The 51,849-nt window shown below is 52.9% G+C and carries 55 protein-coding genes and 2 pseudogenes; 45 read left to right on the top strand and 12 right to left on the bottom strand.

From position 1 onward, the window contains the following. Together H627_RS20910 and H627_RS20905 are read left to right on the top strand one after the other, a co-directional pair. A pseudogene (locus tag H627_RS20910) lies at nucleotides 1–122 on the top strand (IS3 family transposase); the annotation flags it as partial. Then, nucleotides 98–265, top strand: a pseudogene (locus tag H627_RS20905) (IS3 family transposase); the annotation flags it as partial. The pseudogenes H627_RS20910 and H627_RS20905, both read left to right, overlap by 25 nt. Before the next feature lie 222 nt (nucleotides 266–487). Here H627_RS20905 and H627_RS0107755 read toward each other — a convergent pair. Next, complete coding sequence (locus tag H627_RS0107755) at nucleotides 488–709, bottom strand: hypothetical protein (RefSeq protein ID WP_027828497.1); 222 nt, start codon at nucleotides 707–709, stop codon at nucleotides 488–490. A 284-nt stretch (nucleotides 710–993) separates the two neighbouring features. Here H627_RS0107755 and tgt point away from each other — a divergent pair, with 284 nt between their 5' ends. From tgt to adhE, 4 genes are all read left to right on the top strand, one after another. Beyond that, nucleotides 994–2,136, top strand: a complete 1,143-nt coding sequence (tgt, locus tag H627_RS0107750) for a tRNA guanosine(34) transglycosylase Tgt (protein ID WP_027828496.1) — start codon at nucleotides 994–996, stop codon at nucleotides 2,134–2,136. A gap of 131 nt (nucleotides 2,137–2,267) precedes the next feature. Then, complete coding sequence (yajC, locus tag H627_RS0107745; RefSeq protein ID WP_035440312.1) at nucleotides 2,268–2,645, top strand: preprotein translocase subunit YajC; 378 nt, start codon at nucleotides 2,268–2,270, stop codon at nucleotides 2,643–2,645. A gap of 117 nt (nucleotides 2,646–2,762) precedes the next feature. Next, nucleotides 2,763–2,987 (top strand): hypothetical protein, encoded by a 225-nt coding sequence (locus H627_RS0107740; protein WP_027828494.1) that lies wholly within the window; start codon nucleotides 2,763–2,765, stop codon nucleotides 2,985–2,987. Between the two features lie 530 nt (nucleotides 2,988–3,517). Further along, a complete protein-coding gene (adhE, locus tag H627_RS0107735) occupies nucleotides 3,518–6,136 on the top strand; it encodes a bifunctional acetaldehyde-CoA/alcohol dehydrogenase (RefSeq protein WP_027828493.1) in 2,619 nt (872 codons plus the stop codon). 462 nt (nucleotides 6,137–6,598) lie between these two features. On the opposite strand, the gene H627_RS19230 is transcribed toward adhE, so the two are convergent. Next, complete coding sequence (locus H627_RS19230; protein ID WP_051225280.1) at nucleotides 6,599–7,561, bottom strand: HD domain-containing protein; 963 nt, start codon at nucleotides 7,559–7,561, stop codon at nucleotides 6,599–6,601. Nucleotides 7,562–7,852: 291 nt separating this feature from the next. Here H627_RS19230 and H627_RS0107720 point away from each other — a divergent pair, with 291 nt between their 5' ends. Genes H627_RS0107720 through H627_RS0107705 form a run of 4 tightly spaced genes read left to right on the top strand, consistent with a single transcriptional unit; the run spans nucleotide 7,853 to nucleotide 9,437 of the window. Then, on the top strand, nucleotides 7,853–8,380 hold the full coding sequence (locus H627_RS0107720; protein ID WP_027828491.1) for an RNA polymerase sigma factor: 528 nt from the start codon (nucleotides 7,853–7,855) through the stop codon (nucleotides 8,378–8,380). After that, on the top strand, nucleotides 8,367–8,702 hold the full coding sequence (locus tag H627_RS0107715) for a hypothetical protein (protein WP_027828490.1): 336 nt from the start codon (nucleotides 8,367–8,369) through the stop codon (nucleotides 8,700–8,702). Before H627_RS0107720 ends, H627_RS0107715 begins: the two co-directional genes overlap by 14 nt. Then, nucleotides 8,699–9,193: a zinc ribbon domain-containing protein gene (locus H627_RS0107710; RefSeq protein ID WP_027828489.1), complete on the top strand. Its 495-nt coding sequence runs from the start codon at nucleotides 8,699–8,701 to the stop codon at nucleotides 9,191–9,193. The genes H627_RS0107715 and H627_RS0107710 overlap by 4 nt, the downstream gene beginning before the upstream one ends. Next, nucleotides 9,171–9,437: a hypothetical protein gene (locus tag H627_RS0107705; protein WP_027828488.1), complete on the top strand. Its 267-nt coding sequence runs from the start codon at nucleotides 9,171–9,173 to the stop codon at nucleotides 9,435–9,437. Before H627_RS0107710 ends, H627_RS0107705 begins: the two co-directional genes overlap by 23 nt. A 16-nt stretch (nucleotides 9,438–9,453) precedes the next feature. Here H627_RS0107705 and H627_RS0107700 read toward each other — a convergent pair whose 3' ends face one another. Further along, nucleotides 9,454–9,801, bottom strand: coding sequence for a hypothetical protein (locus H627_RS0107700; protein WP_027828487.1), 348 nt, complete (start codon nucleotides 9,799–9,801; stop codon nucleotides 9,454–9,456). Between the two features lie 421 nt (nucleotides 9,802–10,222). Between H627_RS0107700 and H627_RS20050 the strand changes: the two genes are divergently transcribed. Then, nucleotides 10,223–10,387 (top strand): hypothetical protein, encoded by a 165-nt coding sequence (locus H627_RS20050; protein ID WP_155827902.1) that lies wholly within the window; start codon nucleotides 10,223–10,225, stop codon nucleotides 10,385–10,387. 94 nt (nucleotides 10,388–10,481) lie between these two features. Here H627_RS20050 and H627_RS0107685 read toward each other — a convergent pair whose 3' ends face one another. From H627_RS0107685 to H627_RS0107665, 5 genes are all read right to left on the bottom strand, one after another. Then, nucleotides 10,482–11,459 carry a GMP reductase gene (locus tag H627_RS0107685; RefSeq protein WP_027828486.1) on the bottom strand — a complete coding sequence of 326 codons (978 nt, stop codon included), beginning with the start codon at nucleotides 11,457–11,459 and terminating at the stop codon, nucleotides 10,482–10,484. A gap of 186 nt (nucleotides 11,460–11,645) precedes the next feature. Then, nucleotides 11,646–12,290 carry a Crp/Fnr family transcriptional regulator gene (locus H627_RS0107680; RefSeq protein WP_027828485.1) on the bottom strand — a complete coding sequence of 215 codons (645 nt, stop codon included), beginning with the start codon at nucleotides 12,288–12,290 and terminating at the stop codon, nucleotides 11,646–11,648. Between the two features lie 21 nt (nucleotides 12,291–12,311). Beyond that, on the bottom strand, nucleotides 12,312–12,869 hold the full coding sequence (locus tag H627_RS0107675; RefSeq protein WP_027828484.1) for a ferritin-like domain-containing protein: 558 nt from the start codon (nucleotides 12,867–12,869) through the stop codon (nucleotides 12,312–12,314). Nucleotides 12,870–12,872: 3 nt separating this feature from the next. After that, complete coding sequence (locus tag H627_RS0107670) at nucleotides 12,873–13,100, bottom strand: heavy-metal-associated domain-containing protein (protein ID WP_027828483.1); 228 nt, start codon at nucleotides 13,098–13,100, stop codon at nucleotides 12,873–12,875. A 17-nt stretch (nucleotides 13,101–13,117) separates the two neighbouring features. After that, on the bottom strand, nucleotides 13,118–15,007 hold the full coding sequence (locus H627_RS0107665; protein ID WP_035440283.1) for a heavy metal translocating P-type ATPase: 1,890 nt from the start codon (nucleotides 15,005–15,007) through the stop codon (nucleotides 13,118–13,120). Nucleotides 15,008–15,246: 239 nt separating this feature from the next. Between H627_RS0107665 and H627_RS0107660 the strand changes: the two genes are divergently transcribed. From H627_RS0107660 to H627_RS17470, 12 genes are all read left to right on the top strand, one after another. Next, on the top strand, nucleotides 15,247–15,780 hold the full coding sequence (locus tag H627_RS0107660) for a YqeG family HAD IIIA-type phosphatase (RefSeq protein WP_027828481.1): 534 nt from the start codon (nucleotides 15,247–15,249) through the stop codon (nucleotides 15,778–15,780). An 8-nt stretch (nucleotides 15,781–15,788) separates the two neighbouring features. Next, nucleotides 15,789–16,931: a ribosome biogenesis GTPase YqeH gene (gene yqeH, locus H627_RS0107655; protein WP_027828480.1), complete on the top strand. Its 1,143-nt coding sequence runs from the start codon at nucleotides 15,789–15,791 to the stop codon at nucleotides 16,929–16,931. A 16-nt stretch (nucleotides 16,932–16,947) separates the two neighbouring features. Continuing rightward, nucleotides 16,948–17,271 carry a YhbY family RNA-binding protein gene (locus H627_RS0107650; protein WP_035440280.1) on the top strand — a complete coding sequence of 108 codons (324 nt, stop codon included), beginning with the start codon at nucleotides 16,948–16,950 and terminating at the stop codon, nucleotides 17,269–17,271. Continuing rightward, entirely contained in the window at nucleotides 17,271–17,966 is a 696-nt protein-coding gene (locus tag H627_RS0107645; RefSeq protein WP_051225279.1) for a nicotinate-nucleotide adenylyltransferase, read from the top strand. Before H627_RS0107650 ends, H627_RS0107645 begins: the two co-directional genes overlap by 1 nt. Further along, a complete protein-coding gene (gene yqeK, locus H627_RS0107640) occupies nucleotides 17,947–18,558 on the top strand; it encodes a bis(5'-nucleosyl)-tetraphosphatase (symmetrical) YqeK (protein ID WP_035440278.1) in 612 nt (203 codons plus the stop codon). Before H627_RS0107645 ends, yqeK begins: the two co-directional genes overlap by 20 nt. Before the next feature lie 19 nt (nucleotides 18,559–18,577). Beyond that, on the top strand, nucleotides 18,578–18,934 hold the full coding sequence (rsfS, locus tag H627_RS0107635) for a ribosome silencing factor (RefSeq protein WP_027828476.1): 357 nt from the start codon (nucleotides 18,578–18,580) through the stop codon (nucleotides 18,932–18,934). Beyond that, nucleotides 18,919–19,677 carry a class I SAM-dependent DNA methyltransferase gene (locus tag H627_RS0107630; RefSeq protein ID WP_027828475.1) on the top strand — a complete coding sequence of 253 codons (759 nt, stop codon included), beginning with the start codon at nucleotides 18,919–18,921 and terminating at the stop codon, nucleotides 19,675–19,677. The genes rsfS and H627_RS0107630 overlap by 16 nt, the downstream gene beginning before the upstream one ends. Beyond that, a complete protein-coding gene (locus tag H627_RS0107625) occupies nucleotides 19,670–20,806 on the top strand; it encodes a nucleotidyltransferase (RefSeq protein ID WP_027828474.1) in 1,137 nt (378 codons plus the stop codon). Before H627_RS0107630 ends, H627_RS0107625 begins: the two co-directional genes overlap by 8 nt. A gap of 12 nt (nucleotides 20,807–20,818) precedes the next feature. Beyond that, entirely contained in the window at nucleotides 20,819–21,415 is a 597-nt protein-coding gene (locus H627_RS0107620) for a DUF177 domain-containing protein (RefSeq protein WP_027828473.1), read from the top strand. A 56-nt stretch (nucleotides 21,416–21,471) separates the two neighbouring features. Beyond that, nucleotides 21,472–22,893, top strand: coding sequence for an NADP-dependent phosphogluconate dehydrogenase (gene gnd / locus H627_RS0107615; protein WP_027828472.1), 1,422 nt, complete (start codon nucleotides 21,472–21,474; stop codon nucleotides 22,891–22,893). A 161-nt stretch (nucleotides 22,894–23,054) separates the two neighbouring features. Further along, complete coding sequence (locus H627_RS0107610; protein WP_027828471.1) at nucleotides 23,055–23,741, top strand: response regulator transcription factor; 687 nt, start codon at nucleotides 23,055–23,057, stop codon at nucleotides 23,739–23,741. 9 nt (nucleotides 23,742–23,750) lie between these two features. Further along, on the top strand, nucleotides 23,751–25,340 hold the full coding sequence (locus tag H627_RS17470; protein ID WP_081674772.1) for a HAMP domain-containing sensor histidine kinase: 1,590 nt from the start codon (nucleotides 23,751–23,753) through the stop codon (nucleotides 25,338–25,340). Between the two features lie 333 nt (nucleotides 25,341–25,673). On the opposite strand, the gene yidC is transcribed toward H627_RS17470, so the two are convergent. Both yidC and H627_RS17465 read right to left on the bottom strand, forming a co-directional pair. After that, the gene (gene yidC, locus H627_RS0107600; protein ID WP_146995459.1) at nucleotides 25,674–26,654 is read right to left on the bottom strand and encodes a membrane protein insertase YidC; all 981 of its coding nucleotides are present in this window, start codon (nucleotides 26,652–26,654) and stop codon (nucleotides 25,674–25,676) included. Between the two features lie 88 nt (nucleotides 26,655–26,742). Further along, on the bottom strand, nucleotides 26,743–27,018 hold the full coding sequence (locus H627_RS17465) for an acylphosphatase (protein ID WP_035440274.1): 276 nt from the start codon (nucleotides 27,016–27,018) through the stop codon (nucleotides 26,743–26,745). A gap of 101 nt (nucleotides 27,019–27,119) precedes the next feature. Here H627_RS17465 and H627_RS0107590 point away from each other — a divergent pair, with 101 nt between their 5' ends. The 12 genes from H627_RS0107590 to H627_RS0107535 all read left to right on the top strand — a co-directional run bounded on the left by H627_RS0107590 (nucleotide 27,120) and on the right by H627_RS0107535 (nucleotide 39,674). Next, complete coding sequence (locus H627_RS0107590; protein WP_027828469.1) at nucleotides 27,120–27,878, top strand: TrmH family RNA methyltransferase; 759 nt, start codon at nucleotides 27,120–27,122, stop codon at nucleotides 27,876–27,878. A 116-nt stretch (nucleotides 27,879–27,994) separates the two neighbouring features. After that, nucleotides 27,995–28,498 (top strand): HD domain-containing protein, encoded by a 504-nt coding sequence (locus tag H627_RS0107585; RefSeq protein WP_027828468.1) that lies wholly within the window; start codon nucleotides 27,995–27,997, stop codon nucleotides 28,496–28,498. Between the two features lie 91 nt (nucleotides 28,499–28,589). Next, nucleotides 28,590–28,952, top strand: a complete 363-nt coding sequence (locus H627_RS0107580) for a winged helix-turn-helix transcriptional regulator (RefSeq protein ID WP_051225277.1) — start codon at nucleotides 28,590–28,592, stop codon at nucleotides 28,950–28,952. A 319-nt stretch (nucleotides 28,953–29,271) separates the two neighbouring features. Beyond that, nucleotides 29,272–30,318, top strand: a complete 1,047-nt coding sequence (gene pheS, locus H627_RS0107575) for a phenylalanine--tRNA ligase subunit alpha (RefSeq protein WP_027828466.1) — start codon at nucleotides 29,272–29,274, stop codon at nucleotides 30,316–30,318. A gap of 3 nt (nucleotides 30,319–30,321) precedes the next feature. Then, a complete protein-coding gene (gene pheT / locus H627_RS0107570; RefSeq protein WP_027828465.1) occupies nucleotides 30,322–32,736 on the top strand; it encodes a phenylalanine--tRNA ligase subunit beta in 2,415 nt (804 codons plus the stop codon). A 186-nt stretch (nucleotides 32,737–32,922) separates the two neighbouring features. Then, nucleotides 32,923–34,002 (top strand): endolytic transglycosylase MltG, encoded by a 1,080-nt coding sequence (gene mltG / locus H627_RS0107565; RefSeq protein WP_027828464.1) that lies wholly within the window; start codon nucleotides 32,923–32,925, stop codon nucleotides 34,000–34,002. A 2-nt stretch (nucleotides 34,003–34,004) separates the two neighbouring features. Next, entirely contained in the window at nucleotides 34,005–34,667 is a 663-nt protein-coding gene (udk, locus tag H627_RS0107560) for a uridine kinase (protein WP_051225283.1), read from the top strand. A gap of 81 nt (nucleotides 34,668–34,748) precedes the next feature. Beyond that, the gene (greA, locus tag H627_RS0107555; protein ID WP_027828462.1) at nucleotides 34,749–35,222 is read left to right on the top strand and encodes a transcription elongation factor GreA; all 474 of its coding nucleotides are present in this window, start codon (nucleotides 34,749–34,751) and stop codon (nucleotides 35,220–35,222) included. A 442-nt stretch (nucleotides 35,223–35,664) separates the two neighbouring features. Next, nucleotides 35,665–36,387 (top strand): cell wall-active antibiotics response protein LiaF, encoded by a 723-nt coding sequence (liaF, locus tag H627_RS0107550; protein ID WP_051225276.1) that lies wholly within the window; start codon nucleotides 35,665–35,667, stop codon nucleotides 36,385–36,387. Continuing rightward, nucleotides 36,384–37,457, top strand: a complete 1,074-nt coding sequence (locus tag H627_RS0107545; protein WP_027828460.1) for a sensor histidine kinase — start codon at nucleotides 36,384–36,386, stop codon at nucleotides 37,455–37,457. Before liaF ends, H627_RS0107545 begins: the two co-directional genes overlap by 4 nt. A 170-nt stretch (nucleotides 37,458–37,627) precedes the next feature. Beyond that, nucleotides 37,628–38,833 carry an RNA-guided endonuclease InsQ/TnpB family protein gene (locus H627_RS17460; RefSeq protein WP_051225275.1) on the top strand — a complete coding sequence of 402 codons (1,206 nt, stop codon included), beginning with the start codon at nucleotides 37,628–37,630 and terminating at the stop codon, nucleotides 38,831–38,833. A 172-nt stretch (nucleotides 38,834–39,005) separates the two neighbouring features. Then, on the top strand, nucleotides 39,006–39,674 hold the full coding sequence (locus H627_RS0107535; RefSeq protein WP_027828459.1) for a response regulator: 669 nt from the start codon (nucleotides 39,006–39,008) through the stop codon (nucleotides 39,672–39,674). Here the strand turns inward: H627_RS0107535 and H627_RS17455 are convergent. Next, nucleotides 39,608–42,325 carry a YfhO family protein gene (locus H627_RS17455; protein WP_051225274.1) on the bottom strand — a complete coding sequence of 906 codons (2,718 nt, stop codon included), beginning with the start codon at nucleotides 42,323–42,325 and terminating at the stop codon, nucleotides 39,608–39,610. The genes H627_RS0107535 and H627_RS17455 overlap by 67 nt on opposite strands. A 135-nt stretch (nucleotides 42,326–42,460) precedes the next feature. Here H627_RS17455 and H627_RS0107525 point away from each other — a divergent pair, with 135 nt between their 5' ends. The 6 genes from H627_RS0107525 to H627_RS0107500 are packed head-to-tail and all read left to right on the top strand — an operon-like array spanning nucleotide 42,461 to nucleotide 47,497. Further along, nucleotides 42,461–44,569, top strand: coding sequence for a peptidoglycan D,D-transpeptidase FtsI family protein (locus H627_RS0107525; RefSeq protein WP_027828458.1), 2,109 nt, complete (start codon nucleotides 42,461–42,463; stop codon nucleotides 44,567–44,569). 8 nt (nucleotides 44,570–44,577) lie between these two features. Next, nucleotides 44,578–45,150 carry a 5-formyltetrahydrofolate cyclo-ligase gene (locus H627_RS0107520; protein WP_035440270.1) on the top strand — a complete coding sequence of 191 codons (573 nt, stop codon included), beginning with the start codon at nucleotides 44,578–44,580 and terminating at the stop codon, nucleotides 45,148–45,150. Next, entirely contained in the window at nucleotides 45,140–45,844 is a 705-nt protein-coding gene (locus tag H627_RS0107515; RefSeq protein WP_027828456.1) for a rhomboid family intramembrane serine protease, read from the top strand. Before H627_RS0107520 ends, H627_RS0107515 begins: the two co-directional genes overlap by 11 nt. Further along, nucleotides 45,834–46,091 (top strand): YqgQ family protein, encoded by a 258-nt coding sequence (locus H627_RS0107510; protein WP_223850006.1) that lies wholly within the window; start codon nucleotides 45,834–45,836, stop codon nucleotides 46,089–46,091. The genes H627_RS0107515 and H627_RS0107510 overlap by 11 nt, the downstream gene beginning before the upstream one ends. Further along, complete coding sequence (locus H627_RS0107505) at nucleotides 46,081–47,061, top strand: ROK family glucokinase (RefSeq protein ID WP_027828454.1); 981 nt, start codon at nucleotides 46,081–46,083, stop codon at nucleotides 47,059–47,061. Before H627_RS0107510 ends, H627_RS0107505 begins: the two co-directional genes overlap by 11 nt. 13 nt (nucleotides 47,062–47,074) lie before the next feature. Beyond that, the gene (locus tag H627_RS0107500; RefSeq protein ID WP_035440291.1) at nucleotides 47,075–47,497 is read left to right on the top strand and encodes a rhodanese-like domain-containing protein; all 423 of its coding nucleotides are present in this window, start codon (nucleotides 47,075–47,077) and stop codon (nucleotides 47,495–47,497) included. 121 nt (nucleotides 47,498–47,618) lie between these two features. Here H627_RS0107500 and H627_RS0107495 read toward each other — a convergent pair whose 3' ends face one another. After that, nucleotides 47,619–47,801 (bottom strand): DUF3042 family protein, encoded by a 183-nt coding sequence (locus tag H627_RS0107495; protein ID WP_027828452.1) that lies wholly within the window; start codon nucleotides 47,799–47,801, stop codon nucleotides 47,619–47,621. Nucleotides 47,802–47,949: 148 nt separating this feature from the next. Here H627_RS0107495 and H627_RS0107490 point away from each other — a divergent pair, with 148 nt between their 5' ends. The 4 genes from H627_RS0107490 to glnA all read left to right on the top strand — a co-directional run bounded on the left by H627_RS0107490 (nucleotide 47,950) and on the right by glnA (nucleotide 51,345). Further along, entirely contained in the window at nucleotides 47,950–48,621 is a 672-nt protein-coding gene (locus H627_RS0107490; protein WP_051225273.1) for a GNAT family N-acetyltransferase, read from the top strand. Beyond that, on the top strand, nucleotides 48,614–49,510 hold the full coding sequence (gene miaA / locus H627_RS0107485) for a tRNA (adenosine(37)-N6)-dimethylallyltransferase MiaA (RefSeq protein WP_027828450.1): 897 nt from the start codon (nucleotides 48,614–48,616) through the stop codon (nucleotides 49,508–49,510). The genes H627_RS0107490 and miaA overlap by 8 nt, the downstream gene beginning before the upstream one ends. Nucleotides 49,511–49,636: 126 nt before the next feature. Continuing rightward, nucleotides 49,637–49,981, top strand: a complete 345-nt coding sequence (locus tag H627_RS0107480) for a MerR family transcriptional regulator (RefSeq protein WP_027828449.1) — start codon at nucleotides 49,637–49,639, stop codon at nucleotides 49,979–49,981. 23 nt (nucleotides 49,982–50,004) lie between these two features. Then, nucleotides 50,005–51,345, top strand: a complete 1,341-nt coding sequence (glnA, locus tag H627_RS0107475; protein ID WP_027828448.1) for a type I glutamate--ammonia ligase — start codon at nucleotides 50,005–50,007, stop codon at nucleotides 51,343–51,345. The last annotated feature ends 504 nt before the right edge of the window (nucleotides 51,346–51,849 follow it).

The following is a 51,849-nucleotide window of genomic DNA, read 5'->3' as shown; positions in this document are numbered from 1 at the left end:
CCAGACCCGTGAATATCAGTCTCGGGTGCACGCTATGGGGATCGTTCCCAGCATGTCTCGTAAGGGTAACTGTCACGATAATGCGCCAATGGAAAGTTTCTTCAATCTGCTCAAGCGTGAACGGATCAATCGGCAACCCATCAAAGATCTTTCAGAGCTGAAACAAGTCGTGACTCACTACGTCACGTGGTTTAATCATGATCGCATCTCACTCAACAAAAACGGCCTGACTCCGATCGAATACCGGACTCAGGCCGCAGCGTAATTATTTTTCAAACTGTCTAACTTTTTTGTTGCACTTCAGATTCTTTCAATCTTGTCTCAGCTCTTTTCATTTGGGTGCTATTCAGGAAGATGGGACTTTTGGCACAGTCCCTTTCAATATGGGACAGTTTTTAAAAAATAGAATTCGGAATAAATGCAGCGAAACCCCGAAGGATTGGCTTCAGGGTCTCACACGTGTGACGGAGTCCACTCAGGGGCACCTCTAGCTGGCGGTGCACTGCTCATCGCTATCGGCGGCCGAGAGTTTCTTCTTAGAGACGCAAATCCGGCCATTGGCATTGTTGACCAGCCATTGGTCTGCCACCGACATGATGACAGATTGCTCTAAGACGACCTCAACCTTCCCAGGCAGCTTGGAAAAACGGTGGTCCTCCATGGTATAACTCGAGGCAATCACGGATTGCCCGACTTCAAGGTCTTTCATAAACCTTCCCCTCCTTGTCAAGCCGTCTGCGTGGTACCATCCCCCCGGATGATACCGGCGGCTTAAAGGCACCCCTGCAACAGAGGTTGGAACATATCATAGGAAAAGTGGGGCATAAAGTCAATGCCTCCAGGCCACTTTGCTCAATTTTTACAAAAAAGGGACCGATAACAGACATACCAGTTACCAACAGAGCAGGATTCTTTCCCTTTATCGGATCTTCTGATAAGATGGGAGGGCGTTTTGTCGAACGAGAGTCATGACCAGAATAGGAGAAAAGAAATATGACAGCACCAGTACGCTATCGCTTAATCAAAACTGAAAAACACACCGGCGCCCGGCTGGGTGAATTGATCACGCCCCATGGCACCTTCCCCACGCCCATGTTCATGCCAGTGGGCACCCAGGCGTCCGTCAAGCTGATGAGTCCAGAAGAGCTGAAAGAAATGGGGGCTGGGGTCATTTTATCCAATACCTACCACCTGTGGCTGCGGCCGGGTCCGGAAATCGTTAAAGAGGCGGGCGGACTGCACAAGTTTATGAACTGGGATCAGGGGATTTTAACTGATTCCGGCGGTTTCCAAGTCTTTTCTCTGGCGGAAAACCGGGATATCACCGAAGAAGGGGTCCATTTCCGCAGCCATTTATCCGGTGAGAAAATGTTTCTTTCCCCAGAAAAAGCGATTCAAATCGAAAATGACCTGGGGCCGGATATTATGATGTCCTTGGATGAATGTCCGCCGTTCTTTGAGAGTTACGAGTACGTCCGGGATTCTGTGGCCCGAACCAGCCGCTGGGCGGAGCGGGGGCTCAAAGCGCACTGTAATCCGGACACCCAGGGCCTGTTCGGGATCGTCCAGGGCGCCGGCTTCCAGGATCTGCGGGAGCAAAGTGCTAAGGATTTGGTCAGTCTGGACTTCCCGGGTTATTCCATCGGCGGGTTGTCCGTCGGCGAATCCAAGGCCGAAATGAACCACGTCTTAGACTTCACGACCCCGCTGCTGCCGGAGAACAAACCTCGCTATTTGATGGGTGTCGGTAGTCCAGATGCCTTGATTGACGGCGTGATCCGGGGGATCGACATGTTTGACTGTGTCCTGCCGACTCGGATCGCCCGCAACGGCACCGTGATGACCCATCATGGCCGTCTGATCGTCAAGAATGCTAAATACGCCCATGACTTCACTCCCCTGGATCCCGATTGCGATTGTTACACCTGTACCCACTACAGCCGGGCCTATATTCGTCATTTGATCAAAGCCGACGAAACCTTCGGCCTGCGGTTGACCACGTATCATAATTTATACTTCCTTATCCATCTTATGGCCGATGTGCGTCAAGCCATTATGGATGATAATTTAATTGAGTTCCGGCAGAATTTATTCGACGAGTACGGGTATTCCGACGCCACGACGAAAAACTTCTAACGGAAGCGGGCGCCCGGCGCCAAATTATGATACAGTGTTAAACGAAAACAACTGAAGGAGTGTACACTAATTTGACTATTTTTACAGCAAACATTGCAGCTGGTACCTCGGCTGGCACTGGTTTCGGCGGTATGGGTATGATCGTGATGATGGTGATCCTGTTAGGGGTCATGTACTTCACCATGATGCGGCCGCAAAAGAAACAACAGCAGAAGCGCCAGGAAATGCTCAACGAGATGAAGAAGGGCGACCGGATCGTCACGATCGGCGGCCTGCATGGCGTGATTGATACCATCAACAAGACCGACAAGACGGTCGTTATTGACAGTGATGGCATCTATTTGACCTTTAACCTTGGTGCGATTCGCACGGTTCTGCCGGCAGCCACTGCCACGGCGGATGAGAATCAAGCAACAAGTGCTAACGACGCCAGTGCCACGACGCCTGACACGCCCAACGATGCCGCCGCAGACGACAAGTCCAGCGACGACTCCAAAGACGCTCAGTAATTTTGATTCTGATCACCGGCTTGTCAGGCTGGTGGTCTTTTTGTTTGGCGCCAATCGCGCCGGCACGGTATAATAGACCTGTTGATAGAATAGTGATAAGGGAAGTAGGTGGTCTCAATGACTGATCCTGTATTCTTTAATCCCGGCGGTCAGAATGTACCCATGGCCCCGTACTACCAATACAGTCCGTACCATAATCCATGGATCATGCAAACCGAGGATTTGGCCAATACCCAATTGGTCGTGTACGTCCAACCGGATGGCCGATTGAAATTTGTTTTCCAAGCCATTCACCCGGAAACTGATACAGCAGAAAATACAACCCAGCAGTTGCAGGGTTGATGATTTGGGACTGAGACAACATCGTTCGCCAGTGTACCTCATGCCAGCGGAGTTAGTCGTCTCAGTCCCTTTTCTTGTGGACAGGATTTTTCGACAAAACGTCAAAGATACCGTTCTTAGTCACTTTTGATAACCGACTCTTGCAAATTCTGGTAAGCATCAATGGACATTTCTCGGTATTCTATCAATGTACAGTCGTTCATCGCCGGGGGAGCCAACGAGAGCGTCGTACCTGAAAAAAGATTGGTTTGCGGTAAAGGGAGTACTGGGGAGATTTGAACGCGTGTCACTTGCCATATTTTATGAACCAACAACATGATTGAGGGAAAAAGCAGCACTGCTCAGAGATGAGCGGTGCTGTTTTTTTCTGCGCAAAGCTTGATGTACTGCGGTTTTTGATATCGCTACCAGAAGTGAGACAATTCCCGTGAAATAAATCACAGAAAATGCTTTACAAATTACTTCGCATCCGGTATATTATTACTTGTGAAGAGGATAACAGAAATCAGAAACCTTACGGAGGTATAACAATGCTCGAGACTGTCAAAAAGAACCAACCCACGAAAGAAGCGACTCCAACTGTTGATCAGATGATCAATTCTTTGGTCGACGATGCACAAAAAGCGCTTAAAATCATGGAAGGCTTCGATCAAGAAAAGATCGATCATATTGTTCATGAAATGGCAATTGCCGGGTTGAACGCCCACATGCGTTTGGCCAAGATGGCGGTGGAAGAGACCGGCCGTGGTGTTTACGAAGACAAGGCGGTCAAGAACATGTTTGCCACCGAAGAAATCTGGCATGCCATCAAGGATGACAAGACGGTGGGCGTCATTGAAGATGATCAGCAGCACCAGATTATGTACATTGCTGAACCCGTCGGTGTCATTGCTGGGGTAACCCCGGTAACCAACCCGACCTCCACGACGATGTTCAAGTCCCTGATCAGTATCAAGACCCGTAACCCGATCATCTTCGCTTTCCACCCGAAGGCCCAGAAGTGTTCAGCGGAATCTCTGGAAGTTATCAAGAAAGCAGCCATCGCTGCTGGCTTGCCGGCGGGGGCATTGAGCTATGTGCCGATCCCCAGTATCGAAGCCACTAAGACATTGATGAATCACCCGGGCGTGGCGACGGTCCTCGCGACTGGCGGCCCCGGCATGGTCAAGTCTGCATATTCCACCGGTAAGCCCGCCCTCGGCGTTGGTGCCGGGAACGTACCGGCTTATATCGAAAAGACAGCCAATATTCGCCAAGCCGTTAACGACATCGTGTTGTCCAAGTCCTTCGATAACGGCATGATCTGTGCATCTGAACAGGCAGCCATCGTTGACGCGGAAATCTATGACGAAGTCAAAGCAGAATTCATTCGTCAAGGTGCCTATGTTTTGAAGAAAGACGAAGTGCCTAAGCTGAGCAAAACGGTGATTTCTGAAGAACGCCACGCTGTTAACCCGGACGTCGTTGGTAAATCCGCCAACACCATTGCCGAATGGGCTGGGCTCAAAGTGCCCAAGGGCACGCCGGTATTGGTTGCCGAAATCAACGGTGTCGGTGACGAATTCCCGCTGAGCCGGGAAAAATTATCGCCGGTATTGGCTTTGATCAAGGCCAATGGCCACGAAGACGGCTTCAAGAAGGCCGAAGAAATGCTGGAACTCGGTGGGATGGGGCACTCTGCTTGTATCCATACCGATGATGAAGACCTGGTTGTCCAATACGGATTGCGCATGAAGGCTTGCCGAATCCTCGTGAACTCCCCGAGTTCCGTCGGCGGTATCGGTGATCTGTACAATAACATGATTCCGTCTCTGACGTTGGGCTGCGGCTCCTACGGCATGAACTCCGTTTCCCACAACGTCGGCACCATTGACTTGTTGAACATCAAGACAGTTGCCAAGCGCCGGAACAATCTGCAATGGGTGAAGCTTCCGCCTAAGATCTATTTCGAAAAAAACTCCGTGAACTACCTGGAGAAAATGCAGCACATCTCTCGGGTATTCATCGTTGCGGACCATGGGATGGAAAAGCTGGGCTACGTTAAGATCGTCGAAGACGTACTGAAGCTGCGCAAGAACCCCGTTCAATTCCAGACTTTCTTGGATGTTGAACCGGATCCGTCCAGTGACACGGTCTTCCACGGCCAAGCTGCAATGAACGACTTCAAGCCGGATACCGTCATTGCCATCGGCGGCGGTTCCGTCATGGACGCGGCCAAGGGGATGTGGATGTTCTACCAAGCTCCGGATTCTTCCTTCTTCCGCGCCAAGCAGAAGTTCTTGGATATTCGTAAGCGGACCTACAAGTTCCCGAAGCTGGATGATGTGAAGCTGATCTGCATCCCGACAACTTCTGGGACTGGTTCTGAAGTCACTCCGTTCGCCGTCATCACCGATAGCGAAACCGGCGTGAAGTACCCGCTCGCCGACTATGCGCTGACCCCGAATGTGGCAATCGTTGATTCTCGCTTCATCGAAACGGTGCCGAAGACTGTTGTGGCTGACTCTGGCCTGGACGTTTTGTGCCACTCGATTGAAAGTTATGTATCGACCATGGCTTCGCACTATACCCGCGGACTGAGTTTGCAAGCGGCGAAGATCGTCTTTGATAACTTGAAGAAGAGTTATGACGGCGACCAAGAAGCGAAGAGTGCCATGCATGATGCTTCGACCATGGCCGGGATGGCCTTTGCCAACGCCTTGTTGGGCATCAACCACTCCATTGCCCACAAACTGGGCGGCGAGTACCACCTGCCCCACGGCCGGGTGATTGCAATCACAATGCCCCATGTCATTCGTTACAATGCGAAGATGCCTGAAAAGCGGGCCGTATGGGCGAAGTACAACTACTTCCGGGCGGACGAAGATTACGCAGAAATTGCTCGGTACTTGGGTATCCGCGGCAATAGCACCGAAGAACTGGTCAACAATCTGGCCGATGCCATCGTGAAGTTGGCTGAGAGTGTTGGCGTGAAGATGTCCTTGAAGGATCAGGGCATCAGCAAGAAGGCGGTAGACGATGCAGCGGATCGGTTAGCCGAACTGGCTTACGAAGATAACTGCACGATCACCAACCCGAAGGAACCGTTGATTGCGGATATGGCGCAAATCATCCGGGACGAATGGGCTGGCCCGAAGTCTACTTTCTAAGCAACACCACCAATAGACACCTGGGGACGTGAAATCTGACAGTCTCCCGGTCCCCGGTGGGTGATGTATCCTTCCTCCTAATATAAAAACAAACAGCGCCGCTGGACTTGATGGGTCCGGCGGCGCTGTTTGTTTTGGAGTAAAGAAAGGTGGCGCAGACTGCCGTGCCAAGTGCTCCGCAAGCTGCGGCGGATGGGGCTGGCGAAGCGCAGCAAGTGCGAAGCCGAAGGCGTAGCTAGCCATGACGGCGCTTTGAGCCCGCTGAGGAACGCGGTCTCAAAGTCGCCTAACGGCATATAATCTCGCCAAGTGCGGGCGAGATTATTGCCGTTTCCATGGCTGAGCCCCATCCGCCTCCGCTTGCTACGCACTTGGCACTCGCTTTCCTGTGATTGAAAAGCGGCGTCGCCAATTTCATTGGAAAAGAAAAACCGCCAGCTGGCGGTTTAGATAACCTAGTGGTTACAGAGTTGAATGATAGACAAATGCGCCGTCGAGACCGAAGTTGCGTTGGTCGGCGACGGTGCCGGGTTTGAGGTCGCTTTCGGCCATGCGCATCATTTCCATGTGGGCGTCGAGGTCGTCGACATGATGGAGAAGCATGGCTTCGGGAGTGGCGGGTTTGATGGCGGCGCCGTATTCGAGTTTGCCGTGGTGCGAGAGGACGAGGTGGCGCAGGTTGAGAATATGTTCGTCGTTAAGACTGGCGGCGTAGTTCAAGTGCAATGTATTGCGGGCGTAGTCCACAATCATGCCATCGATGATAGCGACGTGTTCCAGCAGGTTGGCCTGCTTGGTGGCTGTGTGGTCGGTGGCGTTTGTGTAGCAGAAGGCTTTGCCCAAATCGTGGAGCAGAATACCAGCGTAGAGCAGGGACTGGTTGATGGTCTTGGCATAAATCGTGTGGGTCAAAATTCCCTCGGCTTCATAAGCCATGGACAGGGTGTGGGTATACAGTCCGCCAATGAAAGCGTGATGCATCCGAATCGCAGCCGGCATTTCGCTCAGTTTATCGATGATGGCATCGTCTGTGTCGTTGTATAACGTGCGCACCAGATGCTGATAAATCGGGTCGGTGATCTTCATCAGGAAATGGTTGAAGCCTTCCTTCAATTGGGCATTGTCCCAATAACTCGCCGGCAGCAAGTCCCGCAATTGCAAAGTCGGATTAATAGAGAAAGAATCCAGAACGAATTGCAGCTTGCCGTTGTAATCGGAGCGCGTTGCCGTAAAATCAATGGCTTTGTTGTTGTAGGTCATGATTGAGTCCGGCTGGATCTCCCAGATTTTCACCGGCACTGTTTCGTCGTGGTTGGTGAGATTGGCGTCGGCGTATTGCGAGCCGTTCTTGGCCGCCTTGACGGTAATTCCTTGGATGATGGCCTGGCCGGCAAACTGCCGCCCATTCTTGACTTCTTTGAACATATGGCGCCTGCTTTCGTTTTCTTTTATTGTACCGTTTATTGGCGGAATCACAAAGGGCTCAGGCGACCGCTCAGAAGCGTAGGGATAAGGACGGCAAGGCACAAACCCCGGTTTTGGGTTTGTGCCTTGCCGTCCTTATCCCCTAGCTTCTGGTCGCCTGAGCCCGTTTAGAGGAGGCTGCCTTCTTTTGTCGGCTGTAACCCGTTTACGTGCAGGGAGAAAGAATTTGCGTGATACGTGAACCTTTTGCCGGGTGGCGCGGATAATAGGGTGTGAGGGGAGGCGATGGCCATGGCAATCGATCCGGTAATGGCCGAGGAGTTGGCGACCACATATGGCGCGGCATTGTATGGTTTTTGCCGTAAGTTGGCGTTCACCCGCCAGGATGCAGATGATTTGTACCAACAAACATTTCTACGGCTGCTGGCGATGCCAGCACGCGTTGACCTGAACGATACCCCCCGGGGGTTCCTGATGGCCATCGCCGCCCGCATCTGGGCTGATGAACGGCGCAAATATGCCCGGCGGGAGCGGATTGCGCCAATACATTCGGGGTGGGACGTGGAGACGGTGGCTGGGGCGGATACCGGTGGTGGTCAGCTCACTCAGCAGGAGCTGCAGGCCGACGTGCAGGCAGGGGTCAATCAGCTCGCAGACAGCTTGCGGGTCCCGGTGCTTTTGTATTACATGGGGGACCTGTCCATCGCCGAAATTGCATCCGAGCTGCATATTCCGGCTGGCACAGTGAAGCGCCGCTTGTTTCAAGCGCGGCAATTATTACGGCAAGAAATGGAGGCTAACGGCTATGGCGAAGCATAACAACGATTTTGATCAAACCTTGCGCACTGCGCTGCACCATGAGGAGGAACCGCCAGCGGCTTTGCAGCAGGCTGTCTTGCAACAAATCCGCCAGCATCAGCCGCAGCCTGTTGAACGACAGATTCCGGCATTGTTGATTGCAGTGCTGGGGGCGATGCAGACGATTTCCATGGTGGCTATGGTCATCTTTTTTCTCCCGTCGACGCTTGTCTTCGAGTGGGCCGCTCGTAACTTAGTTGGTCTGGCCGGACTAATGATTATCGCTGGTTTTGTGCTGGCTTTTTGGCTGAAACGCAAACAGAAGGAAGGGGTACCGTCATGATGAGTTATAACTTGTACTGGGGCTTGCCCATGGTCATGATCGTCATTTTTGTTTTGCTGTTGCTGAGCACTGTACTGTTGGGCATTTGGACATACAAAGATGCCCGGACACGCAGTCTGGATGCCGGCATGTGGACAGTGGTCGTGGTGCTGATTCCCAATTTGATTGGCCTGCTCCTGTACTTCTTAATTGGCCGGCGTCATGCCCAGGTCACTTGTCCCCATTGCGGGGCGAAGACCGATGCCAGCCAGCCGTATTGCGGTCACTGCGGCCAGTTGCTGGGCGATGCCGCCAAGACCAGCTTCACACCGACCAGCAAGGCCCCGCTGATAGGTGCGATCGTCGCAATCGTTCTGGTCTTTCTCGGTATGCTGGGCATGTTCGGCAGTTTAGCCTTTTCCCATGCGATTGGGTCGGCATCCTTCGTGCCCACCCAAACGGTGAAGAATGAAGGAAGCTGGAAATTCGATGCTGATCCGTTTAAATGGTGAACGAACCCAAACAATCACGGTGAAGAAAGGCGCCGATAAAGTATTCACCGTCGATCGCCAGCTCACCAGCGGTAAAGTGCAAGTCGGGGTGTCCGTTGATAAAGATACTCCAGGGCGCCTGATTGACGTGCAAAATGGCGAGCCCTATGACTTTAGTCAATGGACGCAGGGAGATTCGATTATCTTGCATCTTTATGGAACTGATGCAAAAGGTAAAATATCCGTCACTTGGCAGGGCCAGTGAGCCGACCAAAAAACGATCATGCCGATTTTTGCCGGCATGATCGTTTTTGATACCGTATCATGTAAAAATCTCTAAAAATTTCGCCCAACAGAATAATCACCACAATACCCAACATAATCACACCCAGCGCTTTCAGCAGCCAACGGGTCACGCCAGTAAAGAGATCATCCCGATAGCGCCAGGCCAGATAAATGGCGCCGCCTAACAGTAACAGGGAAACGACCTCTTCGAGTGCTTCATTCGGCAAAAGCAGCAGGCCTAACGTCGTTTTTTGCGGATAAACCAGATGGACCATGTTGAAGGCCATAAATATAAGCAGAAAGGGAAAAGCCAGACTGCCGCGGCCTAATTTGTGATTGGTCATGATCAGGACCCCCTCGCACCACTAAATGGTGTACGACGGTAACAATTGCGACTGAATGATCGGTGAGGGCCAAGGATACCAAGAGACGACTTGTATCCGATTCCATTATATAATCTGCGGCCATTTTTGCCTAGTGATATGCTGAGCACCGGACCATCCTGACGCGTAATATAAATATCTTGTGAGCAAGTCAATATTCCAGTATAATCAGTTTGGAACCGATTTCAAAATGTGGGAAAGTGACCGTGGTGGAAGAAGACGTTAAAGCGAGGAAATCCCTGTACGGCTGGATGATCGGCCTGATGACGTGGCTTGTTCTGTCTACTGTGTGGCCGGCAAGCCAGGAATTTGCGAATCACATTGTAAAAGTTGTGCTCGATTTCTTCCATAGCTTCTAAGCTCGCTGAGGAAGGTGACCTTGATGGAACAACAAGTTAAACCAAAGAAAACGAAGAAGACCCATTATGTCTTGGCGGCGTTGGCCGGTCTGTTGGCATACTTCGTTATTGCAATGATTTGGCCGCAGACCAGCCAATGGTCCAATGATCTCGTCAAAGTTGTCCTTGATTTCTTGACGGGTCGGTAAACAGGTTAGCAGATACAAATGGCGCCCAAAAGACCGGGTACCAGCATCCGTGATGGATTCTGGTACCCGGTCCTTTTGTCATTATATATGAATGTTAGAACACGTCACCATTAAAAATCGAGTTCTTCACAACAACATAGTCCACTTTCCGCAGGGATTCCAAATCCCGGCCGCCGGCGTAAGAGATACTGGATTGCAGGTCTTCTTGCATTTCCTTCAGCGTATCAGAAATCTTACCCTTAACGGGGACCAGCATCTTCTTGCCCTCCACGTTATGGTGGGAACCAGTCTGGAACTCAGACGCTGAGCCATAGTATTCCTGGAACTGTTCGCCGTCGACGGTCACCTTTTGGCCCGGTGTTTCTTCATGGCCGGCAAAGAGGGAACCGATCATGCACATCGTGGCGCCGAAACGGATGGACTTGGCAATGTCGCCGTTGTGGCGGATGCCGCCATCAGCGATGATCGGCTTGCGCGCTGCTTTAGCACACCACTGCACAGCCGCCAGCTGCCAGCCGCCGGTACCAAAGCCGGTCTTCAGCTTAGTGATGCAGACCTTGCCTGGTCCGATGCCGACCTTTGTGGCGTCAGCGCCGGCGTTTTCCAACTCCCGGACGGCTTCTGGTGTGCCGACGTTACCGGCAATAACGAAGGATTGCGGCAAGTACTTCTTAATTTGATGAATCATGTCGATCACGACTTGGGAATGGCCGTGGGCAATGTCGATGGTGATGTATTCAGGAACCAGTTCTTTAGCCGCCAATTCTTCAATAAAATCGAATTCACTGTCTTTCACGCCGACGGAGATGGAGGCGTATAAGTCGTGATCGTGCATGTTGGCTACGAAATCGGCCCGGGTCTCCGGATGGAACCGGTGCATGATGTAGAAGTAGCCATTATTGGCTAACCACATCGCCAGGGGGTCATCAATAATGGTTTGCATGTTAGCGGGGACCACCGGAATCTTGAAAGTGCGGCCGCCAAGGGTGACGGATGTGTCACATTCCTTACGGCTCTTCACGATACACTTGTTGGGAATTAATTGGATATCTTCGTAATCAAATACATTCATTGTACTATTCCTCCAAATCCGAACATTAATCGGAACGGTAACTTCTGTCAATGTGCCTCTGGTACTATAACGAACGGCAGAGAGAAAGTCAACTGCAAAAGTTCGAATATTGTTCGTGTTTTAGGTAAACGATGGGTAAAGAAAATGCCCGCCAGCGGGAATGCGTTGGCGGGCATGTATTGGGTATCATTGACATAAAAAGGTGATCGTTTTACCTTGCCGTGAAATCATGCCGGCAGTGGTCATGATCTTCAACTGTCGAGACATGGTTTCCGGCGTCGTACCTAAATAGTTGGCTAGTTCTTTCCAAGCGAAGGGAATTGTCACGGTATCGGTGCCAGCCTCCGTGCGCAGATCCTGCAGATAAGCCTGGATCCGGTCGGGGACGGATTCATCCGCCAGATAACCGGTTTGCTGCTCGGCCCGCTGGATCTTTTTGGCGGTGGCGGTGAGCAGGGCCACGCTTAAGCGGGGATGGTCCAGCAGCAGCCGGGTGAAGTCACTGCGGTCAATGAAGCAGACCGTGCTGGCCTGCAAGGCTTCCGTGTAGGCGTTGGGATTTGGCGCGCCGAGCAGCGCTTGTTCGCCGACGTAACCGCCCGGTTTGGTGATCGACAGCAATTGTTCTTTGCCGCTGGCAGAAAGCTGGTAGGTCTTCAACAATCCATGGGCGACCACGACTAACCGCTCTCCGTCGCCGGGACGGGTGATCTGTTCGCCTTTTTGCAACTGCCGATCCTGGGTGAGGGCGTCAATCTCGTCTTTCGCCGATTGCGACAGATCCGCAAACAGCGGCACCAGGCGGGTACAGTGGTGTAATACGGTTGCCATGGGCGGTCAGTCCTTTCTTACTTAGTCATCATCATCGTCTTCGGCCAATAGTGGGCGGCCAGCGGTCAAGGGTCGGCCCAGGCGATCCTGCAATTGGCGCAGACTGTGCTGATACCATCCTAACAGATGCGTCAACTCCAGAGCCAGGGGCCGCTTTTCTTCCTGTTCTGCCAGGGCAATGGCCCGGGTGATGAACATCATGCTGGTGTCCAGGTCTTCAACCACAAGTGCCATCATCTGGTCGGCGGTGGCGTACTTGATTCGCGGGTCTTCCTTCAGCATGGTGTACTGGGTGAATTCGGCGGTCGTTGTGGGAATGTTTTCCCCTTCGTCGAGCAGGGCAGAAATCAAACTGTCCCGTTGGCGGGTCAGGTCCTTGGTGAACTGCCAGAGCAGCTTCTCGTCGGCAGCCTGGGCAGCGCCGGTCAGCGTCCAGCGCATTTGCTGGATCTTTGTGGCGAGAACGACGTTGTTGGCAATAATGTGGCCGCACATGGCGCCGGCTGAGGGGACGTGGTGATCGTGATCAACTTGTTTTTGTTCCGCCGCATAGGCGGTCTCAATTTCAGCAGTGGTCATGGGTTAAGCCTCCTGTTTCTTGATTGCGGCGACGGAGTAGCCCAGCTTGGTCACCGCGTCAGCCAGGATTTGCGCGTCAGTTTGGGCCGGGTCAATGACGGCCTTCAGTTTGCTGGCGTTGAATAAGACTTTGGCGCTTTGCACGCCGTTAATTTGGTGCATGGCCCCTTCAATTTTTTGCAGGCAGCTGGGGCAGGTAATGCCGCCGAGTTTGATCGTTACTTTTTGCATTGTTGAATTTTCCTTTCCTAATGGCTTTCATGGTTATTATCCGGCACAACGGCGTTAGAAAAATTGACCGGCGTCAAGTTTGCTGCTTTTTTCTGAGGAATGCGGCGCAGCCGCAGTGCGTTGGCGATCACCAGCAAGATACTGGCCTCATGAACCAGCATGCCGCTGCCCATGGTCACCAAACCGGCGATCAAGCCTAGCAGAAGCAGAGCAACGGTGCCCACAGCCAGGGCAATGTTCTCTGTGACATTGCGGGTCATCCGGCGAGCCAGTGTGAAAAGCCGATTCAAGGCGGGCAGGGCATTATTCATCAGAATAACGTCTGCGGTGTCCATGGCCACGTCCGTGCCGCTGCCCATGGCGATACCGACATCGGCTTGGGCCAGAGAGGGGCTGTCGTTGATCCCGTCCCCGACAAAGGCGACATGCTGACTGTGAGCTTGCAGCTGCTTGATGTAGGCGGCTTTATCCGCCGGCAGCAGGCCGCCTTTGGCTTCGTCCAGACCAATCTGATTACCAATTCGTTGGGCGGCCGCTGGTGTGTCTCCGGAGAGCATGATGAGGTGCTGGATACCTTGTTTTCGTAATGCCGCCATGGTTTCCCGAGCTTGCGGTCGGACGGGGTCGGTGATGGCAAATCGGGCAATCAAGTCCGTACCAGCCGCAACATAAACCAGAGAAGCAGTGGACGCGGGTAATGCCGGTAGGCTGACCCCACGGCTGGTCATGAGCTGGGCATTGCCGATAGCCAGTGTACTGACGGTCAAGCCTTGACCAGCCACCACCTGCGGTGCTTCGGAAGCTGCCGCATCAGCAGCGGCGTCATGTTGGTCGGCGTAAGTAATGAGCGCTTGGCTCAGGGGATGGCTGCTTTGTTTCTCAGCGGCAGCAATGTGCCCCAGCCATTGCTTTCTGTCTGCCGGGTCAACGAACCAATCAACATGTTGCACACTGGTCCGACCTGCGGTGAGCGTCCCAGTTTTGTCGAACACCAGCGTATCGATTTGATTCAGCGCGCTGGCCACGTCGCCGCCTTTCAGCAGCAAGCCTTGTTTGGCCCCGGTACCAATTCCGACAACGTTGGTCACCGGTGCGCCGATCACCAAGGCCCCGGGGCAGCCGAGCACCAAAATTGTGATGGCCAAGCGGGTGTCCCGAGTGATCAAACCTACCGTCAGAGAAATCAGCAGGACCAGCGGCGTATACCACTTAGCGAACCGCTGAATGAACGACGCCACTGGTGATTGCGCATCCTGCGCGTCTTCGACGAGCTCAATGATTTGGCCATAGACTGTGTCATCGCCGACTTGACTGACCTGCACTTGGAGACTGCCATTGGTTACTGTGCTGCCGGAATAGACCGGATCACCGGCAGTTTTCCGGCGCTCCTCCGGTTCACCGGTGATCCGGGATTCATCCAGCAGCCCCGTGCCGCCGATTACTTGCCCGTCCACTGGGGCGGTGGTCCCTGGGGCCAGCTGAATTGTGTCGCCAACAGCCAAATTTGTCACGGCAGTATCTATTTGACTGCCGTCAGCATTGATTTTCTTCACCGTGGCCGGCAGCGCCGTGGCCAAGTCCTCAATCGCGCTGCGGGTCTTGGCTAATGATTTGCTTTCCAGCCAATCCCCGAAGAGAAAGAGAAAAGTGACGATGGCCCCTTCGTTATACTCACCGATGATCAGCGCGCCGACCACGGCGATAGTCACCAAGAGCTCAATGCTGATCACCTTTACCCGCAACGCCGCCAATGCGTTCCAGGCAATCGGCGCGCCTGCTAACAGTGTGCCAAGAATCAATAGTATGGCCCCCACCGGGCCCGCCAACCATTGACTCGCTGCCAAGCCCAACACCGTTGCCCCGCCACCGGCCACCATGAGCTGATATTTATGTTGTTGAACAAACATCTTTATCCCTGCTTTCGTTTTACTGATTGACTACAGTTTACGGGGGGAAAGGAAAAGAATAATTGACGGGGATCAAGATTGGAATTAATTGGGAATAATCATTGATGCACAGGGGAAGTAGTGCCAATGCGGAGCACTTAGCACGGCAATCAACGCCCCTCCAATCCACCCCGGTAGCTTTCAATACGGCTTTCCATTATAATGTAAAGATAGAAAACGCAAGGAAGGGACGCACGTTCATGGGCTTTTGGCCAACCTGGAAAGTATCATCAATCTTCGCTGTCACCCCAGCACAACTCCAAGCTCGGGGGAAAAAGTATGTCCTCACAGACCTGGACAACACTCTGATTCCCTGGAACCAGAAGGACGCCCTCGACCAAGTTCGGACATGGGCCAGCACGCTGGCCAAGCAAGGGATCCAGGTGATCGTCGTGTCCAACAACAACCACCATCGCGTCGCTGAAGCCTTGGCCGACTTGCCGATTCAGTTTGTCGCCCGGGCGCTTAAACCGTTACCGGTGGGCATCAAACGCGCTCTGAAAGAATTCCGCATTGATGCGTCAGAGGCGGTGATGGTTGGCGATCAATTCTTCACCGATGTTCTCGCCGGGTCGCTGGCGGGCGTGGACACGATCCTGGTTGCTCCCCTTGTTGACACTGACGGCTGGAATACGCGCATTAACCGCCTTCTAGAGAAGCCCTTGCGCCACTTGATCCGGGTCCACGATTGGACAAAACCGTGGAGCAGCGAAAATCATGAGAAGTTTAGATAACCCCAACTATTAAGGAGACAATTATCACGACAGAAGACCTGTATTGCATCGGCTGCGGTGCAAAATTACAAACGACCGACCCGGCACTCGCCGGCTATATTCCGGCGAGTGCCCTGACCAAACAGCTGGCAGATGGTGGCGACAAACTGTATTGCCAACGCTGCTTCCGGCTGCGCCATTACAATGAAATCACCGATGTGCCGGTGGAGGCTAACACATTTACTCAGTTGTTGAATGCGCTGGGTGCTGTGGACGCGCTGATCGTCAATGTGGTGGATGTATTTGACTTCACCGGCAGTGTCATTCCGGGTTTGCACCGCTTCGTCGGTCATAACCCGGTTATTTTGGTCGGCAATAAAGCTGACGTTTTGCCCCATTCGGTGAAGCGCCGCCGGGTGACCGACTGGCTGCGCCGTCAGGCCCATGCAGTGGGTTTGCGGCCCGAAGCCATTCAACTGGTCAGTGCCGCCAAGGGCTGGCAGATTCCGGAATTGCTGGAATTAATTGAAAAGGAACGGCGGGGCCGGGACGTGTATTTCGTCGGCACGACGAACACCGGCAAGTCTACGCTGATCAATGCGATCATTAAGGAGACCGCCGGCATTCAAGATTTAGTCACCACATCCCGCTTCCCGGGGACAACGCTGGATCGGATCGAAATTCCCCTGGATGACGGTCAAAAGCTGATCGACACCCCAGGGATCATTCAAACTCAGCAGATCGCCCATATTTTATCCGCCAAGGATTTGAAACTGGTGGCGCCGCAAAAAGAAATGCGCCCGCGGGTTTTCCAACTGCAATCCGGTCAGACACTCTTTTTAGCCGGCTTAGCCCGGATCGACTTTGTTTCTGGTGCAGCCGGCAGCTTCACGGTTTATGTGGACAATGACCTGTTGGTGCATCGGACCAAGCTGATCAATGCGGATGCCTTTTGGGACAAACACCGCGGCGAGCTGCTGGCGCCGCCCAGCACTGCGGAACTGGCTGATTTTCCGGACATGCACCACGAAGAATTTACGCCGCCGGATCGGTCGGATATCGTTATTGCCGGCCTGGGTTGGGTCAACGTGCCCGGCCGCGTCGTCGTGGATGTGTATACACCCCAGGGCATCGGGGTCGGCGTGCGGCCTTCTTTGATCGGCAACAACTAACGGAGGAATTTCTAATATGGCATTAACTGGTAAACAAAAGCATTACTTACGTTCCAAGGGGCAGACGATGAAGCCCTTGTTTCGAGTGGGCAAAAACGCCATCACTCCAGAATTCATCGCTCAAGTTGACGAGGCACTCGCCAAGCGGGAACTGATCAAAGTCTCTCTGCTGCCAGCGGCCGAAATATCACTGGACGAAGCGCTGACGTCTCTGACCAACGCGCTGCCCAGCATCATGGTGGCCCAGACCATCGGCAAGACCGCGCTGCTCTATCGGCCGGCAGAAAAGGAGAAGAACCAGCACATCTCCGCGGAAGTCAAGGCCCTGGGGCGGTCCTAATGGGGAAGAAAGTACTCAGCGCCGCACCGACGACGCACACGGCCACTCGGGTCGTGTCGGTCCAGGCGCCGGTGATTGCCACGGAAATCAAGCGGGTACTAGTCCAAAGCATCCGCGGCCACCAGATCGGTATTCTCGGCGGCACGTTCAATCCGCCGCATTTGGGCCATTTGCTGATTGCAGAGGGGGTCGTAAACGCTCTACACTTAGATCGGGTATTGTTTATTCCAGATGCCCAGCCCCCGCATATTCAAGGTAAAAACACGATTCCGGCGAAGGATCGGGTCGCCATGGTGAAAGAAGCCATCGCTGACAATCCCCATTTCTGCTTAGATGAACTGGAAGTACGGCGGGGCGGCAAGTCATTTACAATTGATACGATCAAAGAATTGAAACGGCGCGATCCGCTGGCCCAGTATTACTTCATCATTGGCGCGGACATGGTCAACGATTTGCCTAATTGGCATGAAATCGATAAACTGGTCCAGATCGTCACCTTCGTGGCCGTTCGCCGGCCCGGCGTAACGATCCACAGCAAGTACCCGGTAATTTGGGTGGATGTGCCCCAAGTGGCCATTTCGTCCAGCGGTATTCGCGATCGGGTGGCTAAAGGCGAATCGATCCGCTACCTGGTCCCGGATGGCGTTGCCGCTTATATTAAGGAGCACAAGTTATATGAAAAACAACACGCTTGAGCCCATCGTGCCCTATGATTGGGACGAGCTAGAGAAACGGGTGGCCGCCCGCATGACGGCCAAGCGCTTCGCCCATTGTCAGCGGACCAGTGTCGAAGCGGTCAAGCTGGCTGAGCAATACGGCGGGGACATTCAACGGGCGAAAATTGGCGGTCTGGTTCATGATTACGCTAAGCAGATCCCCGATGCCGATTTTATTCAGGCGATTCATGACCACCATCTGCCGGCGGCGTTGCTGGATTACGGCAATGCCATCTGGCACGGTATCGTGGGGATCTATTTCATCGAAGATGAATTGGCTATCCACGACCCGGCGATTTTGCAAGCCGTTGAGGAACACACCACTGGCGCTCCGGAGATGCCATTGTTGGCCCAAATCGTTTACATGGCTGACTTCATTGAGCCCGGCCGCCATTTTCCCGGGGTGGATGACGCCCGCGCCGTCACGGCCAAGAGCTTGCAAGCCGGCGTGTTGTTTCAGCTGAGTCATGAACTGAAGTACCTCGTAGAAAAACAAGAGCCGATTTATCCGCTCACATTCACCAGTTATAATGCCTGGGTGCGCCGTATCGGCCACCCGGCGGACAATTAAAGGAGTAGTGAATAACTTTTTGACAAGTGCAGAAAAGTTACAAGTCGCTGTAGAAGCGGCCGATAAGAAGCATGCCGAAGAGATCGTCGCATTGAATATGGAAGAAGTCAGCCTGTTGGCGGATTATTTCGTCATTATGCACGGCAATTCTGAACGTCAAGTCCAGGCCATCGTTGAGGGCATCATTGAGGCGGAAGAGGCTGCTGGGGTGACCGTTCAAAGCGTCGAGGGCAAGAAAGATTCCCGCTGGATGCTGATCGATCTGGGTGACGTGGTCGTTCATGTGTTTACCAAGGAAGAACGGGCATTTTATAATTTAGAGAAGCTGTGGTCTGATGCCCCGCTGGTGGATGTACACCAATGGATCACCGCGTAGATTACAGCATCTTCGCCCAGGTCTATGACCGCCTGATGGATAAGGATATGTATCCCCGGTGGCAGCACTACGTCCAAAGCAGCATGCCCGTTGGGATGACGGGAACACTGCTGGATTTAGGGTGCGGCAGCGGGGATTTTGCCGTCCAAATGGCTCAGGCCGGCTGGACGGTCACTGGTCTTGATCTATCGCCGGAGATGCTGACTCTGGCCGAAGCGCGGGCTGAACAAGCGGGTGTGGACGTGACCTGGGTTCAGGGCGATATGCGCCGCTTGACCGGTCTGGGGACATTTGATGCGGTGACTAGTTTCGATGATAGTTTGTGCTATTTGCCGGATCTCACCGCGGTTCAGGAAACTTTGCTGGCCGCCGCCGGGGTTTTGGTCCCTGGCGGATACTTCTTCTGCGACGTACATTCGCTTCACCAGACCGACGACGTTTTTCCGGGCTTCATGTACAACGATATTACCGAAGACAGTGCCTTTCTTTGGACCACCTATGCCGGCGAGCTGCCCCACAGCGTGGAGCATGAATTGACTTTCTTCACTTATGATGAAGAAATTGATGGATACACCCGGGCGATGGAAATTCAGCATGAGCGGACGTACCCATTAGCGGATTATCAGCGGGGGTTGACCCAAGCGGGACTTATCGATGTACAAGCGACGGCTGACTTTGGCACTGCCCCAGTGACTGCGGATACGACCCGCTGGTTCTTGCAAGGGATCCGACCGCATGCTTAATGCAGTAGGCGTGATTGCGGAGTACAATCCTTTTCATAACGGCCACCGCTACCAATTAGCAGAAGCTCGCCGGTTGAGCGGAGCGGATGTGACTGTGGTCGCCATGAGTGGGAATTATGTGCAGCGCGGCGAACCGGCGTTGTTTGATAAGTGGATCCGAGCCCAAGCCGCGGTGGCTAACGGTGCCGATTTGGTGGTGGAATTGCCGCTGAACACGGCGGTTCAGCCTGCAGACCGCTTTGCGCAAGGGGGCGTTCAGGCGCTGGCCGCGTTACAATGCCAGGCATTAGCCTTTGGCACTGAGCAGCCGGACTTGGATTATGCTGATTTGGGCCGGCAAATTGCCGATTTGCCGGCCCATCCGGCGGGTTTTGTTGATTATTCCCAGACTTACGCCACCCAGCTCAATACGTTCTATCAAGAAACGCTGCACGTTACCTTGGATGACCCTAACGTTATTTTGGCGTTAGGTTACGCATCAGCCAATGCTCAGCTGGCCCAGCCGCTCGCGCTGATTCCGGTGCCGCGGGTGGCCGTGGCTCACGATGCCGTTCAGACGCGCCAGCAGTTTGCCAGTGCCAGCTGGTTGCGGGATCATCCAGCGGCCATGGCTGACTTTGTTCCAGCGGCGGCCTGGCCGCTGTACCAGACAGCCCAGTGCAGCCGGTGGGCTGACTTTTGGCCCTATTTGCATTATCGGTTATTGACGATGTCCCCTGTTGAATTGCGGGAAATCTATCAGATGACCGAGGGCTTGGAGTACCGTTTCATTCAACAGAACCGTCAGGCGGCCAGTCTGACTGATCTGTTGAAGCGGGTGAAGACTAAGCGCTTTACGTACAGCCGGTTGAGCCGGGTTTCGCTGTATACGCTGCTGGCTTTGCACACTGATGCCATGACGCAGGTCGCGGTGCCGCTGCGCATTCTGGGCTTTACTTCAGCAGGGCAGAGGTACTTGAAGCAGATCCGCAAAGCCAGCGGGGATACGCTTTTAACCCGGGTCAATGCCCAGAGCGGGGCGGACACGGCACCTTATGGCTTGACGGTTCAGGCTGACCGTGTGTATACATTAGTTAACGGGACTGAGCAGAATTTTGGTCGGGCCCCCATTCGGAGAGAGAAAGGATGATTTATTATTAGCATGTTACAGTGGACCGAGGCCGACTTGCGCAAGCAGGGCAATCGGGAAATTCAATTTGACCGGGATGTTCCGCTAATGCCGGAAATTGCTGAACGGTTTGAAGACATTAGCGATGCCTCAATTTATCACGTGCAAGGCACGATCAGGGCAGATGGCGCCGGCTGGTTAGCAACCGTGCACGCTACTGGGGAAGTGACGGCCCATTCCACCCGTTCCCTCGCTCCAGTACGGGTCGCCCAAGATTTTACCTTTACCGAGTTATGGATTCCTCAGGAACAATGGGGCAGTGAACCAGCAGAGAAGCTGATGGATACCCACCAAGCGCTGACCATCCCCATGGCCCATGATATGATCGACATCTACGGCGCCGTCAGCGATCACGTTGTTCTGGAACTGCCGTCACAGATTCTCACTGACGAAGAGGCCAAACAGGATGTGATGCCTGCCGGACAGGATTGGCATGTTATTTCTGAAGCCGAATACGAAGCGCAGAAGAAGGCGGATGCCAAGCCGAATCCAGAGCTGGCCAAATTAAAGAGCCTGCTCCAAGATCAAGAAAAAGACGATAAAGACGATACCGATCAGCATAAAGACTGAGATTGGCGGAGTTTTCTGTTAAGATGTAAGTGAAACTGAAAACTGGAGGTATGGTAATGGATAAACCACAAATTGGGGTCATTGGCATGGCCGTCATGGGTAAGAATCTGGCTTTGAATATTGAGAGCCGCGGCTATACAGTCGCTATCTTCAATCGGACCGGGTCGAAGACCAAGGCCGTCGCTGAGGAACATAGCGACAAAAAGCTGGTACCCAGTTATACACTCGAAGATTTCGTGAATTCATTGGAAAAGCCGCGCCGGATCGTGATGATGATCAAGGCCGGCAAACCGACCGACATGGTTATCGGCGAACTGCTGCCGTTGCTGGACAAGGGCGATGTCCTGATTGATGGGGGCAATACCTTCTTCGAAGACACGATGCGCCGGAACGCGGAACTGGATAAATCCGGGATCAACTTTATCGGCATGGGTGTTTCCGGCGGCGAGCTGGGGGCCTTGGAAGGTCCTTCCTTGATGCCGGGCGGCCAAAAGGAAGCCTATGATTTAGTTGAGCCGATCTTGACTAAGATTTCCGCTAAGGCTAAAGATGGCGCCCCCTGTGTGACCTATATCGGACCCAATGGTGCCGGCCACTACGTGAAGATGGTCCACAACGGAATTGAATACGGCGACATGGAATTGATCGCCGAGAGTTACAACTTGCTTCGGAACCTGTTGGGTGAAACCCCGGAGAAGCTGGCTGATACCTTTGCTGAATGGAACAAAGGCGAATTGTCCAGCTACTTAATTGAGATCACAGCGGATATTTTGACCCGTAAAGATGATCTTGGTACCGGTAAGCCGATTGTCGACGTGATCTTAGACGCTGCCGGCAACAAGGGGACGGGCAAGTGGTCTTCTCAGAATGCTTTGGAACTTGGCCAGCCGCAAACGCTGATTACCGAGTCCGTGTATGCCCGTTATATTTCGGCCTTGAAGGATGAGCGGGTTGCTGCCAGCAAAGTCTTACCGGTCCACACTGGCAAGGCAGACATTGGCGACAAGGACAAGCTGATCGAAAAGATTCGGGAAGCTTTGTATTTTGCTAAGATTATGAGTTATGCGCAGGGCTTCGCCCAGATGAACGCGGCCTCTAAGCAATATGATTGGCACTTGAATTTTGGTGAGATCGCCAAGATTTGGCGCGCTGGTTGTATCATCCGGGCGCAATTCCTGCAAGAGATCACCAGCGCTTACGATCGCGATCCAGAGTTGGGCAACCTGTTGCTGGATAAGTATTTTCAAGATATTGCGGACAAGTATCAGCAGAGTGTCCGGGACGTCGTTTCCCTGGCCGTTCAAGCTGGGATCCCGACGCCTGCATTCTCTGCCGCCATCAACTACTACGATTCTTATCGCAGTGCTGTATTGCCGGCCAACTTGATCCAGGCTCAACGGGATTACTTCGGGGCGCACACCTATCTGCGCAACGACCGCGAAGGCGTGTTCCACTATACTTGGTATAAAGAACAATAATCAGTATCCATTACGGATAGAATTATTGGAACAGGGGCGCACGCCCCTGTTTTTTCTGCTGTCAATCTGTGGTAAGATTAAAACAAATCTGCTCATGAATGATAAATTTTCCCTTTATTACATGTGAATCATTTGGCAAGAATAGGAGTGGCTACGGCACAATGCAAAGTATATTGATTATTGAAGACGAAAAGAATTTGGCCCGTTTCGTCGAACTCGAATTGCAACATGAGGGCTATAAGACAGAGGTCCACAACAATGGCCGGACTGGGTTGGAGGCAGCACTGAAGCACGATTGGGACGCAATCCTGCTGGATCTCATGCTGCCCGAACTGAACGGCTTGGAAGTCTGCCGGCGGGTGCGCCAGCAGAAGAATACGCCGATCATCATGATGACCGCGCGGGACTCGGTCATTGACCGAGTATCTGGGCTGGATCACGGGGCCGATGACTATATCGTTAAGCCGTTCGCCATTGAAGAACTGCTGGCCCGCTTACGGGCGCTGTTGCGGCGGATCGACATTGAGAACGCTCATTCTAAGAATAAGCAGCACACCATCACGTATCGGGATCTGACCATTGAGAAGGAGAACCGAATCGTCCGTCGGGGCGACGAAGTCATCGAATTGACCAAGCGGGAATATGAATTGCTCTTGGCCCTGGTAGAGAACATCAATGTTGTCCTGTCGCGGGATGTGCTGCTGCGCAAAGTTTGGGGTTACGATTCCAGTGCGGAAACTAATGTTGTCGATGTCTATATCCGGTATCTGCGGAATAAGATCGACGTACCCGATAAGGCCAGCTATATCCAAACCGTCCGCGGCACCGGGTACGTGATGCGTTCCTAATGTCTGCTTATGGATAGAGCCGAACAGAAAACAACCAAGCCGCACCGGATAGACTGGCGTCTCTCCCTGCGGACGAAGTGGACGCTGATCGTGGCTGGCACGATGGTCCTGTTCTTTGCCATCTTTGCCGGCGTGCTCTATCAGTCGGTGGCGCAAATTTTGCTGTCCCGGGAACAGGGATCCGTGCAAGATACCTTGACGGCGGTGGAACAACGCTTGGCCCCGTTAAAGGGTGAAGTAACCATGAATAGCGTGAATCCACTGCTTAATCCCAATTACATTAATGCGGATACGGATAGTTTGCCCATTCCCAAGCAGCAGACTAATTTCTTCTCAGACTCTCTCATTGCAAAGCTGTCGCGGGAAGATATTACCGTGTCTGTCTACGATCTCCATGGCGGATTGGTCTTCACGACCCGCTCGCCGGAGGCCAAATATACCAGCCGCACGGCCGAAGGGTTTCAGTATACCCGATCAGATGGCGGTAAGCATCTGATCGCCACCCGGCAGGTGCACTCGGCCACCACCAATGACCATATTGGGACGGCGATCGTCTATGACCGGATGGATACATTTAATGCCAGTATGCAGCGGCTGCTTTGGCAAATTGTCCTCATCGGGATCTTAGTTTTTGTTTTGATCGTGATCGTTGCCCTCGTTTTGATGAATAAGCTGATCAAGCCGATTCGCCAAATGACGGAAACCATGACGGTGGTCCACGATGACCCGAATACCGATGTCCGGGTGCCGGCGCTGAAGGGCAATGACGAGCTCAGCCAATTGGTGGGCGAATTCAACGGGATGCTGGATACGATACAACGCTATATCAAACAGCAGCAACGGTTTGTCCAGGATGTGTCCCATGAATTACGCACCCCCGTGGCGGTGCTGGAGGGTCATTTGCAACTGCTTAACCGCTGGGGCAAAGACGACCCCCAGGTGTTGTCTGAATCTCTGGGCGCATCGCTGCAGGAGCTGGATCGAATGAAGCATTTGATTCAAGAAATGCTGGATTTGACCCGAGCCGACAATGCGGCCACGACTTATCCCAATGCCGTGACGCTGGTGCTGCCGGTATTGAAGACGGTCTACAACAATACGGTTATGCTCCATGGCGACTTCCAGATTGAAAAAGACTTCGATTTGGCACCCGATACTGCCATTCAGATGTATCGTAACCACTTCGAACAAGTCCTGATCATTCTGCTGGACAACGCGATGAAGTATTCCCGCAACCGGAAAGAAATCCACTTGAGCGCTGCCACCGATCAATCGACGGTATCGATCGTCGTCCAAGATTTCGGCCGAGGCATTGCGCCCAAAGACTTGCCCCAGATTTTCAACCGCTTCTACCGGGCCGATGAAGCCCGGTCGGACATGGATGTGTCCGGAAATGGTCTGGGCTTGTCCATCGCCCATCGGCTGGTCACGGAATACGGCGGCGATATCACCGTCGAATCCGTGGTTGACCACGGGTCCGTCTTCCGCATCGACTTGCCGCTGTACAAGGGCGAGCTGCCGCCGGAAGAGGCCGCGGAGGCGAAGGATGACCATGACGACGATGACGAGCTGCCGCCGGGGATCATTAAAATGTCGTAGCAGGAACAGCCTTACCGGGACTTGTCGGTGAGGCTGTTTGTTTGTGCTTTGCCTGCCGTGCCAAGTGCTTCGCAAGCTCCGGCAAAATTGGGCTGGAACGTGGTGACGGCGCTTTGAGCCCGCAAAAACCGCGGTCTCAAAGTCGCCTAACCACATCGGCGGCAAGCCGCCGTGTGGTTACACCACTGAGCCCATTTTGCCTCCGCTTGCTACGCACTTGGCACTAGATCGTCAGAAATATAAGGACGCGTTTACTTGGTTGGCAATTTTTGACAAACAAAAAACTCGCCATCGGATTAGATGACGAGTTCCGTTTGGTGCGTATGAGATTAATTAAGAATTACGCGGCCGTTGCTGTTTCCCAGCATTGCGTTCCCGGTTGCGTTCGTGGATCGCAGTGAGGGCGGGATCGGCGGCGGCACCGCCGGCTTCCGTTGAAGCGGCGGGGGTACCGAACATATCCTCCGTCACGACCTGCACGACTGGGCTTTCTTTCAACTCCCGAGCAGCGCGGGCTTTCATGCGCGGTTGGATGATCCAGGTGGTGATTGCTTGCTGGAAGACCATGACCAGGTTGGTGGCTAACATGTAAAGACCCAAACCTGCTGGCAGGAAGAGGGTGAACATGATGGTCATCAAAGGCGCCAGAAACAGAGTAGTCATCATGGTTTTCTTCTGGGCTTCCGGCACGCCGATCAGCATCATGCCAGATTGGGCAGCGGCGACGATCGTCGCCAAAATGGCGATGAGATAGTTACGCTGGCCCAGGTTGATCCCAAAGAAAGTGGCTTGGGCAATTTGCGGAGTGAATTGAATAGATTGATACAACGCCCACAGAATCGGCAGCTGAATCAGCATGGGTAAACAGCCGATGCCGCCCAGCATGGAAACATTGTTTTTCTTGAACAATTCCATTTGCTTTACGGATAACTGCTGTTTCTGTTCCATAGTCAGGTCATCCCGCTTCTGGAACTTCTGCAGTAATTGCAGTTGAGGCTGAATAGCGGCCATTTTTTCCTGCTGATAGGTCGTCTTGCTTTGCTGATGGAGCATTAGCGGCATAATGATCAAACGAATGATCACGGTCAAAATCAGGATGCCCCAGCCATAGGCGTTGGGGCCGCTGATCATTTTAGCGCACCAGGCCATGAAGTGGCGCAGCGGAATCGCTAAGTATTGATAAGTCCAGCCCATTGGTCCGCTGGTGGGCGGTTTCATAGTCGTCATGTTCTGCGGGGCACAGCCGCCCAGAACGACCAGAAGCACGGCCAAGCTGGCCAGGATCAGGGCATAACGCATGTATTTCTTTTTCAACACAACATACCTTCCGTTCTCTTTTAGTCAATAGCCCTAATCTTAAAGTAAACGCAAGGCATTGGCAATACGACCAAAGGCCGGAAAATCAGCCAGTAACTTTGAAACCGCGGTAACTGGGCAGGGGAGAGAGCTCTTTTTCGTCCACCCGGTCCACTTTGCCGCTGGGGGTGGGAGAGGCCTTGATCGCCCCAATAAATTTATCTAATGGTTCCTCTTCGCCAGCGGCTTCGATGTAGACGGACCCGTCGAATTCATTTTTCACGAAACCGGTGACGCCGAGCTGATCCGCCACCATCTTGGTTAACCAGCGGAAACCGACGCCTTGGACCCGACCGAAAACATGTAAACTGACTGCGCGCATAAAGTCACCCTCCAAAATTTAACAATGCTGTACATTCCCATTTTACTATGCCGCCGCCCGGTTGCATAATGGGGAATAGACTCAAGAGAAGAGGAATCGTATTGGAATATATTGAATCCGTCCACAATGACCAGATCAAAACGGCCATTAAGCTGCAAACCAAGAAATACCAAACCAAGAGCGGCAGCTACTTTTTAGAAGGGCCGCACTTAATTGAAGAAGCGGTCAAAGCTGGTGTGGCATTGAAACAGCTGTTCATCACCGAGAATCATCAAGATGACCACATTGTGAAACAGTTCTATGATCAAAGTATCATGATCAGCGACCAGGTGGCCAACCACTTGGCCGCCACTGAAACTAATCAGGGGATGTTTGCCATCGCTCCCATTCCCGACGTCAGCCTGCCCGCGCAATTGACCGGCGGCTGGTTGCTCTTAGATGCTGTGCAGGATCCGGGTAATGTCGGCACAATGATTCGAACCGCCGACGCAGCCGGCTTTGCTGGGGTGATCATCGGGGTCGGGACGGCATGGCCGTTTAATCCCAAAGTTGTCCGGGCGATGCAGGGCAGTCAATTCCATCTGCGGCTGGTCCAAGCCCCCATGGCGGATGCGATCAAGCAATTGCAGGCTGAACAGGCACCGGTTTACGGTACATTGGTCAATGATGCGGCCGTTGACTACCGGACGATCCAGCCAACAGCAACGTTTGGCCTGATCATTGGGAACGAGGGGGCCGGGATGGATCCGGCGTTAAGCAGTCAAACGACTGCCAACTTAGTCATTCCGATTCCGGGCCATGCCGAATCGCTGAATGCGGCCATCGCTGCTGGTATTCTGATGTTCCACTTCGTTGCCTAAGGAATTATTAAGTTTTGCGCGTTACCGGTTCCATTACCGCACCGGTGGGGCGCTTTTGTTTTGGAAACATGCTATAATGCTCGGTGAGAATTAAAAACTCTAGAGGAGTGACTGTTATATTGTCTAAGCTTCCTTGGCAAGAAAACGAAGAGTACCGCAGCTATGTGGATGATCTCCTGGCTACCCCCCAAGTCCAAAAACTCGCTGAGTATACGCAGCACCACTACACAGATCGCTTGCAGCATTCGATCACCGTTTCCTATGATAGTTATTTGTTGGGTAAAAAATTACATTTGAATTGTCGGGCGCTGGCCCGCGCCGGTCTGCTCCACGATATGTTCTATTACGACTGGCGCAATACGAAATTTGACTTAGGCACCCACGCCTATATCCATCCGCGCATCGCCGTGCACAACGCTGAGAAGATCACCCCGTTGTCTGATATGGAACGGGATATCATCCTCAAGCACATGTTCGGTGCCACGGCCGCTTTGCCGCGCTATAAAGAAAGCTGGGTCGTTTCCCTCGTGGACGACTACGCAGCGGTCAAAGAATTCAGCAAGCCCACTGCCCGGCGGCAATGGCGCGAACTGAAGAAACGCTTGATTTCGACCTTTTAATTGATAGAGGAAAGCGTGCCCAGATGTTTCCTTGCATCTGGCGCGCTTTTTCTATATACTTACCCTTAGTAAGTAAACGGGGTGACATAATATGGAAAGTGAAAAAACGGTCGTGGCCGTTGAACCGTGCAGTGACGCAGGTTTGTGTCCTAAATTTGCCAAGATTTTCAGTATTCTTGGTAAAAAATGGAATGGCTTGATTATTGAGGCATTGCTCAAGAACGGGAATCAACGGTTCAAAGAATTAGCGGCAATGGTGCCGACTTGCTCTGACCGGGTCTTGGTCGAGCGGCTGCGAGAATTGGAAACCGAGGGCTTCGTGGAACGGGTCACGTATCCCCATTCCGCGTTGATCGAATACCGGTTGACTGACCGCGGGGCTTCCCTGCAGCCGGTGATGGGGGCCATCCACGAATGGGCGGACCAATGGATCACACCGGAAGAATGCCAATAGTCCCTTGCATTTTCTGCAAAAGCTCTCTATGATGAAGCATAGATAAAGAAACGACCTTGATGAAGACCAAGTGTCGAATCAGCCCAGAGAGGCGGCCGCTTGCTGTAAGGCTGCCAACGATTCGGCCTTTTCCCTTCGGAGTCGGCACTGCGAAACGGTGAGTTAGTCAACCCAGTAACGGTGTCCGGTCTATGACCGTTATCCAGATCAAGTGTTATTTAGTATTGGCTAAATAAAATTAGGGTGGTACCGCGGATCTCGTCCCTTGAGGATGAGGTCCTTTTTTTGTGCCGCTCAATCAATAAAGCGAGGTAGACACATGGCTTTACAAGATGAATTGACCAAGATCCAGACAGATACCTTGGCCCAGATTGCTGCTGTTCAGGACTTGAGTGGCTTGAACGATATTCGGGTCCAGGTATTAGGGAAGAAAGGCGCGCTCACGGGCGTTCTGCGGGGGATGAAAGACTTGACCCCCGAAGAACGGCCCAAGGTGGGCAGTTTTGCCAACACCGTGCGGGACGCGCTGACCGCGGCCATTGAAGACCGCCATGCGGCGTTAGCGGCCGCGGCGCTGCAGGCCAAGCTGGCGAAAGAGACCATTGACGTGACCTTGCCCGGCCGACCCATTCACCGGGGTACAGAACATGTCCTGGATCAGGTGATGGACGAAGTGGAACAGCTCTTCATGGGAATGGGCTATCAAGTCGTTGACGGTCCGGAAGTCGAGACCGAACACTACAATTTTGAAATGCTGAATGTCCCCAAGGACCACCCGGCCCGGGATATGCAGGATACGTTCTATATCACGCCGGATGTGCTGCTGCGTTCGCAAACCAGTCCAGTGCAGGCGCGAACGCTGGAGAAGCACGACTTTTCTAAAGGACCGTTGAAGATGATCTCCCCGGGCCGGGTTTATCGGCGGGATACTGACGATGCCACCCATTCCCACCAGTTCCACCAAGTGGAAGGCTTGGTCATCGACAAACATATCACCATGGCCGACTTAAAGGGAACGCTGGAAGTCTTGGCCAAGCACATCTTTGGGGCGGACCGCAAGATTCGGCTGCGTCCCAGCTATTTCCCGTTCACCGAACCCTCCGTGGAGATCGATGTTTCCTGGGGGCAGACGGCGGGCAGCGATGACGTCACCAGCAAGGACAACGGCTGGGTCGAAGTGCTGGGCGCCGGCATGGTTCACCCGAATGTCTTGAAGAGTGCCGGGGTGGACGCTGATGTTTACGGCGGCTTCGCCTTCGGCTTAGGCCCAGACCGGTTCGCGATGCTGAAATACGGCATTGAAGACATCCGGAATTTCTACCTTAATGATCAGCGGTTCTTAACACAATTCGAGCAGGAGGACTAAAACGTGCTAGTTTCTTACAAATGGTTAAATGATTATCTGCCGGTTACTGAAGATCCCATCAAATTGGCCGACCAAATCTCCCGGACAGGGATCGAAACGGAAGAAGTTTTCCTGCGCGAAAAGGGCATGAAAAAAATCGTGGTGGGCCACGTCTTAGAAAGTGTCCCGCACCCGAATTCCGACCACCTGCATATTTGTCAGGTGGATGTGGGCGATACGGAACCCTATCAAATCGTCTGCGGCGCGCCTAATGTGGCCGCTGGGCAATATGTCATCGTGGCCCTGCCGGGTTCCTGGATCGCCGGCCACACGAAGATCAAGAAGAGTAAGATGCGCGGCGAAGTCTCCATGGGGATGATCTGCGCCTTGCAGGAAATCGGCTTCCCAGAAGCAGTTGTCCCCAAGGCTTACGCCAATGGGATTTATGTCTTCAATGAGCCCCACACGCCGGGGGAATCCGTCTTTCCGCTGCTGGGGATGGATGATCCTGTCTTGAATCTGGATATCACGCCCAACCGCGCCGATACTTTAGGCATGCATGGGTCTGCCTGGGAAATTGGGGCCATGCTCAACGAGAAACCGCATTTCAAGGAACCGCATGCGGTCGAAAATGGTGATGAGATCACCACGCTGCTCAAAGCAGCGGTGCCGGACCAAGCGGACGCGCCGAGTTATCATTTGCGCCTCGTCCAAAACGTCCAGGTCAAGGAAAGTCCCCAATGGCTGCAGGTTCGGTTATGGAATGCCGGTATTCGGCCGATCAACAACATCGTGGATATCACTAACTACGTGATGCTGGAATACGGCCAGCCGCTGCATGCCTTTGACTATGATAAGCTGGCCCGCAAAGAAATTGTCGTTCGCCATGCTCGGCAGGGTGAACAGCTGACAACTTTGGACGGCAATGACCACGACTTGGTACCGGATGATATCGTGATCACGGACGGGGAAACCCCCATCGCCCTGGCGGGAGTCATGGGCGGATTGAGCACAGAAGTCACTGAAGGCACCCATACGGTGGTCTTCGAAGCCGCTGTTTTCCCGCCGACGCCGATTCGCAAGACGGCCCAACGGTATAACCTGCGGTCCGAGGCGTCCAGCCGGTTTGAAAAAGGCACGAATCATGCGGATGTTTTGCCAGCACTAACGCATGCCGCCCAATTGGCAGAGGAAATTGCAGACGCCAAGACGGCAAAAGGAATTTTGTCACCTACCGCCATGCAAGTATTGCCCGTTATCGTAGATATTTCAATTGATCGCATCAACCATGTGCTGGGGACGCAACTGTCCGTGGATATGGTGAGAGACATCTTCGATCGGCTGGGCTTCGATGTTCAGGAAGCAGATGGTTTATTCACCGTCAGTGTACCGCCTCGCCGCTGGGATATCAGTATTGAGGCCGACTTGATTGAAGAAGTCGCCCGGCTTTACGGCTATGACAACTTGCCCAGCAATTTGCCAGAAGCAACGACCACTGTCGCTAAGTTCACCCCCATTCAGCAGTTGATCCGTTACAGCAAGCGGACCTTGCTGGCGGCCGGCTTGAACCAAGCCATCAGTTATGCGTTGGTCAATGAGCATGAAGTCACGCAATATATCCAGACCAATAGCGTTCCGACTCGGATTGATTGGCCGATGACTAAAGATCACGTGGCCCTGCGCCAAAGCTTGATTCCTGGCTTAATGGATGATCTGGCGTACAACATTGCCCACAGCGTGAAAAATGTCGCGCTGTTCGAGCAAGGGCGGGTCTTCTTGAAGGACGATGCCGCCACAGTCCGGCCTAATGAAGTGGAGTACTTGGCTGGGCTCGTATCTGGCGATTGGCAGAGCCGTGCTTGGGATACCGCCACCCAACCCGCTGACTTCTATTTAGTCAAAGGGATGGTCGATGAGCTGCTGGCGCCGTTGCGGTTGAGTGCTGCAGTGCGGTACGTGGCCACGGATCGCCATCCGGAGATGCACCCGGGGCGCACGGCAGACATTTTCTTAGGCGATGCTCTGCTGGGTTTCGTCGGGGAAGTGCACCCCGCCCAGACGGCTGCTATCCATGCGGCGGATACTTTCATTTTCCAACTGAATCTGGATCTGCTGCTGAATGCGGCGAAGACGCCGCTGCAGGCGGTACCGGCACCGAAATATCCAGCTGTGACCCGGGATATTGCCTTGCAATTGCCGGAGGATGTGACCAACGCTCAAGTACTGGCCATCATCCACGACCAAGCGGGCGCGTTCTTAGAGGATGTCCAACTGTTTGACGTCTACAAGGGCGACAAGCTGCCCGCTGGGACCCAGTCGCTGGCTTATACGTTAACATTCCGTAACCCAGAAGATACATTGAAGGAAGAACAGGTCAACGCCGCCTTCAAACAGGTCAGCGATGCGCTGGTGAGCGACTTGCATGCTGAGATCCGGTAGCCAAGCGGCCGTTGGTTTTGTATAATGGCTTACAGTGATTATCGAGATTAGGTAGGGGGTCCACCGCAGTTGAAGTCAGAGCAAACGCCCAAGAAACACGATGCGGGCAAAGAAGGGTCGCCGGCCCCGTTAGACGCGGCTGAACAAGCAAGTCAACGGGAAACCAATCGCCAGCAGGAACAACGCGTGGCCAATAAGATCGTGGTCTGGATCGTCAGTATCCTGGCCGTTTTAGCAGTCGCTATCGGTATTTTGGGCTATCGTTATGTGCATACCAGCTTGCAGCCGTATAATACGGCGGACACGAAGACAGTGGCGGTGAAGATTCCCATTGGTTCGTCCAACAAGGAAATTGCCGTTCAATTGGAGAAGCACAAAGTGATCCGCAGTGCCACGGTGTTCAATTATTACGTGAAGACCCATAACTACGCGGACTTCACTGCCGGCTGGCATTCCTTCAAACCATCTATGACCTTGGACCAAGTCGTTGCCCAATTGCAGAAAGAGGGCTTGGCTGCGGAACCCAAGGACCGGATCGGCCGGATCTTGGTCAAAGAAGGGGTGACGGTGGAAGACATCGCCGATTCCCTGGCCAGTCAAACGAAGAAAAACAAGAAGTGGGATAAAGCGTCCTTCCTCAAACTGATGAAGGATGACACGTTCCTGAACACGCTGTACAAGAAGTATCCAAAACTCTTGAGTTCAGCCCAGACTGCTAAGAATGTCCGCTATCATTTAGAGGGGTATTTAGCGCCTGCGACCTACGACATCTATAAAGACACCAGTCTGAAGGATTTCGTGACGATGATGGTCCACAAGTCCCAAGAGGAACTTTCCCCGCTTTACAAATCAATTGCCGCCAAGAATCTGACTGTCCAACAGACACTCACTCTGGCTTCATTGGTAGAGCGGGAGGGGGTCAAGACCGAGGACCGGCAAAAGATCGCGGGCGTCTTCTTCAACCGGTTAGCGGTGAATATGCCATTGCAGTCTGATATCTCCGTGATGTATGCGTTGAATGTGCATAAGACACACTTGACGAACAAAGATACCAGTGTGGATTCACCCTACAACTTGTATATCAATAAAGGTTACGGGCCCGGGCCATTCAACAACCCCAGTTTGAATGCCGTCCAAGCGGTTTTGGCGCCGAAGGATCGGGATCAAAACTATTTGTACTTCCAGGCAGATCTGAAAACCGGGAAGATTTACTATTCCCAGACGTATGAACAGCACACAAGTACAACACAGGATTTGGGGCAGTAATGATGATTGATTTAGGCAGTGAACACGGCACCGCCGGTAAGAAACGACCCATCGTGATCGGTGTGACCGGCGGTTCCGGCAGCGGCAAAACCACGGTTAGTCGGGCTATCTTTGATGAGTTCGCCGGCCATTCGTTATTGATGCTGCAGGAGGATTCCTACTACAAGGCATCCGCCGCACCATTCTCAGAACGGAAGAAAATTAATTACGATCATCCGTTGGCTTTCGATACCGACTTGCTGATCGACCAGATCAAACAGTTGTTGCGGTACGAGCCAATCGAGAAACCAGTATACGATTACAAAGATCATAACCGGTCTAAGCAAGTCGTCCGTCAGGAACCCAAAGACGTGATTATCCTGGAGGGGATTTTGATCCTTTACGATCCGCGCTTGCGGGATTTAATGGACATCAAAGTTTATGTGGACACCGACGACGACATTCGGTTGATTCGCCGGATGAAGCGGGACATGCACGAACGGGGCCGGTCGCTGGATAATATTATCAATCAATATTTGGCCACCGTGCGGCCGATGTATCACCAATTTGTTGAGCCGACCAAACGTTATGCGGACATCATCATTCCAGAGGGCGGTCAGAATCAAGTGGCGATCGATTTGCTAGTCACTAAAATTCGTGACATTTTTGCGAGACAATCTGGCTAAGATTCTGTATAATGTCCTCTTGGACTGTCAAAGTTCAACGATCAAAAGAAGCAAGTAACGAATTATTTAGAGGTGTAAGGCATGGCAAATAAAACATACCCGATGACAGCAGAGGGTAAGAAAAAGCTGGAAGATGAATTGGAACAATTGAAGACTGTCAAACGGCCCGAAGTTATCCAGCGCATCAAGGTCGCCCGCGGTTTCGGCGATTTATCCGAGAATTCGGAATATGAATCAGCGAAGGACGAGCAAAGTGTTGTTGAATCACGCATTTCTCAAATCGAGGAAATGCTGCACTTTGCCCAAGTTGTGGACGTCAACTCCGTGGATGCTAATGAGGTATCTGTCGGTAAGACAGTCACTTTCCTGGAAGACGGGGAAGATGAACCGGAAACTTACCAAATCGTCGGCGCAGCCGAAGCAGATCCATTTGCTGGTAAGATTTCCAACGACTCACCGATCGCCAAGGCCCTGATTGGCCGCCATAAGGGCGATCATGTGGCGATCAAGACGCCCGGTGGTGAAATGGACGTCGCGATTCAGACGGTTAAATAAATTAGACCCAACGAGAAATGACCTCATGCGAGGTCGTTTTTTGTTATGCGGTGAAATGTGTGAACTACCGGCGCCAGTGGGAACCGAAAATTCAGCCTAAAGTCGCATCGCAATATGGCCCAGTGACGGGTCTGAAGGGCAGTTAAGTACGGTATACTATTAACAGAATAAGTTAGAGTATTTTGTCTCGGCGTGTCTAGTGCCAATGCGCAGCAAGCGGAGGCTGAGGGGGCTCAGCCATGGAAACAACACGGCGGCTTTGCCGCCGAGGTTGTTAGGCGATTTTGAGACGGCGGTTTTTGCCGGCTCAAAACGCCGTCATGGCTAGCTACGCCTTTGGCTTCGCACTAGCTGCGCGTCGCCAGCCCCCTCAGCCGGAGCTTGCGGAGCATTGGCACGGCAGGCAACGAACACTCTAACCCCACAGAAAGAAGGAAGACCCGTGCGCTTTTTATGGTGCTTAATCGCGATCATCGAGACCGCCAGTATTGCTTTCCTCGGCTGGCAAATCGTCACTGACCCCATGGCCTTGATTCTTGTCGTCGTCGGGACCCTCTTACTTGTCGGCGGCCACCACTGCCAAAGCCCCCGCGAAGGCAGCCGCATCTTCGGCATGATCTTCATCGCCATCGGGATCACCATGAACAGCGCTTTTTGGGCCTTCTTCGTGATTACCCTCCTGGCCATTATGCTGCTCCTGACTACGATGGGCGGCGGGTTGCACAAATGGGTGCCCTGGCGGCGGAAACAGTACGTCCACTTCAAAACGACGGCACCCAGCGGCACGCCGCCGCCCATGCGCAAGTCACCCTGGTTTGGCGGCACGACAATTGGGGAGACTACTTTTCCATGGGACGATATCAATTTTGTTTCCCTTTACGGTGACACGATCGTTGATTTGGGTAACACCCTGCTCCCGGAAGATCAGGATAATTTCATCATGATTCGCAAGGGCTTTGGCCGGACGCGGATCTTAGTTCCAGTCGGGGTGGCCATTGAATTAGATCACAGCGTTGTCTTCGGTACCGTCCAATTTCTTGATGAGACTTACCACCTCCAGAACGAACGGCTGCAGCTGCACCATCAGGATGCGGATGGCAAGCAGCGAACGATCAAAATTGTCACCAGCACCTTAGTTGGTGATCTGGAGGTGCGGTACGTATGAGTCGGTTACAGAAAGTTGTGTTAGCCATTGCGTCCACATTATTGACCTTTGCCTTGGTCACCGGGGTCTTGGCTTATAGCGCCTACCGCGTCGGCAACTGGTCCTTGGTGGAACGCGAATTGACCCAGCCTTTCCTCGGGGTACCCTTGGTGCTGGGCTTTTTTGCTGTGGCGCTGGTCTTAGGGCTGGCCCTCACGACGCTGACTTCGCTGGTCGTCCGCCGCAACCTGCGCCACACGGATACTGCGTTGGATGCCTTACTGGCTGATCAGTACGATGATACCGCTTTTGCCCCGCCTGCCACGTTCATGACGTCCACCAATGTCGCCGTCGTCGAAAAACTGCGCCGCTTGCGGGATAAACTCCAAACACTGCAGGCCAATATTCAAACGATGGCCGATCAGCCAATCATTATGGGCAACCAGACCAAGGAAGAAATCCTCCAGGATGAACGGCATCGCTTGGCCCGTGAGCTCCATGATTCCGTCAGCCAGCAACTGTTTGCGGCCACGATGATGCTTTCGGCGCTGAATGCCACCGCAGCCAAGGAGGATTTGCCGGAAACGCTGACCAAACAAATTGTCACCATCGAAAAGGTAATCAACGAAGCCCAATCCGAAATGCGGGCGCTGCTGTTGCATCTGCGGCCCATCAATTTGGAAGGCAAGAGCTTGCAGGCAGGGATCATTTCGCTCTTGAACGAATTGAAGACGAAGGTGCAAATCAAGATCACCGCCGACATCGCGCCGCTAAGCCTGCCCAGTGCCATTGAGGATAACCTGTTCCGCATCGTCCAGGAGTTGCTGTCCAACACCTTGCGCCATGCCAAGGCGACGACGGTTGAAGTATACTTAAAGCAGATTGGCCAGACTGTATTGTTGAAAGTCGTGGATAACGGTGTCGGGTTCGAGCAGAAGACCGCCCAGGCCGCCGGCAGTTATGGCCTGCAAAACATCAGCGAACGAACGAAGAGTATGGGCGGCAGCTTGCATATTGTCAGCTTCCCCCAGCAGGGAACCAGTGTGGAAGTGCGGGTGCCCATCGTAAAGGAGGATCGGAATGATTGCTGATTAAAGGATCAAATGTAAGCATCGATAATCAAGGGCCATCAAGATCCTGGGCGTTTTTTATCACGTAATACAGCTTCTCTGGATGAATCTTGATTCGAAGTAGCTGAGCACGGGAAGAGACAAACGTACATTCGATTCGGTATCCTTGAAATATAAGGGATGTGAATCGAATGCCAATCAAAACACACAAGATCCGGATCTATCCCAACGCCGAGATGGCTACGGTCATTTCCGAGTTGATGGACTACAACCGCTTTTGCTGGAACAAAGGCTTGGCTGCATGGAATGACATGTACGACGCGTCGTTAGCCGTGGCGGACAAGAAATTGCGTCCTAGCGAATACAAAGTCCGAGACGATCTGGTGAAGAACAAAACCGACTGGCAGCATCAGTTTTCAGCCCGAGTGCTCCAAACCGCTGTTCACCGGCTGCATCAAGCTTGGCAGAATTTCTTCAATCCCGCTATGCCGGACGCCAACAAACCCAAATTCCATCATAAGTGGGATCCCAAGCAAAGCTTTACGACGGACCGGGCGGTTATTACCGGCAAGTACCTGACCTTGGATCGGCCGCACGCGGCCAGCCATCGGTTCAGCGCCATCAAAATGGCGGAGACTTTACGTTTTATTGGCGAGATCAAAACCGTGACGATAACCAAGCGCGGGAAAAAGTTCTACGCCAGTGTCAACGTATTGGTTGAAGATACCCCACACCCGGCTTTCTATGACTCCTGGGACATCGTCGGCATTGATGTGAACGTGGGCCATATCCGCTGGAACGGCGGTGACGTCAACACCTTCACGCCGCGGATGGCGGCGCTGCATCAACGTATCAAGTATTACCAAAAGTGTCTAAACCGGAAGCGGCGGAGAAACCCTAGTGATTACCGGTCCAAGACCTATCAGCGGATTACAGCAAAGATGAACCGCGCTTACGAGCAGGTGCACGCGTTGCAGGATGATCTGATTCACAAATTCAGCCACATGATTATAAAGAATTATCCTGTTCCCTGTTTAGAGGATCTGGATGTCCACAGGATGATGATGGACGGGAAGAAAGTCAAAGGTCTTCAGCGCGGTCTCTTTCGCCGCTTGCGCACAGCAATCGAGTACAAGGCAGCTTGGCATCACCGCAATTTGGTAATTGCCAATCGTTTCTTCCCGTCAACGCAGCGCTGTTCAAACTGCGGCTGCATCAAAACCAAGGAAAGCTATGGCGGTAAGATGACGCTCCAAGGCGACAGCATTTATCACCAGCATGACGTATATCGCTGTTACGAGTGCGGTCTTGTCATTGACCGAGACGATAACGCTGTGCAAAACTTGATTCAGTATGCGGCGGGGCTTACGCCGGAATGGGAAACCGTTCAGAGATGATTTCTAGTCGGCACTGTTATGCGCCATACTCGTCTGATCCCAATCAGACGGGGGTGCCGGCAATTACGAAATTGACTAAACACACTGTACTCTTAATGGTCTAAATCTAAAGTGCCACCATAGATCAGATGCGTATACATTTGAGTACATTTTAGAAAGCAGACGAGTGAAGATGATTAAAGTATTGATCGTGGATGATCACGAAATGGTCCGTCTGGGCATCAGCACCTACTTGGGAGTACAGGATGATATTGAAGTCGTAGGTCAGGCCGTGGATGGGGTCGAAGGAGTTAAAATGGCCCTGGAACTGCATCCGGATGTGATCCTGATGGATGTCGTGATGCCCAACATGGATGGCATCGAAGCCACAAAAAAGATCCTCGCCCAGTGGCCCAAGGCGAAGATCATTATTTTGACGAGTTTCATTGATGATGAGAAAGTCTACCCGGCCATTGAAGCCGGCGCGGCCAGTTACATCTTGAAGACGTCCACGGCCGAGGAAATTGCATCGGCCATTCGGCAAACTGCCCAGGGCGAATCGGTGTTGGAGCCGGAAGTGACCAACAAGATGATGCACCGCATGGCCCATGCTGGCGAGAAGCCCCTGTATGAGGATCTGACCAATCGGGAGATGGAAGTTTTGACCCTCATCGCCCAGGGCCGTTCAAATCAGGAGATCGCGGATGAATTGTTTATTACGCTGAAAACGGTGAAAACCCATGTATCCAATATCTTAGCGAAGCTGCAAGTGGAGGACCGGACCCAGGCAGCAATTTACGCTTTGCGCCACCACTTGGTCGATGACGGCGATAGCGCCACGGGTGATCCGGCTGACCAATAATGCTTTCGATCAAAGAACACCACTAGCCCCCATAGGATCAATGCCAGGAGCGAGCCGGTCACACCGACCCGCCAGCCGGGTGCCACGTAACGGATTTGAACCGTGTGGCGCCCGGTTTTTTTCGGGGTAAAGGCGACGAATGTATTCATCAATTGCTTGGTCTTCTGCGGCTGGCCGTCTACCAGAACTTGCCACCCAGGACTGGCCGGAATCGAGGTATACACCGTGGGGGCGGTCTTCGTGGTGGTGACCGTGGCGGTGATGGCGTCCTGTTTGAAATTGGTTATCTCGCCGGCCTGGTTCTGCAGCTGCTGGTCCATTTTTTCAAATTCAGCCAGATCGAAGCGGTAAAAAGCCAGTCCGTCCATGCTGACGGAGTCGTTATTACTGAATGTGAAGCTGAGGGTCACCCGGCGCCCAGCATGGTGCGCCGCTAGATTGAAAGCGACGGGAGACCGGAAAGAGTCGTACTGTTTCACTTCACGACCGTTGACCCGGATCGTCATGTCCTTAATGGGCATATTGTTGCCGAAAGTCACGTAATACGGATCGTTGCTGCTGGCGATAAAGGAATAGGTGACCGTCGCCGGCTTCAACTTATTACTCCGGTAAAATGTGCCGCTGATCGTCTCGTTGTCATCTTTTTTGATGTTGCTGGTGGTGATGGTCGGGTGCAAAATGGGAATGAACAGACTGTGCCAATCCTGGCTCCCAGTGAGTTCATTCATCAAGGCTTCTTGTTCGGACAATGGATAGTTCGGCAGCCGGACATGCTTCAGGGCGCGGTCAGAGCCGGCGTACACTAACGACAGGGCGTAGGGATTGCGATAGGTGGCGGTCATCGTTTGCGTCGCTACGTGGTCGTAGAAGGCCAGATCCGGGCGGTACGCATTGGGAAACATCATCGGGTGGCCGGCCAGGTCATGACTGTCCAATACGCTATAGCTCTTGGTGTCCTGCAAATAATAGCGCATATCTAATACCGCGTCAGTAATCAAGGTCCCATTGGTGTACGAAATCTGACCATCGCCAGCCGGTAAACCTAACCGGTCGTATAGATTGGGCTGACGCGGCTCCATCATCGAATTGAAGTGAGACCCGCCGAAGAAGTCTGTCTGCATCGCATCGTCTTTGGTCCGTTCAAAAGTCTTGCCGATCCGGTAGAACGGTTCAGGCGACGTCTTTTGAATTTTAGAAACTGCCGCTTGCAAATTATTGGTGTAGTTGGCGTAGTCGCTTTGGCTGATGTAGCTGAGCTGATTCAGGCTGAGCACCCCGTTGGTCAGCATTTCTAAGGTCACGCAAAGCAGCAGGGCTAACGGCCACCAGTGCCAGCTGCGGTCGTGCAGGGCGACTAAGCAGACAGCGGCCACGGCAAAGGCGCCGGTGAACAGAATCGCTGGCCAATGGATAAATTCCAGCTTGGGCAGCTGCCAAGCACTGTAACCGACGATCACGATGCCAGGGATCAGCAGTAGCCAGCCTTGCCAAGCCCGGAATTGGGGCAGCAGCGGCCAGACTCTGGCTGTGAGCAGAATGCCCCACAGGCTGACGACAAAGCTGAAACGGTACGGATACCATACCGGAAACTGGAAACCATGCCACAATAAATCAAAAGGCTGAAAGAATAAACTGGCCAGCAAAAAGAGGGAGATGCCCCCGGCGACGATCTTTTCCTGCCATGGTACCCAGCGGTTGAAGAAGTACAAGATCACCCCCAGCAAAACAATCATGCCGGTATAAATGTTGGCCTGGCCCGAGGACATTTGATCAAAGGAATAGGCCCCAGAGACCATTTTAGGCAGCAGCTTGAGCGGGTTATATTCGATCGTCCAATCAATTGCTTTGACGGTATAGGTACCCTTGGAATCGCTGAGGGCAAACAGGGTCGGTAAGAGGATAAAGAGACTCAAGCCCGCGCCCAGCAAAGACGTCCAGGCAAACCGCACGCCCTGGCGCAACCATGTCCGCAAATTAGCCGCAAACTGGCTTTGGTACCAGACCCAGTACAGTACCAGGAATAAGGCAATCATGTAACCTATGTAATAGTTGACGATGAAAGTGACCGCCAGCAGCAGCGGATAGGCCCAGATTCGCCGAGCGGTCCGCTGCCATTCCAGGGTGACCAGTAAGAGGGGTAATAAATAAACACCATCCAGCCACATGACATTGTAGTGGTTGACGATCAGGTAGGCGCACAAGCCGTAACTAACAGCTAAAGCGGCCTGGACCGCTGGGGCCAGATGCCGTTCCGGCTGGCGCAAATACACACAGGCAAACAGCCCAGCTAAGCCGAGTTTTAAAGCCATCAACAACCAGATGCCCACGGATAGACTGGTGCCTGGGAATAGGAAGAGCAGGAAATTCAAGGGACTCAGCAAGTAGTAGGCAAACGTACCGATCATTTCGCCGCCGAGGCCCTTGCTGAAGGAGTAGAAAAACGTTTCTGGATGGGCCAGTAAAGTTTTCTTAAAATAGGCAAAGAAATCGATATACTGCTGGCCCAGGTCCACAGTCATGACGCTTTGGTTGCCCAACGGCCAGACCCGCTGAACTGCAAAGTAACCAATAATGAACAAAAAAGGGACCGCAAAGCTCCAGACGAGCGGCCAGCGCGGGCTGGTGCGGTGGTGCCGAGACGAATAACGCAACGTTTTGCCAACTCCTCTGTTTTTTAATCGTACATCCTATTCTACAATATCGTTAAGCGTGTGGTAAGGCAGTAGAGGGGCCGCCGCTTTTTTGCTACAATATGGTATCGAACACAAATAAGAAATCGGGGTCGAGTGAACGTGCATTCTCCAAATCAGCAAACACCGCAACGTAAAAAATCGAAAATTCCCTTTCGCCTGAATTTTCTCCTGCTTTTGGTCTTCCTGTTATTTGCGGCCTTAATGGCGCAACTGGCTTATTTGCAGGTGGTCAACGGGGATATGTTCCAGGCCGAAGTGGAGCGGACAGACAGCTCAGTCGTCACGAAGGACGTGGCCCGGGGCCAGATTTATGATTCCCAAGGGCGCCTCTTGGTGGGTAACGAGCCGGAAAGTGCGATCACGTATACCAAGAACGTGTCCGTGACCGCCGATAAGATCCGCAAAGTGGCTGACAGTCTCGCCAAATTGATCACCATGCCCAGCGGCACCAAGCTGACGCCGCGGGAAAAGGTGGATTATTATTTGGCGGATAAGAATAATCTCAAGGCCGCTGACAATGAGCTGACCAAAGATCAGAAGGAAACGCCAAGTGGGGATGCCCGGTCAGCCACTGTTCAGTATCAATATGAAGTGGCCAATACCATGAAGAAAAATATTACTTTAACGCCTCAAGAGACCAGCGCTGCTGAAATTTATGCGCGAATGGCCGGGGCATACCAGCTGTCTACCGTGATGATCAAGAACCGGGACGTGAGCGCCGCGGAAGTGGCTAAAGTATCTGAGCATTTGACCGAAATTCCCGGCGTCAGCGTTGGTACCGATTGGGAACGCTCCTATCCTAACGGTGATTCCATGCGCAGCGTGATCGGCTCTGTTTCCTCGGAACAGCAGGGTCTGCCTGAGGATGAAGTCAATACACTCCTGGCCCAGGGCTATTCTCGGAATGACCGGGTCGGTACGAGTTATTTGGAAAAGGCCTACGAACCAGTGCTGAAGGGCACCAAGTCCCGTACCCAGGTCGATGTCCACGCCAACAATCTGGTCACCGACGCGACTACTCTGTATGGGGGCAAACCTGGCGATAATTTAAATTTAACGATTAATAGTCAATACCAGAGTATTGTCGAAAAAGTTTTGAAACAGCAGTTCGACCGGGCCAAGAGTGCCGGCGACGCCACTTATTCAGACGGGGCCTATGCGATTGCAATGAACCCGAAGACCGGCGCCATCTTGGCCATGGCCGGCGTGCAGAATGATCCGAAGACTAAAAAAGAATCGGATGATGCCCTGGGCACCATCAATCGCAACTTCGTCATGGGGTCGGCCGTCAAAGGGGCCACCGTGCTTGGCGCGCTGATGGATGGGGTAATCACTCCCAGCAGCAATACCCAAGTGGATGATCCCATCTACTTGCCGGCGACACCGGTGAAGAAATCCGTTTATCCGGCTGGTACGTATTCATCGCTGAATGCGGTCCAGGCGTTGGAAGTTTCCTCCAACATTTACATGATGAATTTGGCTCTGAAGATGGGTAAAGCGGCATACGTGCCCCATACCTTGATCAATTTCAAGGACAATATTTTCACCATTATGCGCCGGTATTTCGCAATGTTTGGGCTCGGCACCAAGACTGGGATCGACTTGCCAGGTGAAATCGGAGCTTATCTGGGCCCAACCACCAATGAAGAGGGCATTCTGAATTCTGGGAAAGCGTTGGACCTTTCTTACGGGAACTATGATCAATACACATTAGTTCAGATGGTTCAATACATCAGCACGATTGCCAACGGCGGTTACCGGATGAAACCCTATCTGGTTCAGTCCATCCAAGAAAATGGCACCCAGGGTCAAAAGGGCGCCATCGTGGACACTACCCAGCCAACCATTTTGAACCGGGTACCGTTCACCCAGGATGAGCTGGATGTCGTCAAGCAGGGGATGTACAACGTCGTCCACGGTTCCATGGCCTGGGGTACAGCCCATCCATTGAAGGATATCAAACCAGCGATGTCGGCGAAGACCGGTACTGCCCAGTCCTTCTACATTGATCCAGACAACCCGACGACGAATCCGCCAGAAACCACCAACTCCAGCTTCGTCGGTTTCGCGCCCTCCAGCGACCCGCAGATTGCGATCGCCATCGTCTTCCCGAATTTGGACGTCGATTCCGAGGGTAACTATAACCAGGAAGTGGCCCGAACGATGATTGAACAATACTATAAGCTGAACAACATTAAGTGAGGCCCGCCATGACATTAACGAAAAAAGCGTTCCGCCAGCTGCAAATTCCCCGAATGGTCGAATTTGCCAAGACGCCGGCGTTTAAAAGGGAGAGCCAGCAGTTGCAAGATGATTTACTGGCTTGGCTGGCTGCCCATCCCCAAGGCAGCGTCGGCTTGACCATGGCCGGCGGTATTGAGGTACCGACGGCGCCGATCATTGATCAATTGCTGGCCGCTGGGCGCCCAGTGTTATTGCCTAAGACATTTCCAGATCGGTCCATGCATTTTGTGCCGTATCATGGCGGCGCTGACGAATTGGCCCGGACGGATTACGGTATCCTAGAACCGGTGGCTGATGCCGATGTGGTGCCGGCCATTGTGGTCGTGCCAGGAGTCGCTTTTGTTCGGGGCAGCCATGCCCGGGTCGGTTTCGGTGCCGGCTATTACGACCGGTATCTCGCCCGCCACGCCGCGGCTATCATGCATACGATCACGCTGGCGACCACGGTGATGCTGTTCAATGCGCCCACTTGGCGCGTCGCCGAACATGATGTGCCGGTGGGCACGCTCCTAGAAGGGAAGAGAATTAATGAACAATAGCCGGATTCGCTGGTACATGACCCGCCTCAAACTGATGCCGTTCGTCACTTACGGTTTACTGATTGCCACCGTGTTGATGTATTTAGCCGAAATACTGCTGGGCGGTTCCGATAATTCCGCTGTTTTGCTCCAAGTCGGCGCCAACGTCGGCCAGCTGGTGGCCCAGGGCGAATGGTGGCGGCTGATCACCGCGATGTTTATCCACATCGGCCTGCTGCATATCGCCACCAACGGTGTCATGATCTATGCCGTGGGCACCCAGATCGAGGGTTTATTCGGCCATTGGCGGATGCTGGTCATTTACTTTGTCAGCGGCATCGTGGGTAATTTGACCTCGTTTGCCTTTGGCAGTATGAACAGCATCTCCGCAGGGGCATCCACTGCCCTGTTCGGCTTGTTTGGCGCTTTCCTGTTCCTGGGCGTCGGCTACCGGCAGGAACCGTATTTTCAAATGGCAGCCCGGCAATTTTTGACGTTGATCCTGATCAATTTAGTATTGGATCTGTTTATGCCGTCGATCGATATCTTTGGCCATATCGGCGGCGCCCTAGGCGGCTTTCTCATTGCCATGGTCTTGGCTTTGCCGGCCCGCTTCGGGAAACTGCCGGTATGGCAGCGGATCGCGGGCACGGTGGTCCTGCTGGCCGCAGCAGGTGTCTTAGGTTATTTGGGGATGGTCCGCTATGCCGGGTGATCATCCCATGCGCACGCTTTATGACGTGCAGCAGCTATTGGAACGCTTTGGCATCTTAGTCCATTTGGGGAAACGGCTGTGGGATATCGAGTTGATGACAATTGAGCTTGAACACGTATACACAGCCGGGCTCTTAGATGCTAAGATATATGTGAAAGCCCGGGCGGTGTTGCACCGTGAACGGGAGTATGAGTTGCGCATGCAACAAAAAAATCATGAAAGCAGTGGAAAACAGCATGACAGATAAAAAACTGATCGGGGTCGACCTCGGCGGTACCACGACCAAATTCGGCATTCTTACGCCGCAGGGGGAAGTGCAGCAACGGTGGAGTATTGAAACCGACATCTTGGAGGATGGCAGTCATATTATCCCCAACATTATCGATTCTATTCAGCACCACTTGAAACTGTACGATATGCCTGCTGACCAGTTTTCAGGAATCGGCATGGGGTCGCCCGGCTCAGTTGATTTAGCAGCGGGGACAGTCAGCGGCGCATTCAATTTGAATTGGGAAGGCACCGTTTACCCTAAACGGGACATTGAGGCGGCGACGAATATTCCCTTCTATATTGATAACGATGCCAACGTGGCAGCCATGGGCGAACGCTGGCAGGGTGCCGGCGACAATGATCCCAACGTGACTTTCGTTACTCTGGGTACCGGGGTTGGCGGCGGCATCATCGCTGACGGCAGACTGCTCCATGGCGTAGCGGGATCCGCTGGCGAGTTGGGCCACATTACCGTTCAGCCTGGCGGTTATCTGTGCACCTGCGGCAAGCGCGGCTGCTTAGAGCAATATGCCTCGGCCACCGGCGTGGTCCATATTGCTCGGGATATGGCCGAAGAATATGCCGGTGATGCGAAACTGAAATTCATGCTGGATGATGGTGAAGATATTACCTCAAAGATCGTCTTCGACTTGGCCAAAGAGGGTGACCCCTTGGCACTGAAGGTCGTGGATAAGGTCAGCTTCTATTTGGGCTTGGCTCTGGCTAACGTCGGCAATATGCTGAATCCGAAGTATATCGTCATTGGCGGCGGTGTCAGCGCGGCCGGCGACTTCCTGCTGGAACGGGTGCAACGGAATTTCGAAGAAAACACCTTCCCGAATGTTCGCCAGACCACGTCTTTGCGGTTGGCCACGTTAGGCAACGAAGCCGGTATCGTCGGCGCGGCTTCCCTGGTCTTGGCCGACCACGCACAAACAGAAGAATAGAGGAATGCAGGTAATGGTGTTAGCAAGTTCATTTAATCAAGGTATTTGGATCCTGAACGGGTTCCTTCTGCTGATTGTATTGTATATGATCGGTTCGCCGACATATTACTGGTGGCGCGGCCGGCAGTTGAAGGGTGCGTTGACCGAAGAAGAGTTTGAAAAGGGTCGTACCCGGGCTCAGATTATCGATCTGCGGGAGCGTAAGACGTTCGATACGAAGCATATTTTGGGTGCCCGCAGTATGCCGATGGCGTCGTTAAAGCAGGACATGGGATCACTGCGTAAAGATTTACCGGTTTATGTTTATGAGAGCGGCACGAATCTGGCCATTCGGGCGGCTCTGCAGCTGAAAAAAGCCGGTTTTACCGAAGTTCGCTGGCTCAAGGGCGGCTTCCGGGAATGGCATGGTAAGACGAAGGGCAAAGCTGTTGCCTAGAAAAATGATATTGTTCGCTGCTTGGGCACGGCGTAGCAACGCCTGACCTTGCTTACCAAGCCTACAAAAATAGCGTTGACGAATTCATTCCAACTCGTCAACGCTATTTGTTTACCGTGAATTATCCCTGATGAGCCTGATGGGCCTTACGGTTGGCCCGTTTACGATTATCTTCGATCCGGCTGACTTCGGCGTCGCTGGGTTCGACGACTTGTTTCTTAAAGGCATAAACACTGCCAGCAACGGCGCCTGCAGTAGCGAGAACGCCAAACAGGAAACCGCGCCCAAATTTAGACTTTGCCATAAACAATCCCTCCAAATCTTGTTGTCTACTTCATTATTGCGTATTTGGCCCGGAAGTGCAAAGGATTTAGCGTTTTCTTCCCACCTTTTCGGGTGTTGGCGGCTACGGTATAATAGAATTCAGACATTTTTGAGAGGGGCTTGCCGACATGGGCATTACGATTCGGCCATACCAGGCCGCGGATGAGCGGCACTGGGTGTACACCAAAGCGTTGGCGTATCTTTTTTCGCCTTTTTTTGACGATCAGGAAACAACGAAAACAATTTTAGATCCAGAAGTATATCAGGCAGCCTGCGAATTAGTGGCGATCGATGACGCGACGCAACAACTGGTGGGTTTACTGGATATCGGCGTGTTCACCCAGGAAATGAGCGAGGACAATTTATATTTTCCCACTCGGAGATTGGCTTATTGGGAAAATTTTGCCGTCCATCCGGATTGGCAGCACCGGGGCATCGGCACTCAATTGTTCATGGCCGCAAAAGCCTATTTGGTGGCCCGCGCCGTTCAAGCACTGATCATTTTTACCCGGGATGATGCCGGGACTAATCAGTTGTATCAAAAGTTTGGCGCGCGGCTGTTAACGCGGGATTATCTGGTCATTGGGACACCAAAAGTTGCTGATTTGCAGCTGGGTTTTCGCGTTGACCGCGCGCAGCAACGGTTGATCCTGACTAACCGGCAAACAGGGCAGCCCCTGACCCACTATTTGCGCGAAGGGGTGTATATCGTGACAGATAAAGCCGCCGTGGGTGAATTTGATGCAGAGCGGGTGATTACCGAGCATTCGTATGTGCTGGAGCTGACCGATCATGGATAAAGTCATTATGATCGTCGGCCCCACCGCAGTGGGAAAATCAGCACTGGGCATTGACTTGGCCAAACAATTCAATGGCGAAATTATTTCCGGAGATTCGATGCAGATTTTTCGTCATCTCGATATCGGCACCGCAAAAGTTCTGCCTGGGGAAATGCAGGGAGTTCCCCACCACTTGCTGAACATCCGCAATCCGGATGAAAAATTCTCCGCCCATGATTTTCAACAGGCTGCCGGCAATTTGGTGCGGAAAATTACTGCCCGCGGTCATGTACCGATCATTGTCGGCGGTACCGGCTTCTATTTACGGATGTTTTTGCTAGGGTGGCAATTAGGCACGGAGCGGCAGTCAAATCACATTACTGATGGACTCAATGATGAAGCAGCCTGGCAGAAACTCAATATCGCTGACCCCGCCGCCGCGGCTAAAATTCCGGTCGCGAATCGCCGCCGGGTTGAACGCGCCCTCGCGGTCATTGCTGAAACGGGTCAGCTATTTTCGGATCAAGGGGATGATTTGACGCCGGCCTATGATGCCTGTGTAATCGGCTTGAATACCGAACGACAGCAGCTTTATGCCCGGATCAATGCCCGGGTGGACCAGATGATTGCCCAGGGTTTAGAAAAAGAAGCCCGCTGGCTGTACGCCCAAGGCGGCGCGGATTGGCCAGCGGGGAAGGGCATCGGTTACCGGGAATGGTGGCCGTACTTTACCGGTCAAGCCAGCTTGCCGGCCACGGTCGACCGCATCAAGGCCGACTCCCGGCATTACGCTAAGCGGCAGCTGACGTATTTCCGTCACCAGCTCCCGGTACATTGGTTCAACTTGCTGGAAAACCCCGCGGAAGAAAATAAAATCAAGCTGCTGGTCGCGAGTTTTTTAACGCGGTGACATATTGGTCTGGACCATGTAAAGAAAATTCAAAAAAGTTGTCAATGATGTTAGAAAACCTGACATATGCCGTTGACAGCTTTTTTTGTTGCCGCGTATACTGTAACCATTCAAGGAGGTGCGGGTATGCGTGAGACAGAAGTCCGGCGGTCGACCCCGGTGTTATCAATTGGTACGGCGTGTACGATCACTGGCCTGACGGCTCGCCAAATTCGCTATTATGAGTCCCAGGGCTTATTGAAGCCCCATCGGACGGCTGGCGGTCAGCGGCAATTCTCCATGAATGATGTGGATGTGCTGTTGGCGATCAAGGACGATTTGGCCGCAGGGTATACTCTCGGTCAAGTGAAGGAGCGCCGGGCGAGCGAACGGAATAATAATCTTTCCGATGAAAAAGCCCGGGTGCTGCTGCGCGACGAGATGTTGCGGACAGCCGGTTTCTTGAATGATACAGAATTTCCTCGTAATTAACTTTTAAGAATGGAGTGGGTTTGATGGCGCGTGCACAAATTACGGCAGACAAGATTCGGGAAGCCGTACAGGAACAAAATGTTCAATTTCTGCGATTAATGTTTACGGATATCAACGGCATTATCAAGAACGTGGAGGTGCCTGTCGATCAGTTGGAGAAGGTATTGGCCAACAAAATTATGTTTGATGGATCGTCCATCGACGGCTTTGTCCGGATCGAGGAAAGCGACATGCTGCTATACCCCGATTTGAATACGTGGCTGGTCTTTCCGTGGGGATCCGAACACGGCAAAGTTGCCCGCTTGATTTGTGACGTACACAATCCGGATGGCACACCGTTTGCGGGGGACCCTCGCAACAATTTGAAGCGGGTATTGGCCGAAGCTCGGGAGGCCGGCTACACCACCTTCAATATCGGACCAGAACCGGAATTCTTCCTCTTCAAATTGGATGAGGAGGATCGGCCGACTTTGGAACTGAACGACAAGGGCGGCTATTTCGACTTTGCCCCCGTCGATCTGGGTGAAAACACCCGGCGGGACATTGTTTTAGAGTTGGAAAAGATGGGCTTTGAAGTCGAAGCCAGCCACCATGAAGTCGCTCCTGGGCAGCACGAAATTGACTTCAAGTACGCTGATGCCGTAACTGCCGCCGATAACATCCAGACGTTCAAATTGGTCGTCAAGACGATTGCGCGCCAGCATGGCTTGCACGCCACGTTCATGCCCAAGCCTTTGGCCGGCATCAACGGCAGCGGCATGCATATCAACATGTCCTTGTTCAAGGGCGACAATAATGCTTTCTTTGATCCGGATACGGACGACCAATTATCGGCCGAATCCCGCCACTTCCTGGCTGGTTTGCTGACGCACGCGCGGGCACTGACCGCCGTTAATAATCCGACTGTCAATTCCTATAAGCGATTGGTGCCGGGCTATGAAGCGCCGGTTTATGTCGCTTGGTCCGGCCGCAACCGCAGTCCGCTGATTCGGGTACCCCAATCCCGCGGTTTATCGACGCGGTTAGAAATGCGCAGTGTTGATCCGACCGCTAATCCTTATCTGGCTATTGGCGCGATCTTGGCGGCCGGCATGGACGGCTTGAACAACAAGCTGACCCCGGCAGCACCAGTGCACCGCAACATTTACCGGATGACTCCTGAGGAACGCAAAGCCAATCACATCACCGACCTGCCCTCCACGCTGCACAATGCGTTGAAGGCGTTGGCGGCGGATGAAGTAGTCATTGACGCCTTGGGACCGCACCTGTACCAGAGTTTCGTTGATTCTAAGCGCATGGAGTGGGATGGCTACCGCCAGTCCGTCTCCAAGTGGGAACGGGACCAATATCTGGAGCTGTATTAAGCACCGCCTGCTCGATTGTGAGTACAGCCTAATTCAATAATCTGTTAAATAACACCGTCTTTGTGATATTCCATCTCAGCACGAAGCGGTGTTATTTGTTTCTCCAGGAATGACTGACACCGGTTACAATGCGAACATTACACTAAATTGTAATCTGCATCGTTGTTGTTTGTGTAATTCCGGCATGGTATTATTAACTCATCAAGGGCGAAAGAAGCCCACCGAGACTTGCGGTCTGAAGTCAAGAAGGTGCAGGAAGAAAATTGATGGTTAGTAAGAGCTTATGGCGTATACCTCCCCCAGCCCAGGAACGTGATGATTTTTCTGGGTAGTCCTAGCTTTCTAAGTTGTCGCTTGCCGCGTTAGACCACTTTGGCAGGCACGTACAGCTCATGATCAGATAACAGCTTATAGATCACGCGTACGAGCTTGCGAGCGGTCATAATGCAAGCACGTCGGTGTTGATACTTTGGTACCTCCCCGTATTTTTTGTCGTAGTACTTG

It is taken from the genome of Schleiferilactobacillus harbinensis DSM 16991 (assembly GCF_000425885.1).
In the GTDB taxonomy this organism is placed as follows: domain Bacteria; phylum Bacillota; class Bacilli; order Lactobacillales; family Lactobacillaceae; genus Schleiferilactobacillus; species Schleiferilactobacillus harbinensis.
Note: the sequence above shows the minus strand (reverse complement) of the source record. Positions and strands in the feature narration are given on the sequence as shown.

Coding starts and splice junctions, on each gene's coding strand:
- H627_RS0107755 (WP_027828497.1), bottom strand. CDS start 709: ATGAAAGACCTTGAAGTCGGGCAATCCGTGATTGCCTCGAGTTATACC.
- tgt (WP_027828496.1), top strand. CDS start 994: ATGACAGCACCAGTACGCTATCGCTTAATCAAAACTGAAAAACACACC.
- yajC (WP_035440312.1), top strand. CDS start 2,268: ATGGGTATGATCGTGATGATGGTGATCCTGTTAGGGGTCATGTACTTC.
- H627_RS0107740 (WP_027828494.1), top strand. CDS start 2,763: ATGACTGATCCTGTATTCTTTAATCCCGGCGGTCAGAATGTACCCATG.
- adhE (WP_027828493.1), top strand. CDS start 3,518: ATGCTCGAGACTGTCAAAAAGAACCAACCCACGAAAGAAGCGACTCCA.
- H627_RS19230 (WP_051225280.1), bottom strand. CDS start 7,561: ATGTTCAAAGAAGTCAAGAATGGGCGGCAGTTTGCCGGCCAGGCCATC.
- H627_RS0107720 (WP_027828491.1), top strand. CDS start 7,853: ATGGCAATCGATCCGGTAATGGCCGAGGAGTTGGCGACCACATATGGC.
- H627_RS0107715 (WP_027828490.1), top strand. CDS start 8,367: ATGGCGAAGCATAACAACGATTTTGATCAAACCTTGCGCACTGCGCTG.
- H627_RS0107710 (WP_027828489.1), top strand. CDS start 8,699: ATGATGAGTTATAACTTGTACTGGGGCTTGCCCATGGTCATGATCGTC.
- H627_RS0107705 (WP_027828488.1), top strand. CDS start 9,171: ATGCTGATCCGTTTAAATGGTGAACGAACCCAAACAATCACGGTGAAG.
- H627_RS0107700 (WP_027828487.1), bottom strand. CDS start 9,801: ATGACCAATCACAAATTAGGCCGCGGCAGTCTGGCTTTTCCCTTTCTG.
- H627_RS20050 (WP_155827902.1), top strand. CDS start 10,223: ATGGAACAACAAGTTAAACCAAAGAAAACGAAGAAGACCCATTATGTC.
- H627_RS0107685 (WP_027828486.1), bottom strand. CDS start 11,459: ATGAATGTATTTGATTACGAAGATATCCAATTAATTCCCAACAAGTGT.
- H627_RS0107680 (WP_027828485.1), bottom strand. CDS start 12,290: ATGGCAACCGTATTACACCACTGTACCCGCCTGGTGCCGCTGTTTGCG.
- H627_RS0107675 (WP_027828484.1), bottom strand. CDS start 12,869: ATGACCACTGCTGAAATTGAGACCGCCTATGCGGCGGAACAAAAACAA.
- H627_RS0107670 (WP_027828483.1), bottom strand. CDS start 13,100: ATGCAAAAAGTAACGATCAAACTCGGCGGCATTACCTGCCCCAGCTGC.
- H627_RS0107665 (WP_035440283.1), bottom strand. CDS start 15,007: ATGTTTGTTCAACAACATAAATATCAGCTCATGGTGGCCGGTGGCGGG.
- H627_RS0107660 (WP_027828481.1), top strand. CDS start 15,247: ATGGGCTTTTGGCCAACCTGGAAAGTATCATCAATCTTCGCTGTCACC.
- H627_RS0107650 (WP_035440280.1), top strand. CDS start 16,948: ATGGCATTAACTGGTAAACAAAAGCATTACTTACGTTCCAAGGGGCAG.
- H627_RS0107645 (WP_051225279.1), top strand. CDS start 17,271: ATGGGGAAGAAAGTACTCAGCGCCGCACCGACGACGCACACGGCCACT.
- yqeK (WP_035440278.1), top strand. CDS start 17,947: ATGAAAAACAACACGCTTGAGCCCATCGTGCCCTATGATTGGGACGAG.
- H627_RS0107630 (WP_027828475.1), top strand. CDS start 18,919: ATGGATCACCGCGTAGATTACAGCATCTTCGCCCAGGTCTATGACCGC.
- H627_RS0107625 (WP_027828474.1), top strand. CDS start 19,670: ATGCTTAATGCAGTAGGCGTGATTGCGGAGTACAATCCTTTTCATAAC.
- H627_RS0107620 (WP_027828473.1), top strand. CDS start 20,819: ATGTTACAGTGGACCGAGGCCGACTTGCGCAAGCAGGGCAATCGGGAA.
- gnd (WP_027828472.1), top strand. CDS start 21,472: ATGGATAAACCACAAATTGGGGTCATTGGCATGGCCGTCATGGGTAAG.
- H627_RS0107610 (WP_027828471.1), top strand. CDS start 23,055: ATGCAAAGTATATTGATTATTGAAGACGAAAAGAATTTGGCCCGTTTC.
- H627_RS17470 (WP_081674772.1), top strand. CDS start 23,751: ATGGATAGAGCCGAACAGAAAACAACCAAGCCGCACCGGATAGACTGG.
- H627_RS17465 (WP_035440274.1), bottom strand. CDS start 27,018: ATGCGCGCAGTCAGTTTACATGTTTTCGGTCGGGTCCAAGGCGTCGGT.
- H627_RS0107580 (WP_051225277.1), top strand. CDS start 28,590: ATGGAAAGTGAAAAAACGGTCGTGGCCGTTGAACCGTGCAGTGACGCA.
- pheS (WP_027828466.1), top strand. CDS start 29,272: ATGGCTTTACAAGATGAATTGACCAAGATCCAGACAGATACCTTGGCC.
- udk (WP_051225283.1), top strand. CDS start 34,005: ATGATTGATTTAGGCAGTGAACACGGCACCGCCGGTAAGAAACGACCC.
- greA (WP_027828462.1), top strand. CDS start 34,749: ATGGCAAATAAAACATACCCGATGACAGCAGAGGGTAAGAAAAAGCTG.
- H627_RS0107545 (WP_027828460.1), top strand. CDS start 36,384: ATGAGTCGGTTACAGAAAGTTGTGTTAGCCATTGCGTCCACATTATTG.
- H627_RS17460 (WP_051225275.1), top strand. CDS start 37,628: ATGCCAATCAAAACACACAAGATCCGGATCTATCCCAACGCCGAGATG.
- H627_RS0107535 (WP_027828459.1), top strand. CDS start 39,006: ATGATTAAAGTATTGATCGTGGATGATCACGAAATGGTCCGTCTGGGC.
- H627_RS0107520 (WP_035440270.1), top strand. CDS start 44,578: ATGACATTAACGAAAAAAGCGTTCCGCCAGCTGCAAATTCCCCGAATG.
- H627_RS0107515 (WP_027828456.1), top strand. CDS start 45,140: ATGAACAATAGCCGGATTCGCTGGTACATGACCCGCCTCAAACTGATG.
- H627_RS0107510 (WP_223850006.1), top strand. CDS start 45,834: ATGCCGGGTGATCATCCCATGCGCACGCTTTATGACGTGCAGCAGCTA.
- H627_RS0107505 (WP_027828454.1), top strand. CDS start 46,081: ATGACAGATAAAAAACTGATCGGGGTCGACCTCGGCGGTACCACGACC.
- H627_RS0107500 (WP_035440291.1), top strand. CDS start 47,075: ATGGTGTTAGCAAGTTCATTTAATCAAGGTATTTGGATCCTGAACGGG.
- H627_RS0107495 (WP_027828452.1), bottom strand. CDS start 47,801: ATGGCAAAGTCTAAATTTGGGCGCGGTTTCCTGTTTGGCGTTCTCGCT.
- H627_RS0107490 (WP_051225273.1), top strand. CDS start 47,950: ATGGGCATTACGATTCGGCCATACCAGGCCGCGGATGAGCGGCACTGG.
- miaA (WP_027828450.1), top strand. CDS start 48,614: ATGGATAAAGTCATTATGATCGTCGGCCCCACCGCAGTGGGAAAATCA.
- H627_RS0107480 (WP_027828449.1), top strand. CDS start 49,637: ATGCGTGAGACAGAAGTCCGGCGGTCGACCCCGGTGTTATCAATTGGT.
- glnA (WP_027828448.1), top strand. CDS start 50,005: ATGGCGCGTGCACAAATTACGGCAGACAAGATTCGGGAAGCCGTACAG.